We start from the raw sequence: 57,671 nt of genomic DNA on the forward strand, positions 1-57,671 counted from the left end.
TGGTCCGATACCTTTTCTCCGGGGTTCACAAACCGGTTAGTAACTTCACCGTCCGACAACGCCTTAATACTGTAATTTTTTAATGTCGCTGCGTTTTGTACCGTGGCCACAACCTGCCCCGCTTTGACCTTATCGCCAATTCGCACCGCCACACTTTGCACGACGCCCGGATAGACCGCACTGAGCCTGCTTTGCTGCTCAGGGATCACCGATACCACACCAAACAAATGCGCTTGAGTGCGAATACGACCTGAAGTCACAGGCTCGCTGATTAAACCGGACTCTTTTGCCACATCCGCTTCAAGTTCAGTACGTCCCTCGTAGGACTCAAAGTGCCAGGTATGATTTTGGCCTTTGGCACTGAATGCCACTTCCACTTCAAATGAATGCGGCTCTGCGACAGGCTCCTGACTGACCAACATCTCACCACGTGGGCGCAAAGTCAGCACATCCCGACGACCTCCCAAACGCTCCAGGGTCAGTCCGGCCTGATAAGTCTCGGGAGCCAGAGGCTCTCCATTATCAGATGCAAATAAACGAAACTCTGGTTTGCCACCGTTTTCACTGAGGACCACTTCCAGTGTCAGCGAGCCTTTTTCCAGTAAATGCCCGCCATTGGGACCTTTTTTCTCTTCGGTTTGCGCGTGTTCGTCAGCATGATCATGCTCTTCGCTGGCTTGTAACGGGCCACAAAACCCGGTGAATGCCGTCAATAGTAAAGCCGTTGATATAAAACGGATGTAATGGTTCATTCTTGTTATTCCTTCATGCGGGATGGTAATGCAGCAGGTCCGTTGACCACTAAAGGCATTCCCACCAGACGTTCGAGTTCGACTAACTGACGGTGAAACTGGGCCTGAGCGTCAATTATGTTGCGTTTGGCATTGAGCAAATCTTCATGGGCAGAGAGCAAATCCGTCATATCAAATATGCCGGTCTCATACCCTTTGAGTGTGCTTTGCACGACCGACTCCGCCGCCGGAAGAATGGCCTGTTGCTGATCATGAATTTGCTCTGAAAGCAGGGTTAATTGCTGATATAACCGGCCCGTTGAGAGCTGCAATTGCTGACGACTTAGCTTTAACTGATGCGCCGATCGCTCTGAAGTCACCCTCGCGGCCTCAATCTCACCGGCATTGGGGTTTGAAAGTGCCAAAGGCATGCTGACACTGAGCACAAACGCATTCTCATTCAGTTGCTCGTTACGGCGCACCCCAGCCCCGACAGTAAGGTCGGTTTGGCCATTGGCGATCGCCAGATTTTGCAGCGTGCCCGCCAAACGCTCCTGTGTCAGATAGAACCCAAGTTGCGGTGAGCTATCAAGTGCTGCCAACATCTCATTGAGGGATGGCAGCATCGGCAACACTGCCAACTGCCCCTGCACCGTATCGAAATCCGGTTCATTGGACCAATTGGCGGCTAACTGGCGTACTGCAACCTGCAGTTCGGCTTTGATCGCTTTTAAATCCATCTGGCTTTTGAGCACCCGACTTTTCAGCCGCAATACATCAGCGTCAGTGACCAGTCCTGCCCGTGACCGCTCTGTAGCAACCTGCAGTGCGTTTTGTTCCATCACCAGGCGTTCAGCGGTCCAGCTGCGCACCGTCTGCAATTCCAACACATCCAGATAGTCGGTCATGGTTTTGGCCAGAACATCCACCCGGTCGAGTTCGTATTGCGCCTGTGTCAGTGCTTTACCCAGACTTGCGCTCTCCAAACGGCGCTGACGCTTGTCGCCAAGTTCAATAAGCTGACTCAATGTCAGCGTGAGCTCTGCGCTTTTAACACCACTGAGGCTGCCATTTCCAAGGACGTTCTCCACAGAAACACCAAGCTCAGGGTTTGGTTTAAGACCAGCTTGTAGGGTTTTAGCTTCATCAATCCGAAGCTGATAAGGATAAAGTTGCAGCTGTGGACTGCTCGTTAAAGTTCTTTCTAACGCTGTAGTGATCGCAAGCTCTTGCGCCGTCACCGAAAAAGATGCGACACACAGGGGACGTCTCAGAAAACGGAAAATAAAGCACGTTAAGCCCATTGCAGACGCTAGATATTGACGAGTACGTCGGGTTTTCTCTTGTTTGAGTTGCCTCTTGTGGTAAGATAGTAATCAATTACTATCTTACAAGGAGTGCTCGTGGACACCCATCCAAAGCATCTGCCGGCCGATGAACGTCGTGCCGTAACTGTCGAGTCCGTCGTGGCGCTGGACGACACGTTGCTGCAATATCTGTCACCGCTGGGGTGGGAGCATATCAACCTGACCGGCGATTACCTATGGCGCAGCAGTGCCAAGGTCGGTGCGGGGAAGTTCAGGCCATTGCGACCGCTGCCACCGGCTTAGCGTGCTTTATTTTCCGTTTTCTGAGACGACCCCTCAAAGGAGATACGAGACATGATTGCTGAGCATTTTCCGCACAAAGCCAAAGACATTCCATACGAGTCATTGTTTCAGGCCGCCAACGACATCATGCTGCTGGCCGACGCGAACAACACCATCGTTGAAGCCAACGAATGTGCCGTCAATACCTACGGCTGGCCGCGCCAGGAACTGCTTGGGAGGCCAATCGACAGTCTGCGCTCGCCGCGCGGGCGCTTTGATTTTCCGGTGGACATGGAAAATCTGCGCCTTCGTGGCCAGCAGTTTTTCGAGACCGAGCATCAAACCGCCGACGGCCGCCGCTTTCCCGTCGAAGTCAGCGCATCCCTGATTGACGATACGCGCGGGGGGCTCCTGCTCAAAATTGTGCGCGACATCAGTGAGCGCAAGGCATTTGAGGCGCAAATCCATGAACTGGCCTATTTTGATCCGGTGACCCGGCTTGCCAATCGCCAGCTTTTTGTCGACCGTCTGACGCAGGCGATAGCCTTGTCACGTCGCGACGGCTTGCCGCTGACCTTGTTACTGATCGGCTTTCCAGATTTACGGCGCTATGCCTTTCTTGAGGAAGGGGCAAAAAACCTCTCTAAGGAAGCGGCCAAACGCCTTCTGGATAGCATCCGCGCCGAGGATTCCGTGGGCCGTATCAGCGATGGTGAGTTCGCCCTGCTCCTGCACGCCGACGCTCGTGGTGCTGAACGGGTTGCCACACAGATTCTGGCGCGCTTCGCTGACCCCTTCCCGTTTGGCGACAAGGAAGTGATCGTCGAGTGCGACATCGGCATTGCCTGTTATCCGGACGATGGTCGGAGCTCCGAGGATCTGCTGAGCGCCGCCCTTGTCGCCTTGCTGCCAGCCCTGTCCGAAAAGGGCAGTACCTACAATTTTCACACGCCCTGCCTGGGCCGTTCCGCTCACCGACGCCTTGAAATCGAAACGCATCTGCGGCGCGCCCTGACGCAAGGCGAACTGTTCTTGCACTATCAGCCGCAAATCGACGTCGTTACCGGCCGCATGGTTTCTGTCGAAGCGTTGATGCGCTGGCAACACCCTGTCTGGGGTTGGGTGTCGCCGGCTGAATTCATTCCGGCTGCCGAGGATTGCGGACTGATCGACTCACTGGGGAACTGGGCGCTGGAAACTGCGCTGGGTGACGCTTCCCTATGGCGTGACCAGGGTGTGGATTTGCGGGTGGCAGTCAACCTGTCGGCCATCCAGTTGCGCGACCCCCATCTGCTCGTCCGGATCCGGCGTTGCCTCGACAGACACGGATTGGCGGCCTCGGCATTGGAGATTGAGGTAACCGAAAGCACGGCCATGCGTGATGTTATCGACGCCCTAACTCATCTGCATGATTTCACCGATGCTGGCATTCATCTGGCAATCGATGATTTCGGCACGGGCTATTCATCGCTCGCCAGCCTGAAAAACATTCGTGTCGGGCTACTGAAGCTTGATGCATCTTTTGTCAGCGGCTTGCCGGAAGATGCCGAGAATGCCGCCATTGCCGCGGCCATCATCCGCATGGCCGACGCCCTGGGAGCACGTACCCTGGCTGAAGGCGTCGAGACCCGGGAACAATTCGACTGGCTTCGGGCGCAAGGCTGCCATCTGGCCCAAGGCTGGCTGTTCGCCCGGGCCCTGCCGGCGGTAGAAATCCCGGCACTGTTCCACCGCAACTTTTTAACTTCCCTATAGGTTAGTCACCATGTCATTTCACTCCATCAGTGCCCGTCTGGCTGCTTTTACTGTCTTTGCCGGGTTGTTGCTCGTCACCATTGCAGCCGTTGGTCTGCTGGGCGGAAAAAAGGCTGTCGATGCGCTTAATTCAGTTTATGAGGATCGAACTGTACCGCTGGTTGATCTCTTTCGCCTGGCCGAACTGCGCGCCGCCAACGAGAAGGAAATCCTGCTGATCCTGCAGCGCGACCCCCGTTCCCCCTTGTCCGGCGCGCACGGCCAGCCATTGAGTGAGCATTTCGCCAATTTCGAACGCCGTAGCGCCGAGATCAACGCGCTCTGGAACAAATATATGGCAACCAACCTGAGCGAGGAGGAAAAGCGCCTTGCAACCGATTTCGCCAGCAAGCGCTCGGCGTGGATTGAGCGGGTGCGCCCCCTGTTCGAGCGCACCAAGGCGGAAGATTACGCTCCGGAAGTATCCCGGGCCTTGCTCGCCGCCACACTGGATGAAGGCAAGGCGGTCAGAGAGGCGCTTGATGCCCTGGCGATCTATCAGGCAAAGACCGCGAAAGCCCTTTTCGAGGAAGAGCAACGCGATTTCCGCACCGATCTGATCGTTTTGGCTTTGGTGGGTCTGGGCGGCCTTCTCGGCCTCGGGGTCTACGCCTGGTGGCTGGCGCGCACGATCACCCATCCCATCAACCAAGCGGTGAGCGTGGCTGAGGCGATCGCCAACGGTGAGCTCAACCGTCCGGTTCCCACCGGTGGACGTGATGAAGCCGGGAGCTTGCTGGCTGCATTCGCGCTGATGCAGGACAGTCTGCGCACCATGGTCAGTGCCTCGCAGCGCAGCGCCGACGATCTGGCCTGCGCGGCCATTGAAATGTCTACTGCCGCCCAGGCTTCGGCCGCGGCCACCACCGCACAAAGCGAAGCCGCCTCGGGGATGGCTGCCGCCGTCGAGGAAATGTCGGTTTCCATCGATCAGGTGCGCGATCATGCCCGCGAGGCCCGTCATGTGGCAGCCAGTGCCGGCGAGGCCTCACGCACCGGTGGCGCGGTGGTGCATTCGACCAGCAACGAAATGCGACAGGTGGCAACGGCGGTCAACGACGCGGCGCATTCGATTCGCGAACTGGAAAATTACTCCCGGGAAATTTCGGCCATCGTTGATGTGATCCGTGATGTTGCCGATCAGACCAATCTGTTGGCGCTGAATGCCGCCATCGAGGCGGCTCGGGCTGGTGAGCAGGGACGTGGTTTTGCCGTCGTTGCCGACGAGGTGAGAAAACTCGCCGAACGCACCTCGAAATCGACCCAGTCGATCGCCAGCGTCATCGAAAAGGTGCAGTCCGGTGCCCGCCACGCGGCACAGGAAATGGAAAGTGGCGTCAATCGCGTCGGCACCGGGGTGGATCTCGCGCAACAGGCAGGAGATTCGATCATCGGCATTCAGGACGGTGCAAACCGGGTGGCAACGACCGTCGACGATATTGGCAGTGCCCTCGACGAACAGTCGGTGGCCGCCCAGGAAATTGCCCAGGGCGTTGAACGGATCGCCCACATGGCCGAGGAGAACAGCGTTCGTGCCCGGCAAACCTCAGTCGCTGCCGAGCGACTCAAATCGCTGGCCAGCGATTTGAAGGGTTCCGTCGCCCGTTTTCGTGTCTGAGCCACTGAGACGCCGACAAGGATTATCCAGACGATCGTTCAAGGGAGATTGAAGATGAAAGCCAGCCAATCGATTCTCGTGGCCACCGATTTCTCGGCGCCAGCCACTCTCGCTGTCGAACGTGCTGCCCGGCTGGCGAGGGAATGGCAGTGCCCGCTCAATCTCCTGCATGTCTTCAACCCATTCGCCTGGGAACATGCAGGACATCTGCTGCCGGACCTGCTCATTCGACACAACCCGAAGGTGCGCAGCGAGACGATGCTGAACCGACTTGCCGACGACATGGCCGTCCGCAACGCATTGTCACGAGTCGGCCGCCAGCTGGTGGTCGGGCGTGCCTCTGCCGTCATCGCCGATCACGCCGTCGTTAGTGGCGCCAGTCTGATCGTCATTGGCATTCGTGGCGAGGGCATCGTTCACGAACTGGCCCTGGGCGGCACCGCCGTCAAGGTGTTGCGCCGCAGCCCGTGCCCGGTGCTGGTGGTTCGCCAGAAACCCGTTCCGCCGTACCGGCGGATCGCCATCGCGACGGATTTTTCGGCAACGGCGACGCGGGCGCTGCGTGCCGCCCTGGCGATATTTCCGGAAGCACAACACATCGCGATTCATGCCAGTCGTGCGCCGTACGAGGGGCGGATGCGTCTGGCCGGTGCCTCGCCCGAGGATGTCGAGCGTTACCGCAGCGATGAACTGGCCGCAGCCGGACAGGACATGGACGCCTATCTGGCGGATGCGGACTATGAAGCTGCCGGTGGAATATCCCGCGTCATTGGTCACGGCTACCCGGCGGCTGTGCTGCTCGACGAATTGCGCCGAGCCCCCTGCGATCTGCTGGTGCTCGGCCGGCACGGTCAATCGGTGCTCGATGAGCAACTGCTCGGCAGCATCACCCTGAATCTCCTGCACCACGCGCCGTGCGACGTGCTGCTGGTTCCTTGATATTCGGGAGAGCGGAATGTTTTCCATCTACGGCATGACAGGCCAGGTATTCAGCGGCACGCTGGAGGCGATGAACCGTGTCTATCCGCTGGCGCGAGCCCGCAATACCCGAGGCGTAGCCCAGGAGGGCGATGAAATAGGTGTCGAGAACATGGCGACGCCATTGCAACGGGAGGCCGTCCGTGCCTATCGGAGAATGCTGCCCGACGACCTGGAGCGTGGTCCGCTGATTCATGCGGCCCAGATCATGAGCCATCCGGTCACGGTGCTCAACCAAAAAAACGCGGTTGCCGACGCTTGGCGCGTCTTCCAGCGTTGTGGAATCCACCAGGCACCGGTTCTGGACGACGCGCACCGGCTGATCGGGATGGTCAATGAGCGGGACTTGCTGACCGTCATCGATATCGACGGTGAACATGTTCTCGAAAATCTGCAACGGCGGGTGAGTGATGTCATGACCTCGCCGGTCGTGGCTTCCGTACCCGTGACCGACATTCGACGCATCGCTGCGGCGATGCTCGAAGGTGGCTTGAGTGCCGTTCCCATCGTCAATGAAAGCGAAATCATTGTCGGCATCGTTTCCCGTACCGATGTCTTGCGCGCGGTCATGACCGATCCGCCCCTCAGTCTGTGGCGTTGAAATACACCGGACGATTAGGACCCCCCTCATGGCGCCCCGCATTGTTCGCTATTTGACGAGCTATCGGTAAGTACACTTCGCGTTTATTCAGGATGCTATCGGACTTATCCTTGTCTCGAATGTCAATGAATCGAGAGAGGAATGATCATGATGACCCTGCAAGCCCGTGAATGGACGAAAGGCGCCCATCGGTTGCGTCACTATCCGGCCGACAGTACCCGCGCCAGGGCGCGCCTTGCCGTGTTGGCCATCATCGCCGGCGGCAACACCGACATCCGTACGTTCGACGCCCTGGAGCAACACGGTGAATTCCGCACGCTCGACCTCGAGCGCGAAGATTTCTTGCGCGCCCTGTTTGACCTGTGCTGCGATCTCCTTCGGACATCGGAGGGGAGGAATGGCAGAATATTTCCCGAAACACTTGATGCCCTGATGGATGAAATCCACAGCCAGCATGCGCGGCGCACCTTGTGCTGTCTCATGATCGAAAACATGCGGGCTGATCATGGCAGTGCCTTGGCCGGAAAACTCCGCCTCGGCGATGCCAGCCAGGATTGGCCTGCGCGTTAGGCACAGGGGTTTTACGAGATGTTCATCACACCATCGGAGATTCACCATGAATCCTGAATCCTTGCACGTATTGATTGCCTTCGATGGTTCGCCTTCCTCAATGGCTGCGGCTCGCAGCTGGTCGACATGGAGTTCCGCCCAGATTGCGCTCACAGCAACCTTGCTCACGGTTACTGACGGGGCCATGGAGAAAGAGGGAATTGCTCCTGTCTGTCACCCGCTGGCTGACGCGGTGAGTACCGCTCAGGAATGGTTTGCGCGCAGCGGGGTGAAAATGGAATACGTTGTCGTGGATGGCGGAACCCCGGCGACGAGGATCATCAACGAAGCCCAACATCGTCAGGCCGACCTGATCGCGATGGGAACTCGCGGCCTGTCACCGCTGCGCGGATTGCTGCTCGGGTCCATTGCGGCCGAAGTTGCCAGAGGCAGTCCGATCCCCATCTGGCTGATGGGGCCGCATGCGGCGATACCGGCCACACTCGGCCGGCGTCTCCGGCTACTGATCGCCGTTGATGGGTCGGCACATGCTGCCCATGCGGCAGCCTGGGCGGGGCGCATGGCGGCGCGTCTGGGCGAAGCATCGCTCGAACTGTTCAGCGTGCAGCCTGCCTTCTCTCCTTTCGAGGGCATGCTCGATGCCGCAGCAGGTGATTTTCGTCACTGGGGCCTGGGCGTTGGCGAAGCCGCCATCGCCGCCGCTCGGCATGCCATGGGGGATGTCGGCCATCAGGCGACTGGCGCCGTGGCAACCGGAGACGCGGTTTCCATGATCCTGGCGCAGGCTGAAGAGAGCGGAGCCGATGTCATCGTTGTCGCACCGCAAGGCGTCAACGTGTTACCAACAATGCAAAACTGATCCACTCCAACAATTGAAATCTGATCCACTTGTTTTCACTATGGTGCCTTTTCGGAGGCACTTTGATCACAAAAGAAGAACTCATGAAAATTCAGATTTTGCATCAGCAAGGCCTTTCACAACGTGCTATCGCCAAACAACTGGGCATATCACGTAACACGGTGAAGCGTTATCTTCGCGCCAAAATAGATATCCCAGCCTATTCGACTCGGACAAAAGGCAATTCGCTGCTTAACCCCTATAAGTCCTTTTTACATTCACGTATTGCACAGGCGAAGCCCGTTAATCTGTCTGGTGAAGTACTGTTCCGCGAACTCAAAGAGCTCGGTTATACCGGCAGCTTGTCTTTGTTACGTCAGTACTTGTACCAGTACCGAGGCAAACCTGTGCCAGAGCCTGTCGTTCGGTTTGAAACCGAAGTCGGTAAGCAAATGCAGGTCGATTGGGGACAAATGCAAGGAGGGAAAGAGCCCATTCATGCATTTATCGCGGTGTTAGGATATAGCCGGGCGATGATGGTGGTATTTACCGATAACATGCGTTACGCCACCCTAGAGCAGTGTCATCGCCTGACTTTTGATTACTTCCAGGGCATTCCCCGTGAAGTTTGGTACGACAATATGAAAACCGTCGTCATTGAGCGTGATGCGTATGGTGAAGGTGAGCATAAGCTCCATCAGGCGTTTTACCAGTTTGCCAAAAGCATGGGATTTATCCCAAAACTGTGCCACACCTACCGGCCTCAGACCAAAGGCAAGGTCGAACGGATGGTTCGTTATGTACGGGACAACTTCTTCCGCCCCCTTCAAACCAAACTGATGGCACAGGGTCAGGCGCTGGATATCAACACAGCCAATGAACAGGTCGCCTTATGGCTTGAAACCGTGGCGCATCAACGTATCCATGACACTACCAAATAAAAGCCAGCGCAGCGGCTGGTGGAGGAACGTAAAGCCCTGCAGGCGTTGCCACCCCGATTATTACCCGTGGCTTCTACGTTGCCAGAACACAGTTCGTTGTCGTCGTTAAGTGTGTTAAATCAGCAACCGTTGCATCATGACCTGAGTATCTATGACCAACTGATGGAGGTCATATGAACCTGCAATTATCACGTCTTAGCGAACTTACTTCAGCGTTACAGCTGCCTGGCATTGATGCCAATGCCTGCGATTTAGCTCAGCAAGCAGCAAAAGAAGAATGGGACTATCTGACCTTCCTTGAACAGGTTCTCCAGTGTGAAAAACGCTCTCGCCACCAGCGAAAGCAGCATATATTTACGCGAATGGCAGGCTTCCCAGCACTAAAAACATTGGAGGAATTTGATTATGCCTTCGCCTCTGGGGTACCCAAAAAGCAAGTCACGGAATTAGCCTCGCTGTCATTCATTGAGCGACAAGAAAACGTAGTCATGCTTGGGCCATCGGGAGTAGGCAAAACCCATATTGCAGTAGCACTGGGCTACAAAGCGGTTCAGGCTGGTATCAAAACCCGTTTTATAAGTGCATCTGATTTAATCCTGCAGCTGGCGACAGCACAGCGGCAGGACAACTATAAGCAAGTGATGCAGCGCTCAGTCGTAGCGCCCAGGCTACTTATTATTGATGAAATCGGCTATCTGCCATTTAGCGCACATGAGGCAAAATTATTGTTTGACGTGATTGCCAAACGATATGAAAAAGGCTCAGTGATCCTGACCAGTAACTTGCCATTCGGTCAGTGGGGACAGGTGTTTGCTAACGATACAGCACTTACTTCAGCCATGTTAGATCGGGTATTACATCACTCTCATATCTTACAAATTAAAGGAGAAAGCTATCGGATCAAAGAAAAGAAACAAGCCGGATTAATGGAGAAACCCAAGGAATAGTGGATCACTTTTTAATTGTTGCTGTGGATCACTTTTAGACTGTTGTTGACACAACGCGCTGGAGCAGGCAGCCCTTGGCAGCGTGTCGCAATCACTGTTGCTCTCGGCACGCTGTCCGATACTGCTCGTTCCGCGCCACTTGACTATTGATGACGCGGATTAAGGTCGTAACCGGAATTACGCCTTGGCCAAGATGACAGCGCTTGGCTTTCGCAAAACGAATGTTCAGCTAACCCATTTCTGAACCCACAATGCAAGTTGCGGATTGGGTGGGTTGTTATAGGTCTGATGAATCACTGGGGCCGACAGCCAGCGTTGCAGATCGGTATGGTTATCGAGGAAGGGGTTGTCTGGTTGGGCAACCTGATTCAGCACTACGCCCATCAGGGGCAGTCCGCGCATCTGGATGGCCTCGATGGCCAGCAAGCTCTGATTGACCGCACCCAGACGATCGGCTACTACCAGCAGAACGGGCATGCCCATGCCGGCAGCCAGATCGGCATTCAGTGCGCCGTGGGCGATCGGTGAATAGAAGCCGCCGGCACCTTCAACCAGCAGAAAGTCATCGTCGCCGACCCCATTCAGACAGGCAGCATGCAGATCCCCAATCTCAAGCGGCCGATTGGCCAGCCTGGCCGCCCACTCCGGAGAAACCGGCGGCTCATAGCGATATGGACAGACAGCCTCCAGCGCATCCATGGCGCCAGCTGCCGCGTTTAGCCGAACCGCATCCGAAGGTTGGAGAATGTCGCTTCCAGCCAGCTTCTCGCATCCGGTTTCGACGGGTTTGCGCACGCGCACACGTTGCCCGTTCTCCCGAAGCGCTTTTGCAACCTGGATGCCGATGGTGGTCTTGCCAACTCCGGTGTCCGTTCCGGTGATGAAAATGCCGCGCATTGATGTCTCTTTGCACCTCGGCCGCACCGATGGGGCGACCTGATTGTTGCCTTCAGAATTTGCCGGGCCGCAGCACTTCGACCTCGGAAAGGCACGCCACCATGGCGTAATTCGAGTAGTACCGTTCCTGCAAGTGCGCCAGCAGCGTTTCCGCCTGGGGGCGGGCACAGATGATCTCGATTCGAATGTTCTTTGATTCATCCCAGGTGGCGTCCCGCACCCCGCGGCTTCCTTTGCCGCGCGCGTCGCAGATGGTGTAGCCGCGAATCCCCAGTCGATCAATATCCTTGATCAGGACGTGCTCGAGGGTCGCTTCTGTAAACACGGTGAGCAGCGTGCGTTTTTCGGTCTGTATGGGGATCACGGCGTCGCTCCTGTCAGTTGGGTGGCCATCCAGTGATAAAGCGGGATTCCGGCCAGAATATTGAAGGGGAAAGTCACGCCCAGTGAACCGGCCAGAGACACGGCGGGATTCGCCTCAGGCACGGCGATCCGCATGGCGGCCGGGACGGCGATGTAGGACGCCGAAGCCGCCAGGGTGGCCAGCATCGTCATCCCGCCGACCGAGAACCCGAGCATCATGCCGGTGCCGAGGCCAAGACAAGCCGACAGCAGCGGCATGGCCAAGCCAAAAGCGATCAGGGACAAGGTGGTCAACGTCGGCTTGCGCGACTCGACCTATGTGCTCGATGGCCTGCTGTACCACGAGTCTGACTTGCGTATCGAGGAACACTACACCGACACGGCGGGCTTCACCGATCATGTGTTCGGCCTGATGCACTTTCTGGGATTCCGGTTCGCGCCGCGCATCCGCGACCTGGGCGACACCAAGCTGTTCATTCCCAAGGGCGATACTGCCTACGATGCACTCAAGCCGATGATTAGCAGCGACAGGCTGAACATCAAGGCTATTCGCGCTCATTGGGATGAAATCCTACGGCTGGCCACTTCGATCAAGCAGGGCACGGTGACGGCCTCGCTGATGCTGCGCAAGCTCGGCAGCTATCCGCGCCAAAACGGCTTGGCCGTCGCCCTGCGCGAGCTGGGGCGCATCGAGCGCACGCTGTTCATTCTGGATTGGCTGCAAAGCGTGGAGCTGCGCCGCCGCGTCCATGCGGGGCTGAATAAGGGCGAGGCGCGCAACGCGCTGGCCAGGGCGGTCTTCTTCTACCGATTGGGTGAAATCCGCGACCGCAGTTTTGAGCAGCAGCGCTACCGGGCCAGCGGCCTCAATCTGGTGACGGCGGCCATCGTGTTGTGGAACACGGTCTATCTGGAGCGTGCCACCAGTGCTTTGCGTGCCCACGGCAAGGCGCTGGACGACACGTTGCTGCAATATCTGTCACCGCTGGGGTGGGAGCATATCAACCTGACCGGCGATTACCTATGGCGCAGCAGTGCCAAGGTCGGTGCGGGGAAGTTCAGGCCATTGCGACCGCTGCCACCGGCTTAGCGTGCTTTATTTTCCGTTTTCTGAGACGACCCCACACAGCAATGCCAAGGCAACAGCGCCTTTGCAATAAGGGCGGGACATAGAAATTCTCCGTCAAATGTAAAATCACGTTGTTAACTAAAAACAATGATCTCAGGCATTTGGCGGGGGCACAGCAGGGGCATACGTCATGCTGAAGGCTTCAGCACGGGAAAACGGAACTATGGTCTGAACAACGGACTCTGCCGCTGCGCTTGTCATATAAGCGACAAAACACATCACATGCACATGGGGCTCATGTGGGTCGTCAACATCATTGACTGCCTCATTGGCGTGAGATGTTTGATGTTCATTGTGTTGGTGCGCAGCATTATCCCCGAAAGAAATCAGATTATGATGTTCTGTCGGTAAATGTACGACAATGCTGTCACAGGCTACAAAAGCATGATTAAGCATAATCGTAAACATAAACCACAATATCCATCGGGAATATTTAGACACAACAATCCTTTATGTTAAGTGCGTAGCGCTAATATACGTCTTGCACCATCAAGGACAATTATCCCAATGATACCGCCAATCACTAAATCCGGATAGCCCGATCCCGTCCAGGCGACTAGGCCACCGGCAACAATCACCCCGAGGTTCGCCAGAACATCATTGGTCGAGAATATTTTGGTCGCTTTCATATGCGCACCGTCACTGCGTGACTGTGAGATGAGATAAAGACATAAAGTGTTCGCTATAAGTGCCACACTCGCCATTACAATCATCAGCGTCGACATGGGTTCAGTGCCAGCCCAAAACCGTCGTGCTACTTCGAACAACACACCGGCTGCAAGCAACGCCTGCAACCAACCTGAAAGATGAGCAGCCCTGACTTTTTTGGTGGCGCTAAGGCCAACAGCCAGCAAGGCAACACTGTAGACAGCGGCATCGGCCAGCATATCTAACGAGTCGGCAATAAGGCCGGTGGATTGTGCCCAGACTCCGACAATAAGTTCTGTGACGAACATCACGGCATTAATCGTCAACAATTGCAGTAATAGTTTACGCTCGTCAGCATCGGCTTTGCTGTTTTCAGCTGACGCTGTTGGGGCGGCCTGAAACGGCGCTGAGCTCTGTAATGCAGCACCTAAATTTAATGCTTCCAGACGTTGGGTGATGGCGTCCGTACCGCCTTGATGCACCACATCAAGCTGCCGGTCTTGCAGGAAAAATTGCAACTGTAGCACCTGTGGCAATGCGCCAAGCGCCATCCGGATAAGATTTTCTTCTGAGGGGCAGTCCATCTTGCGAATGTGATAGCGGGTTTTGTGGTGCAAATCTGATGCAAAACACTCAGGCAACGGAGCATTTTCAGAGGCTTGCACCTGGGCTTTACATTGGCAATCTGACATAGCGGCCTCACGTTGAACAAGATACCGCCATTAAAAACTATAAAGCCACTTTAAGGTCAACAGTTTTTTCACCGATGTTGTACACAATCACTGGCACATGGATGCACCAGATTTTTCAGGATCTCACAGTCCTTGACCTGATGGTCATTCTGGCAAAGCGCCCGTAACGCCTGTAAATCCACTTTTAATTGATGAAGTTGGGTTAATTGCGTGTCTAAATTTCCCAATTGCTCATCGATCAGCGTATTGACCTGCCCGCAGGGTTGGCTGGGATCTTCACGAAACTTCAGGAGTTGCCGTACCAACGACAGACTCATATTAAAGGCCCGGCAATGCCGGATAAATTGTAAATCTTCGAGATGGCGCTGCTGATAGGTTCGATATCCGGAGGCGGTTCTTGCCGGAGCGGCTAACAATCCCTGTTTTTCATAAAATCGGATGGTTTCCGTTTCACATCCGGCCAGCGCCGCCAGTTCACCAATTTTCATTGCCTTTCACCAACTCTAAAGTTACTTTAAGCATTAAATGTATCATAATGCAGCCAGCTGAAACTGCATTTTAATTGATCAGGGATAGTGATGGAACCAAAGGTCTTGCTTGCCTATGAGAGACGTTTTGCATATATGGAGTTTGCCCATATTCTCGGTCAGCTGTCATGTGGAGTTACTTGAAGATGCTCTGGTAGGCCCTTCGCACGGCAGACTGGCGCGAAATGGCCGGGCAAAACTATCGGTTGTTGTAAACACCTTTTGGACATATCTTTGAGCGCCTGCCATCTGGCAATACGGGGCGGTCGAACGTCAGTGCCTTTAAGCCGATGTCCATTCCGGAAGAACTCAGAGAAATTTTAACGCCTGTAGGTAAAAAGTAGGGCTCGTAGTCCTCACCCTGCGCGCGTAAATGCACTTGAGCTATTCCTGATTCACTTGCCACGACGACCCAAAAGTCAAAGCTCGTTTTTTCGCTTGCAAGCATGTTAAGCCGATCAGGATAAATCAAGCTCAATTTCGTAAGAATAGATCGTGCTAGCAATTAGCGTTAGTCGAGAAACTGAATCTGATCCAGTCAGTTGGCACTGGTTTGTGAACTACAACACCTGCTCAACGTTGACTTCAATTGGGGGCGGTGGCCAACTGAATTTAGCCAACTAATTTGGAAGAGAATCTCAGAGCTCACGAAAAAACGAATGTCCACAAATAAGGCAAAGCAGCGATCCTTGTTGTCCTAAATTATTTTTGAAACGGCAAAATGATTCAATTTTGCCGCGTTAATTTCCCGACAATTTACCTAATTGCTGAAACCAAACTCACTAAGCACTTGCCTGCAAGATTGAAGCGCCAAACGCTCGTGACGTATCTTTCTCAATTCTTCACGAATATAGCTTTCCCTCTGAGGCGATAACTCCAATAAAATTTGGAGGCCGTTTTCTCTACCTGCCAGCATGGCCTCTTGGTCAATGAACTGCTCTAACTTCTGAGTAATGATGCCATTCCGTTCAGGCGCTAATGGTGGGGTTTCCGGAGCAGATTGCTGAAGGTCTTCCTTCAGGCAATTTTCAGTAGGTATTGAAAATAGCAACGGAGCTGTGCCAAGTTGCCTAGTGACAACTATCTTTCGCTCATCCGCAAGACTCAAACTAACTCTGTGAAAAACCTGCTTTAGATTTTTACGATTGTACTCCTGCAATCCAGCATGCTTCGCAAACAACTCCATTAATTGAGTCCCGGTCTTGGCGTGGCCATCTGCAAGTGTCGCTAGGATAAAATTTACAACTTCCTTTTTTTCGTTTTGTTTCATTACTATCACCCCTCAGATATCTAAGTTTTCTGATGCCTCAAGAGCATCCTGAACGTCAATTCCCAAGTACCGGACCGTACTTTCAATTTTCTTGTGGCCAAGCAACAGCTGAATAGCCCGGATATTTTTATCGCGCTTGTAGAGGATGGATACTTTGGTTCTGCGCATGGAGTGCGTGCCATAGAGACTTGAATCTAGTCCGATCGACTCGACCCACTTATGGACAATTCGATCATAAGCACGAGTCGTCATGTGAGGAATACTGTGTTTTCGCGATGGAAATAGAAAATCATCGAATTTTAACGTCTTCGATTCGACCCAGGCTTTGACGGTTTTACGTGTCTGAGGTGTGAGCTCGAATTGGACCGGTGTACCTGTCTTATGTTGCATGATAATGGTTCTGGACAAGACCTCACCTGATCTCATTACATCAGACACCTTGAGCGATACCAAATCGCAGCCGCGTAACTTGGAATCTATCGCTAAATTCAGCAACGCCAATTCACGAGTGTTCTTTGCAATTTCGAGCCTGGTTCGCATAGCCCAGATCTCTTGCTGCTTCAATGGAGCCTTCTGACCGATGATCCGGCCCTTATTCCATGCAACACGTTTGTCCATGATGACCTCCCGATTTTTTGAGAAACCATAGGGTGAAGTCACTTGGTATATATGCAAAGCTCTCGAAAATAAAGCTCAAAAACACACAAAATTAGGAAGGCTTTTTCAGTGAATTCCGCTCTGCATCCGAAAGCGGACGTTCGTTGTGAAAAACAGCAATGTCAGCTTTTGGCACTAAGCGGTTATCCGATTTACTTATACTCAAACAACTGAAGCTATTCGAACTGAATCGACCGAAGATTGGTATTGCGGTCTAAAGAGGACTTATTCGCCAAAGCGAGGAAAGTCATAGTGCTTAGCAGACCCTGTCCAGCAAGGATGCTGGACAGGAGCCTATAGGGACATATTTACGGCGAGTCTGCGTGCACTATGGCTTTTCCGCCGCCACCTTCGCCAACCAATGAATTGCTATCCCATTTGGCAGTTCTGATGGACATAGTGCATCGTAACTCAGCGCCATTAAGGCGCCGTAATCACCTTATTCGCCAGTACTCTGGCTTTGCCTAAAAAGCCAGACCAGCGGATGTTAAAGCGGATTAAGCCCCAGTAGGTTAAAGGCACCAGCAATAAACTGGTTAAGGTTGAAAACACCAAACCACCAATGATAGCGATTGCCATAGGCGCATAACTTGGGCCATCACCACCTATGCTGGCATCACCAAAGGCCAGTGGTAACAAACCTAATACAGTAGTCGAGACTGTCATCAGAATAGGTCTTAACCGTGCTTCACAGGCTTCAATAATCAAAGGCACCAACTCTGCATCTGGGCTTTCGTGGCGTAATTGATTAATACGATCCACCAATACAATACCGTTATTCACCACTATCCCCATCAACACCAGCATACCTATCATGCCCATAATGCCCATAGAGGTGCCTGTGAATAAAAAGGCCCAGAACACACCAACAAAAGAGAACAGCAAAGAGCCTATAACTGCTGTTGGCATAATCAGGGACTCAAACAAAGCTGCCATCACCAGATAAATCATCGCCACCGCCAGCAACATATTAATTTGCATAATGCCCTGAGCTTCATCCTGATACTGGAAGCTGCCTTCAAAAGACCAGGCATAACCTGCAGGTAATTGCAGCTGATTTAAACGGGTTTTCAGCTCTTCTTTGGCTTTATCCATAGTCAAGTCCTTGCCCATATTCATACCTATGGCAAGGGTGGTCTGACGGTTAAAGCGGCGTATTTCCGAAAGCAGTGGCGCGACTTTCAATTCAGCCACCTGAGCTAAAGTAATCACCACATTGTCTTTCACCAGAACAGGAATAGCGGCCAGCTCTGCAGGAGAATGACTGACTTTCTCGTCATACAAGACCCGAAGCTGTACCTCGCCCTGATCTTCTGAACGGAAGGTGCGTAAGTTGGTACCACGCAGAGCCAAACTCACAGCCTGAGCTACTGAGCTCGCATCTAAACCCTGACGTTGTAACTCTTCGTTGTTCAGCAGAATTTGCATTTCAAACTGACCATCTGATATCTCAGAGCGCACATCTTCCAGGCCTTTGATTTGTGAAATAACAGGTACTACATCTGCGGCTAATTTGGTCAGCATCTCAGTGGATGGGCCGGATAAATGCACCTGCATGCCACCACCACTGTCGCTCCAGCCAAAGGTAGGCTGAGAGCGCACCAGTTGCGGCCAGTTTTTACGAATAGTTTCTTTAATTTCAGCTACAGGTTTGATCAGCGGATCGTTAAACATAATGATAGAGATCGCATGATTGGCAGTGTAATAACTGTACACAGACTCAATTTCATACTCTTCTTTGTGCTGATACAAATAGGCTTCCATCCGGTCGACTTCCTGCTCTACCTCGGCAAGGCTGTAATTGCCCTGCACGTTGTAATTCAGAAAAGCCCTGCCGCTATCACCACCATCTTCATCACCACCAGAAACAGCGCCTATCGGAATAGCGATACTGAACAATAATAAAAATGCGATGCCAGTGGCCGCTTTAGGGGAGCGCATCACCCAACGTAAACAGCGGCCATAAAACAGCTCCAGTTTGCCGGGCGCAGCATTATCACTGCTGTGAATTTGCTTAATTTTGGTGGTCAGGTAAGGAATTAAGGTTAACGCCATCAATAAAGACACACCAAGCGCTATGGTAATGGCTATGGCAACGTGTTCTAAAAACACAGTCACATCCACTTTCTGACCAATGATATTGGGCAAAAATACAATAGCTGTAGTGGCTGTACCCGCAAGAACGGCCAGACTGACCCTATGCACACCCAGTTCTGTAGCCCTTTTAGTATCAGGATCGGCAGCGCGTTCACGAAAGATACTTTCGGTGACTACCACTGAGTTATCCACCAGCATACCTACGGCCAGCATCAGCCCCATCATACTCAGTATATTTAAGCTATAACCGAGAAAATACATAGCCCCCAGTGTAATAACCAAAGAGACAGGCACGGATAACACCACCACTAAAGTGGTTGGGATATGACGTAAAAACAAATACAACACACCAAAAGATAACAAGGCACCAATAGCACCTGAACTTAACAGGTTAGATAGAGAGTCCGTCACCCCTTTGGCCGTATCATCCATCAGAAATAAATTAATGCCATTAAAGGCAGGATCTTTACCCGCAGCATCGACCACAGCAATAGCGGCGCGGGACACATCCACCAGATTAGCGTTGGATTCTTTAAAGACGTTCATACCTACAGCATAAGTTTGATGCAAATGCCTGCCTTCAGTACGTTTTGGCAATTCCAGTACCACATCGGCCACAGCGCCTAAGGTTAAACCTGCGCGTATAGGTAAAGCCCGAATTTCATCCAGATTGGTAAATTCACCCACAGGTTTTACCAGAATGCTTTCATTGGAATTGCGCAGCTCCCCTGCTGTCATTGCAAAGTTACTTTCCTGTAGCAACTGCACCAGTTGCACCGGGTCTACCTGCAAATTACGCATACGTTGTGGGTCGAGACGAATAGTCACCTGACGCTTATCAACGCCATAGAGCTCCACTTTAGACACCCCAGGCACCCGCTCTAACGGGCGTTTGATCACACGTTCAATCAAGTCATAAGCCATAGCCAGGTCACGATCACTGGAAATACGCAGCTGGAAAATGGGCATATCGGCGGTATTAAATTGATACACCATGACCCGCTCTACGTCTCGTGGTAACAAATGGCGCATATTGTCTAAACGTTCGCGCACTTCAATACTTTTGGTATTGATGTCTTCTTCCCAGTTAAATTCCAGCGAAACACCTGCGCTGTTTTCTCTGGAAAAACTGCGCATCTTTTTAATACCAGTCACAGTGGCCAGTGCTTCTTCCACCGGTCTGGTGATTAAACGCTCTATTTCACTGGGAGTCGCGTTTGGATATGGCACATCCACATAAATTTCAGGGATGTCGATGCCAGGAAATTTTTCCAGTGGCAGCATGCGGCTGGCGATTAAACCAAATACCAGCAAAGACAAAAACAACATACATAAAGTAACAGGCCGGGTTAAGGCAAAACGGGTGATGGCTAAAGGTTTATGATCCATGGCGCTACTCCTTAGCCGCTTGTACATCACGGGCTGTCAGACGATACAGCACAGGAATAAACACCAGTGTCAGTAAGGTCGACAAACTTAAACCCCAAATCACAGTAATAGCCATGGGAGAACGTATTTCCGCGCCATCACTGCTGCCAAGCACCATAGGCAACAAACCCAGCACTGTGGTTAAAGTCGTCATCAATACAGGGCGTAAACGGGTAGCACCGGCTTCAACTATGGCATCAGACACAGCCATTCCCTCATCACGCAACTGGTTGATGCGGTCAATCAGTACTATGGCGTTATTTACCACTATACCGGCCAGCATAATCAGACCAATAAAGACGATGACAGAAACCCGGGTACCGGTTAACCACAAACCAAGCACAGCACCAGCACCAGCCAAAGGCACAGTAAATAAAATCAGCAAAGGTTGCAGCAGGTTTTCAAACTGCGACGCCATCACCAGATACACCAGAAACACCGCCAGCAGTAACGCCATCATCAGGGAGTTAAAAGAACGTTCCATTTCTTCACTTTGCCCGACAATAGTAGCGCCTACGCCATAAGGCAGAGTTAACTGTGCCAATACGTCTTTAGCTGCGATTGTGCCTTGCTCCAAGTCACCGTAAGCCAGATTCGCACTCACCAAAGCCACACGCTGCTGGCCAATACGGGTAATTTCGCTTGGGCCAATTTCACGTTTAATATCAGCCACAGCAGATAAAGGCAGTGGTCTTTCGCTGTTTGGATTAATGATAATTTGCGACAGCTGCTGCTCTGAATTACGGAAGTTTTCCGCCAGGCGCACCCGGATATCCACTTTACGGTCGTTAATCGAATACTGGCCTGCCACTTCACCCCCAATATAATTGGCCACACGTTTGGACACATCGGCCGCAGTTAAACCCAGCTGAGATAATCTATCGTGGTGAAAATGTAGGGTAAGTTCCGGCTGGCCTGAACGTAACGAGCTTTTGATATCAGTAAATCTGTTGTTGGCAGCTAACAGTTTTGCCAGTTGGTCGGAAGTGGCTTTTAAGCTGTTTAAATCATGGCCTGACAGTTCAATTTCCATTGGAGTGCTGAAACTGAACAGCTCTGGTCTGTCAATTTTTGCAGTCAGAGCCGGCATGGTGCTGACTGTATCGCGGAACAACTGAATAAGGCGCTCTTCATCGGTCTTAGTGGCGCTGTCTTTTAAGATAATATTTAAACGACCCCAATGACTGCCACCCACATTTGGATCCACAGTCATCTGCTGCCCAGTACCGGCCTGAGCATAACTGCGATCAATTTCAGGTTGCAGTGAAGCCACAGCAGCCAACTGCTTCAGTACTTTGTCAGTACGCTCAATGGCACTGCCAACAGGCAACTGCACTTCAACATAAAACTCGCCCTGACTCATGCTTGGGATCACATCAAAACCTAAACCCGGGATCAGCGAATAAATCAGCGCTGTGATGCCTATAGTAGCGGCCACCACCAAAGCTTTTACTTTGAGGGCTGCAGTTAATATGGCGCGGTAGCCCGACTCCAACGCTGCTAAAAAAGCCTGCACCAGATTAAGCAAAGGGTTAAAGATAAAGCTTAATGCTTTAGCCACAACACGGAACAAAATGGTCAACAAGGTAAACAAACCTAAAAACAAAAAGCGAACGCCCAGATACAGCAGATGGAATGGTAACAGTGGCCATAAATACCAACGAGAGGGTTTAATAGTTAGTTTGCTTGTTTCACCTGTAGAAGCAGCAGCTGAAGCTGAGCCAGTACGTTCACGGGCTGCCATAGCCGGAATAAGTGTTAATGCCACCAATAACGACGCCAGCAAAGCATAAGTAACAGTTAAGGCCTGATCTTTAAACAGTTGTCCTGCCACACCTTCAACAAACACCAGCGGAAAAAATACCGCCACTGTAGTTAAGGTGGAGGCTGTTATCGCCATGGAGACTTCACTGGCACCTTTTTTTGCCGCCTCCATAGGAGCCATGCCTTGCTCTTTGTAGCGGGCAATGTTTTCTAACACTACGATAGCGTTATCCACCAGCATACCTATAGCCAGGGCAATACCACCTAAACTCATAATATTTAAGCTGATATCCTGCGCATACATCAGATTGAAGGTGGCAATCACCGACAACGGAATAGACACGGAGATCACTAACGTGGTCCAGACATTACGCAGGAACAAATACAACACCAGCATGGCCAGAATACCACCGGCAAAAGCGGCAGATTTCACTTCATCTATGGCTTGTTTAATAAAGGTAGACTGGTCATACACTAAGGTAAGCTGATAACCGGCTGGCAGATTCTTTTGCAGATCCGCCAGCTTGGTAGTGACTGTTTTTGCCACTTGAACTGTATTGGCGTCACCTTCTTTATAAATAGAAATTTCAATGGCTTCTTTGCCATGCACATAAGTAATGCTTTGACGATCAACAAAGGCGTCCCGCACTTCGGCAATATCTGACAAGCGAATTTGGCTTTCACCTACTTTGGAGATATATAAGTTACGGATTTCGTCCAGGGAAGCAAACTGGTTAATGCTACGAACTAAATAGTCATTGCTACCGGTTTCTAAACGGCCACCAGCCTGGTTAATATTTTGCTCTTTTAAACGCTGATTGATAGTGCTGATATCCAGTTTTAACTGGCTAAGTTTTTCATTATCAATGAGGATTTGAATTTCCTGCGTTAAACCACCATCAGGTCGCACCGCAGCCACGCCGGGCAAAGATTCTAAGCGGCGGCGTAAATCTTCTTCAGCAAAAGTACGTAAGCTCACCAGTTGAGCTGGAGTTAAATCATTTTTTTCATCCCGGCTTAAAGCCAGACGAACCACAGGATCTAAATTCGGATTAAACCGCAGCAGTAAAGGCTTTTTCACGTCTAAAGGTAGATACAGCACATCGATTTTCTCGCGTACTTCAAGGCCTGCCAGATCCATATCTGAGCCCCATTCAAATTCCATAATCACATCTGAGCGACCAGCACGCGACACTGAATGTACTTTACGAATGCCTTTAACAATACCCACGGCTTCTTCAATAGGCTTACTGACCAGTTGCTCGACTTCGGCAGGAGCTGCACCCTGGTATTCAGTACGGATAGTTAAGGTTGGGTAAGACAAATCAGGAAGTAAATTGACGGCCAGTCGCCCCATAGCAACCAGACCAAATAACATAATGCCTAAAGTGAACATCCACATGGTGACCGGACGTGCAACGGCTGTATCCACTAGTTTCATAGAAGATCCCTAAATTTTTTTTGTAGTTAGTAATGGCAGGACTTTCGTCCTGCCATTAAGGGAGATTAGTTAGCTTTTCGCAATGACCTGAACAGGGCTTTGCTCTTTTAAACTGGCTTGACCTGCAGTAACCACCTGGTCACCTTCAGTTAAACCTTCAACCACTTCAAACATGCTGTCGGATTCATAACCTGTGGTGATAGCTTTGCGTTCTACTTTGCCGTCTTTATTCACGACAAAGACTGAACTGCTGTTGTCCATCGCCATCACTGCACGTTTTGGCACTAATAACGCAGCATCTTTTGCATCATATTGCACTTCAACCTGAGCAAACATACCGGCTTTTAAGGTCAGATCGCTGTTATCCACAGCCACTGTGACACGGGCTGTGCCTGTAGCTGCATCTACCACCGGAGAGATACGAATAATTTTGGCTTGTTTGACTGGCATAGCGGCAAAGTGCAAGTGAGCAACCTGGCCCACTTTAGCGCGAGGCAACTGATGCTCAGGTAAGTTAATCACCGCTTCTAAGCGCTCTTGTGACACAATTTCAAACAAAGCTTTGGATGAATACTCAGTGATCAGCTGGCCTACTTTGACATGACGACGAGCCACTACACCACTGATAGGCGCGATGATCTGAGTTTCTTTTAACGCCAACTCTGACAAAGCCACAGAAGCAGATAAAGATTCAACCTGCCATTTTAACTTGTCGTACAAGTCAAAACTGACCAGTTTTTTCTGATACATCGTCTCTAAACGCGCTAGTTCGCTTTTTAACTGACCTAATTCAGCTTTGCCTTTGGCTAAGTTTAACTGCTGACGTTCAGTATCTAAAATAGCCAGCACTTGTCCTGCTTTGACCACATCACCTTCTTCAACAAACAGCTGCTGTACTATGCCAGTAGACTTGCTGTTCACTTCAGCGTCCTCTTTGGCTTCCAGCGTGCTAGTGGTGCGGTACAAACTACTGATCTCACCGCGACTGACTACAGCAGCCTCAACAGGAATGCTGATCACAGTGTCTACTTTCGCAGTATCAGCACTGCCTTCAGCGCTGCCGCATCCGGTTAATACTAAAGAACTGGCCAATAAGGCAGTGGTTACAGCAGTCGCAAGCAATGAGCGGGTTTTCATAATTAATCCTTGAATAAACAAAATCGAATCAGTTGCAGAGGGATTGCATCCCTTATGCCATCTCGAAAAATATAAATAAATCCGTTTAAAAACAACTAGATAAAATAATAAAACATAAAATCAGCCTGAGTTCATTTTTAGCCTTTGGTAAATTTCACTACTTTTTAGTCAACCAAAGATCCGACCAGTAGCAGAATTTGCCAGACTTAGAGCATGTACTCTAAGTCCCTCCCCCTCTATAATGCCGCGAAATTCAATACAGGGTACAAAAACAATGTTACGAAAAGCTTCATTACCATTAGCAATCAGCCTTGCTTTGGTCAGTCAGTCTGCTTTTGCCGAAGGCTATAAACTATTTGAACAGTCAGTCAGTGCCGCCGGCAATGCTTATGCAGGCCGTGGCGCTCAGATCACAGACGCTTCTTTGGTCTATTCTAACCCTGCTGCATTAACCGAATTAGAAGGCGCGCAATTTTCTGGTGGTGTAAACCTGATTTATGCAACAACCCGTTACAATGACGCCTCGGCCCAAAGCGCCAATGGTATGGCTGTGACTGGCCGTGACTCAGGTAAGCTGACCTTGTCTGAGTTAGTACCTTTTGCTTTTTACAGCGACCATATCAGCGATAACTTAAGCTGGGGTATTGGTGTCTATGCACCTTTTGGTTTGTCATCCGATTACAATGATGATTGGGTAGGCCGTTATTTTGCTGATGAAACCGCCATCAAAGTGGTGGCCATGCAGCCGACTCTGGCCTATAAACTGAACCAAGCCTGGTCTGTTGGTTTGGGTATCAATATTAATTACGCCGAAGGCACTTTATCCAAATACAAAGACCACTCAGGTTTATGTGAACTGGGCACCAACATTAATGGATTATATGGCGCTGATGTTTACAACGCCGCCTACTGTGACAGTCACTACGAAGTAAATGGGGATGATGTAGCAGCAGGTTATAACTTCGGTATTCATGGTGATTTAGGTTCAACCAAACTGGCGTTGGTGTATCACTCAGAAGTGAAATACAACTTAAAAGGTGACTCAGAAATCACCAACACGCCTATTACTGGCGCAAATGTGGCTGGAAATCCAAACTTTGTTGTAGTGGCTCCAAACCTGCCAGCAGTCAGCTTAGCTACAGGTAAACTGGCTGCTAATAGCTATCTGTCAGAGCAAAGTAAACTGGATTTAACCACTCCGGCCAACCTGGCTTTTAGTCTGGATCAAAAAATCACTGATGTGTTATCTGTACAAGGCAGTGTGACCTGGACAGGCTGGAGCAGCTTTGAGTCTATTGATATTGTCAGCGATGACAGCACTCCAAGTATTTCTTTAAGCACTCAGATGCCACAAAACCTGAATAAAGCAGGTTACATTGGCTATATCCCTGAGCATTGGCATGATACCTGGTCCTTCTCTTTAGGTACCACAGTGCACTACAACGACGAACTGACGTTAAGAACTGGCCTGGCTTACGATGAAAACCCAATCACGACCAGCCATAAAACAGCACGGGTGCCAACAGCGGATCGGATTTGGTGGACCTGGGGTGCAACCTGGGCTCTGAGCGCAGCCCAAAGTGTCGACTTTGCTTATGGCTATATGTGGATGAACAAAGTCAGTATCGATGAACACGAATACAACGCCAATGGCGACCGTATTTATAACTCTGGTGTGCAAGCGAATTACCGCAACAATGCGCAAGTTCTGGCCGTGCAGTGGAACCACAAGTTCTAAGCCTACTCAAAAAGCCTTGAACACCTGTGTCAAAACCACCGTTTTTACGGTGGTTTTTTGTCTCTGGCAAAAGCCACCAAAGTTGTGAGATTATTTTTCGCTATAAAAAATGGCCACATCCTGTGGCCATTTTTGCTTTACAACCTATCACCTACCAGTGAATTATTTAACCAGCGTTATTTTGTATCCACTTGGAGCTGTAGCAGATGGTTCTGCTGCCAGGATATAGTTTTTACCCGCTTCCAATTGCTGTGTATCTGTTTTATCTAACAAACTGATGGTGCCGTTGTCTGCCACGTGGACCAGAGAAATAGAATAGAAATCTTTTGGCAAGACTAAACTGGCGTACTTTTTAAATTCCAGTGCTTTGACATGAAACTTGGCGCTTTCAATAGTTTCGTTTTGACGAACAAAATAGAAATGCAGATTTTTGAAATCAGGCACCAGGTTGGCCACGTTGATTTCATGTTCATGAATTTGCGGCAGATTTTTTTCAGTAAAATTCACTAAACCTACTTTTTGCTCAGCATCACGGAACAACAACACCGACTTGCTCTGGCCTGCGTTAATAGTCAGCAACACATTGTTTAATAACAACTGGTTGTTTTCGTTTAACACAGCGATGCTGTAATCGTTTTTGTCTAACTGGATGTAATCTGTCAGCGTGTCCTGCACTAAGTCTGCAACAGGTAAATTGTTGATGGCGATCTGACCTTGTTGGTTGTCCAGGCTGTTGTAAATACGCACTTGTCCTTTCGCCAGACGATGTTCAAGGGCATCCACTGTGCTTGAGTTGCCAACAATGTCTAAAGACACTTGTTGCTGCATAGGGCCTAACTTGTCACGCACCACCATCACATAGCTGGCGGTATATTGGAAGTTATAAGCTGCGGCTTCAAAAAATGGGGTCTTGCTGCCTGCTGCGGTAATATACAGCTTGTACTTACCACGTTTGAGCATTTTACCTGTGGTGGTAATGGTTTTAGTGGCGACAGACTCTAACAAAATTGCTTTGCTGAAATCGTCAGCTTCTGCTGCGGTGTAAATATCTACCTTGTCGTAGTTAGACGATAAATTAGCAACAAAAACCCGGAACTGGTCGTCAAATTTTTCCTCACGTGCGTGAGTTAACGACAAAATGCTTGGGTTCGCTGCATCACCAGCCATCAGCAACAGAGTTTTGTCTCCTTTATTCAGCGTGATGTCTGCTTCTTTGATTAAAGCACTGCTGGTTGCGTTTTTCAGCTGATATTTGTAACTGCCAGGCTCAATAGCAAACATATTAGAAGCATCACCAAAAACAGCAGAGCCTGCAGCCTTATTGTCGACGGTGAACGTACTGTTCGCACTATTGGCAGCACCATTGTAAAACTGCACATAACCCTGGGTAAAACCTTCTTCCGCTTTATCATCTGAGCCGCCACCGCAGGCGGCCAAAGCGATCAGCGAAAACAAAGGCAAAGCCAGACGACTGGCGCGCTGTATCATGTTCATAAAGCTATCCTGTAACTTGGTTGTTAGTTCGCCAAGAGATTATGTATAGCCTTATGAAAAACCTAGCGTTTTTACCAACACCAACAGTTAATAACAGCCTTTAACAAATAAAATAAAACTGACTACTATTGAGCTATTGCAAAGTTATATAAAGAGAGTGATCTAAACTTAAACTAAGGCGGCAGGCTCATGGCCTGCCATCTTTGATTTAGTGTGTTTCAAGTTTCAATGAACCGCTGACAGTGCTCATTTCTACACTACCTTCGCCTTTGCCTGTGCTGAATTCGAGGCTACGACGTGGACCATACTTTGCTTTGTTCGCTGTATGGCTGGTGAGCTCATTTTTAATAGAGCCTCCGGCATTGGCAACCAGATTAAATTTAGCGCTGATGCCTTTCTCCAGTTTCAGCTTGGCATCACCACTGACAGTGCTGACTTCTATGCGTGGCATCAAACTACCTTTGAGTTCAGCATCTAATGAACCGTTGACCGAACTCATGTTCAGTTGCTGCACCTTTGTCAGCTCCAGATCGGCTTCGCCGTTGACCACTGACACAGAAACTTCAGACGCTGAAGATTTGGTATCAATGCTGCCATTGACTGCATCAATACTCAGCCTGCCTTCTGAACCACTGTCTTCAATTTCACCGTTGACTGTGCTCAACCTAATACGGCCATTATTATTCACACTGGTAATTTCGCCGTTCACGGTTTCCAACTGAATAAACTTTTGCAGTTTTTCAGCATACACAGAACCATTGACCGTACTGATTTTGGTGCTGCCCTGAACCCCTGACACCCGAACGCTTGAGTTTACGCCCTGAAACTCCAGTTCTGCCCCCAGCGGTACTTCAATTTTTAAACGTGAGCCCTGGTTATCTTTATCGTCCCAGTCCCAGCCACTTTGATTGCGCATATTGGGCATTTTTACTTTAAAACTGGTAAAGCCATTTTTCGATTCAATGTCATAGCCTTCGGCTTTTTCATCCAGAGTCCCTGAGACTTTAAAACGTCCTTCGGATGTTGCTGTTATTTGCACATCACCGCGCATATTTTCAATAAAAATCTTTTCATTGTTAGCCACTTGCAGATTCTCATTGACAGACTCTGCCGCCCATAAAAACTGGCTGAATACAGACAAAGCGAGGCCTAAAATCAGTTGTTGTTTCATCATGTTACTCCAGATTAAACCAGGCCCGACTGGACCACTTTTTGTAAATAATTCTGCTGTTGGCTATACAATTGTTTTAATTGTTTTAATAACAGCGCTTCATTCGGATTGTATTTCAATGCCATTTGCACCTGAGCTATCGCCTGTTGCCACTGTGCCAGCTGTTGCTGCCAGTCGGCATATACAGGGTCAACCGTTTTCATGCTGGCCAGCTGCTCTGCTTTGGCTTGCTCGAAGCTGTACACTATAGCGGTTTCAGCATCCAGCATTTGAGGGTTAAATACCAAAGGTTGCACAGGTGTCGCTGGCTGCCAAAATAAAGTCACAGCGAATAACACCGAAGCCGCGCTGGCAACATAAGCGCTGGCAAAAGGTACAGATAACCACTTATTTGGTTTTAACTGCACCACTTTTTCCGTCATTGCTTCAGGGTCAGTTAAACGCTGTTCCAGCTCTGGCCATAAATCGCGGGATGGTTTCAGCTCAGCAGATAACCCGGCGATCAAAGCATCCAATTCATGTTCAGTTTTCATCTAACCACTCCCTTAATAACTGCCGTGCTCTGTGGTATTGCGATTTTGAACTGCCTTCGGCTATGCCCAACAACTCTGCAATTTCCTGATGCTGATAGCCTTCTAAGGCAAACAGCACAAACACAGCTCTTGCCTGATGGGGCAAGCGTAAAATTAATTGCTCTAACTCACGACTCTGGCCTAATTCAGCCCCAGCCACTTCAGGTAGTTCTTCCGTAGCCAGTCGCAGCAGCTTGTCCTGACGCCATGCATCGATCGCGGTGCGGCTTGCAATGCTATGCAGCCAGGTGCTGAAACTGCTGTCACCACGAAACAATGTCAGTTGCTGCCAGACCTTTACAAATACTTCCTGACAGGCATCTTCTGCTTTACTGCGATCCGCCAGCAGCCGCAGACAAACCGCATAAACCCGGCCACAATGCTGCTGATAAAGCTGCCTGAACGCCACACGGTCGCCTTGTTGTGATAAGCGCACCAGATCATCCATGGCTAACACTTTCTGTTCCGGACATTCAGACCTTAACATCCCGTTCCTGTTGTTTTATTGCTGTTGTTATCTGTTTAGTCGCACGCACAGTGGCAAAAGGTTTAAATGCAAAAATAAAAAACTTCTAAACAGGTAGAGTTTTCAGCCCATACTATAGCTGAGTGACTGATTTTTAATATGAATTTTGTTTGGTATTAGACAGGATAATCTGACAGACTAAAGCTATATCCACTGATAAACAGGAGCAGAAGGTGCAGAAAAAGCTTCAAAAATGCAGCTTGTTGTTTCTTTGCCTGTTTCTGTTTACGGGCTGCACCAGCCCGCACTTTTTAAAACTGTTACCCTCCACCCAAAAAGCGCTGGAAGCGAATCAACTCTTTAGTTATCAGTATGCCCGTATGCAGCAGATGGGCGCGAAGGAGCTGGCTTTGTATTGCCCGGATCTACTCAGCTTGCCGGATGAAACCGCCAATTAAAGTCTGCTGCAACTCAGTTGTGCCCAGTTTTGGCTGTCATCGTCTCACTTAACCAACACAGAACTGCAGCAAGCCACCACTTTATACAATCAAAGTCTGACTCATTTTTTGCAGTTGATGCTACCCAAACAAAAATACCGTCATCCTGCGCTGCGTATTGTATTGGAGCCTCCTGTGGATGAAACCGGTTTACCATTTGAAGACTTTGTTCTGGCCAGTGATTTTCAGGCCATTAAAAGTCATCACCAAAAAATAAAAGGAACAGGTTTAGGCGTCAGTCTGGTGGGCGCACGGGAAAACACCGGCACAGGCTGGGATAAAAATTATCCGCCAGAGGGCATTTTCCGCTCTGTGACTGTGACCCTAAAAGAGCTGAGATTTACCAAAGAGATGCAAATTCAGCTGACACTGCAGGGACATCTGATGCAAAGTGCGGCGCAGCTTCAGCTGACATCAGCGTCTTATCCACTGTTGTACGACGCTGCCAGTAGCTATTTATGGCTGATGCAGCAGGCCAAGCTGGTCGATTTGGAACTGCCGGGCTTATTTAATGCCGAATTAGCTGACAATAAACTGGGGATTTACAGCGTCACGCCACTGCAGAACGACAAACAACCCTTGCTGATGATCCATGGCTTAAATTCCAGCCCACTCATTTGGTACGAATTAACCATGGCGGTATTGCTGGATGAAGAATTAAAACAACGCTATCAGGTGTGGCATGCTTATTACCCTTCCGGGCCTCCGCCTTTTTACAATTCGATGCGTATACGCAAAAAGCTAGATGAATTGCATGCAGTGCTCAAAGCCAATGGCGGCACAACAGAGTTGGATCAATTGCTGGTGGTTGGTCATAGCATGGGCGGTATTATCAGTAAAACCCTGATCCAAAACACCGGCTATATGCTGTGGGATTTAAGTTTTACAGAGCGGCCGGAGCAACTGGGTTATGCACAGCAGGAACTGGATAAAGTGCAGGATATTTTTATTTTTAACGCCAGACCCTATATCGACAAAGTGGTGTTTTTAGACACTCCGCATGGCGGTTCTGAATCCTCTGAATCTATACTGGCCAAAATGGCTGGTTGGTTCATTAACTTACCGAAAAACTTTACTGCATTGATGAGCAACTTTATCCAAAAACTAGGCCCGGATAAGGTAACTTTACCTATGCGTGAATACCTGAGTGGTGGCGGTAGCCCCCATTCAGTGCAAGTACTGTCGCCTCGTCATCCTTTATTGCAGGGTTTAAATAAACTGGATTATCAGCGACCTGTGTATTCTATTGTCGGCAGCGATGGTGCCTTATCCTGCAAAGACGAAAAAAGCTGCAGTCAAATCACTGATGGCGTAGTGCCATTTTTTAGCGCGCATCAGGCCAAAGCTGTACAGGAAATTATAGTGCCATCGCGCCATAACTCTTACCAGTCCCCTCAAGCCCTAGAGTTTTTACTGCAAGTGCTCAGGCAACCTGCCGGAGAGGCCAAAATCGTGGGCAAAACAATCGAATAAGGCTATACTCGCCGCCCTTTTTTCTGACAGGTGATCTTATGTCTGCTCCTTATCTTGCTGTTGATTTTGGTACATCCAACTGTGCCGCTGGTTTTATGCTGGAGCAACAGCCGCATTTATTAGCTTTGGAGCAGGATGGCAGCCGGTATTTAAGCTCGGCTTTGTATATTGAACGCCAGCGTGATCCGGACGATGAAGATGCCTACCTGTCCGCCAGCCTGACCCGTTTATTAGCGCAAAACAGCACAGTGCTGGTCGGCAAAGCTGCGCACGAACGTTACAGCATGGATCCCTTAGGTGGTGTATTTATCCGCTCACCGAAGTCGATGCTAGGCAGCCGTTTAACGCCAGCTCAAACTGAAATTTATACTCAGGTAGCCACTTTATTGTTAGGCCGGATTAAACAAGGTGCCGAGCAAAAATTAGGTCATCAGGTAGAGCGTGTACTGATTGGCCGCCCTATCCATTTTCAGGGCATAGATTTAGCGCTGGGCGATGAACGGGCTTTGGCGATTTTAAATCAGGCCGCAAGCCGGGTTGGATTTAAAGAAGTAGATTTCGCTTATGAGCCGGTCGCAGCAGCTATTGAGTACGAGCGGCATTTAACCCAGGAGCAACTGGTGTTGGTGGTGGATATTGGCGGTGGTACCAGCGATATCAGCCTGATCCGTTTGGGGCCAGAGCATAGCCAGAAGTTTGATCGCAGCGGCGATTTACTGGGCCACAGCGGTAAACGTATAGGTGGTGTGGATATGGATATCAAACTGACCATTTACGGCTTAATGAAACTCTTTGGCCGGCAGAGTCTGGCGCTGGATGGCAAACCTCTGCCTGGCGCGCTGTTTAGCGATGCTGTGAATATTATCGATATTCATGCGCAGGAGCGGTTTTACGCTGAAAAAACCTATGATGAACTGCTGGATTTAAAAGATTTGGCGGCTGAACCACAACTGTTAAACCGCTTTGTGCAGGTGTATCAGCAGCATTTAAGTTATTACCTGAATCAAAAAGCTGAGCAAGCCAAAATCGGCCTGACCGAACATGCCGCAGTGGATGTGTTGCTGGATCGTATTGATCAGGGCCTTTTGCAAAACCTGTCGCAACAACAACTGATGGATGCTTTGTATCAGGAGTTATCTGGCATCAGTAAGCTAATTCAACAGTGTTTACAAAGTGCTGGCGTAAAACCAGACAGTATTTTTGTCACAGGTGGCGCGTCTGCAGTGCCAGGCGTACAACAAATGCTGCAGCAGTTATTACCTGATGTGCCGGTTATACGCGGTGATCAGTTTGGCTCTGTGGCTATGGGCTTAAGTAAACTGGCTTCGCTGCGTTTTGGTTAGGGGCGTTTTAGCGACTAATGCAGCTTTAATTCCACTCAATTCACTAAACTGCACAAAAAACCAACAATAGCGCTGGTCGCACCGGCGCTTTCCCGTTACAATGCGCGGCTTTTTGCGTGGGCCAATTGGGGTTCGCGCTTTTATTTGAGAAATTTAATGTCATTTTCTGCTTTGGGTTTAAGCCCAGCTTTGGTTGAGGCCGTACATCAGGCCGGTTATACCCAACCTACCCCTATTCAACAACAGGCCATTCCTGCTGTGTTACAGCGTCGTGATCTGTTGGCTGCCGCTCAAACCGGCACAGGCAAAACTGCCAGCTTTGTATTACCTATACTGCAAATTTTATCAGCACAGCCCATCCAGAAACCTCGTCCGGTCAAAGCGCTGATTTTAACGCCGACCCGTGAACTGGCGGCGCAGATTGAAGAACAAATTCAAAAATACGGTAAAGAGTTAAGCCCAAAATTAAAACACCATGTGGTGTTTGGTGGCGTTAGCATTAACCCACAAATGATGGCGTTACGTGGTGGCGTGGATATTTTAACTGCCACTCCCGGCCGTTTATTGGATTTATTAAGCCAAAACGCCTTAAAGCTGGATCAGGTGCAAATGCTGGTTCTGGACGAAGCCGACCGTATGCTGGATATGGGCTTTATCCGCGATTTGAAAAAGATTCTGGCGTTACTGCCAAAAGTTCGTCAAAACCTGCTGTTTTCAGCCACCTTCAGCAATGAAATTAAAGGCTTAACTCAGGGTTTACTGCAAAACCCGCTGATGATCCAGGTCACACCGGAAAATACTACTGTTGAAAAAATTGAACAGCAGGTGTACTTGCTGGGTAAAGGTCAGAAAACTGCTGCTTTATGTCAGTTAATCACTGAAAACAAATGGCAACAGGTGCTGGTATTTATGCCAACCAAACACGAAGCCAACCGTTTAAGCGAACAGCTGACCTTTGCTGGTATTCCATCTGCAGCTTTGCATGGTAATAAAAGCCAGAATGCCCGCACTAAAGCTTTGGCTGACTTTAAAGCCAACGAGCTACAAGTGTTAGTGGCGACTGACGTTGCTGCCCGTGGTATCGATATTTCCCAGCTGCCTTATGTAGTGAACTTTGCATTACCACGTTCACCTGCCGATTACGTGCACCGTATAGGTCGTACTGGTCGTGCCGGTAAATCGGGTTTAGCCGTCTCTTTTGTTGCACCTGATGAAGTTCCACAATTAAGACAGGTCGAGCGTTTAATTGGTATGAAATTGCCAAGCCAAAGCATGAATCCGGATCCATTACCAGATGCAGTGACGGCTATTGCGAAAGCACCTCGCCCACCTCGTCCTGTGCGTAAACCACAAGGTGAGAGCGCGAACAGCAATAAACCACGAGCCAATGGCGGACAAAAACCAGCCTCAGGTCAAAAACCTGGTCAAGGCCAAAACCAAGGTCAGGGTCAAGGCCAAAAAACAGCTCAAGCGCCAAAGCCTCCACGCCGCTTTGAAGCACCAAAAACACCTGGTATTCAGACTCAGGCAGCCGGTCATATGGCCACACCTGCGGCTGAACACAACAACGGCAACGGTCAACGTCGTCGTTTTAAACCTAAGCCTAAAGCCACCACAGCGGCTTAAGTGACTTAGGTATATCAGGTAAAAGGCGGATGAAAATTCGTTTAGCCAAATACCTGGCCGACCATGGCCTCTGTTCAAGACGAGCCGCATCAAGGCTGATTGACGAAGGCCGGGTTTTGGTGAATCACCGCCCCGCCAATCATATTGACCATGTCAATTCTGACGACCTTATTCTGGTCGATCAGCAACCTTTTGCTGCTATCGCTGAAAAACACTATCTGTTGTACCACAAGCCTGTGGGCATAGACTGTAACCTCAATCCTGAAAAGGCTGACAGCCTGTACCATCTGCTGCAACAATTCCCTATGCGGCTATTTCCGGTTGGACGGCTGGATAAAGACTCTTGTGGTTTAGTGCTGCTAACCAATGATGGTGAACTGGCACACCATTTGTTGCATCCTGATTTTTACCATGAAAAAACCTATCAGGTGACGGTAGATAAAGCTCTGACAACCCAGGCTTTAGAGCAATTGGCGTCCGGCGTCAGCTGGACTGTTGGCCCTCATAGCTATCAATCCCGTCCTTGTCAGGTGACTCAATTGAGCTCCGATCGTTTTGAAATTGTGCTGACCCAGGGCTTAAACCGGCAAATTCGCTATATGTGTCGTACTCAAGGCTTTAAGGTGCTGCAGCTCAAACGTATTCAGCTTGCTGCATTTAACCTCGCTGATTTGGCTGAAGGTTGTTTTCAAACCATCAGCCTGAATGCTGATTAAAGCAGGTTATCAAACTCCATTTTGTGCTGTAGAGTGATCCTTCATAAAACTACTGAAAAGGACACAAAATGAAGCACTTAGCATCCTGCATCTTTACTGTTTTCTGCTGCGTTGCTTTACCCTCAATAGCCTCGGAGCCTGCAACACTGCAAGGCAGCTGGACACTCAAATCTGCGGTTTACACCAAGGCCGATGGCACTGTGATCACCCTGTCAGACGAGGATTTGAAATCGGTGAAAGTCTTGTCCAAAAGCTATTTCAGTTTTGTCACAGTGAATAAAGACGGCAGTTTCAGCAGCGCTTTAACAGGCACTTACCAGTTGAAAGGCAGTGACTATCACGAAACTCCACAAACAGGTTCTGTCGCCAGCATGCTGAATAAAACCTATGAATTTAAAGCCAAAGTCGAAGGCGATCTCTGGCATCACAGTGGTATGGAAGATGGAATGAAAATTGAAGAGGTCTGGGTAAGATTGGATTAGCTTGGCAAAGACTGGATTAATCCAGTCTTACCACAGCAGAGAAATCAAGCTGCTGCCACTGTGCATTTTGATGAGTCACCAACATAAAACCTGCCGGATAACTCTGTAAAAAGTGTTGAAGCATAGCCAACGCCTGAAAATCCAGATGATTATCCGGCTCATCCAGAAGCAAAAAAGGCGCATATGGCTGCAACGCCAAAATCAATAACAACAACTTCATCCGCTCTCCGCCGCTGAGCTGCTGCGTTGGTAGCGTCAGGCGCTGTGCACCAAGTCCTATACCAGACAAAGAGGTTCGGATCTGCGACTCCTGCTGCGACATAGTAAGAGCTCTGATGGCTTCTACAGCGCCTGGGAAATTATCCAGTAAAGATAAATGCTGATCCAAATACCAAAGCTGTTGTTTTACCTGCACCAACCCCTGTATTGGCTGAATAAAACCTGCTAAGACCTTAAGTAAAGTCGACTTGCCACTGCCATTACTTCCAGTGACAACACAGCGCTGCTGCACATTAAGCTGAAAAGATAGAGGTGCTTTTGAGCCATAAGGTAAAACCAGTCCGTCACAATAAAGCAAAGGACCGCTGCACGCTTTTGCAGCGGCGGCAGACGGTAGTTTTGGCACATCACGGTAATCTAGCTGTAGCTGCAGCTGTTGACGCTTGGCACTTAACTCCTGCTGCTGAGCCTGCACCTGAAGCTGCAAACGACCATGGCTTTGTTCAGCCTGCTGAGCTTTTCTGCCCAGTAAAATAGGTGCCTGATTGGCATGGGTTTTATTCTTTTTGGCCTGATGATGTTTTTGCTGTTGCTGCTCAAGCAAACGCTGTTGTTGCTGTTGCTGGCTTTTTTGTTGTTGTTTTAACTTGTCATTTTGCTGCTGCAACTGCTGCTGTTGCCGCTGGCTCTGCTGCAAAAAGTCCTGGTAGTTGCCCTGATATTTTTCCAGCCCTAAAGGCGATAACTGGTAAATACAATCTACAGTCGACAATAGCTCCACATCATGGCTCACCAGCAAATATCCTGCCTGATACTGCTTTAATTGCTGCTGAAGCCATAAACGAGCTGGTTGATCCAGATGATTTGATACTTCATCGAGCAATAAAAAATGCTTCGTTGCAAAAGCCTTTGCCAGCCGCAGTTTCATCAACTGGCCCCCGCTTAAAGCACAAAGTGGCAAAGCGGGATCTATGGGCAGATTTAACTCGAGCAACCACTGCCTAAGCTCTGCTTTAGCTAACCAGCGATCGCCAATGCGATCAAAATCAGTTTGGTCCAAACCGCCAGCCTCTACTCGCTCTAAAGCGTCAAACACAGCATCTAACCCCAAATAACAGCAGATGCTTTGGTTAAGATCCGGCTCCAGCTGTGACAGGTAATAAAATGGCTGCTGCCAAAGCAGTTCACCGCTGTAACTCAGTTGAGTTTCCAGACCGGCTAAACAGCGTAAAAATAAGGATTTACCACAGCCATTTAACCCAACCAAAGCCTGGGCTTTGCGCTGAAGTTGCAGATCGATAGCTGGGTGTAAAAATTCCAGGCCCGGATGGGTCCATTGAAATTGGCGACATAATAAAACGGCAGATGATTCAGACATACAGACTCCTGAAATACAGGACGACTGTGTTCACAGACAAAAAGAAAAAACGATAAATACCTGTTAAACAACAGCATTCCTGATGATTTGTAAAATAACGACTACAAATTTTCGGGAATTTAGTTGTTCATTTCAGCAGTACTCGAAGTGGAAGTGACATTATGCTAACAAGCAAAACAAAGTGGACGCAAGTTATTTCAGGGCGCTTTTGATGCACTGTGCTTTAGCCAAAGACTTAAAACTAAGGTCAGCATAAACATCAGTAAGGAACCTGACACTATCCCATTCCAGCCCCACTGCTGCCAGAATGGCGATAAATACAAACCACCAGAACTAGCACCCAGATAATAAAACACCAGATACAAAGCGCTGGCACTGGCTTTGGCTTTGACCGCCTGCTGATTGACCCAACTGCTGGCCAGCGAATGACAGAGAAAAAAGCCAAAGGCACTGATAAAAAAACCAAACACAATCAAAGGCAAGGCATTAAAAACTGTCAAGGCTGTGCCCAGCATCATAATGGCAATACCCAGCGCCATGCCCAAAGCAGGATGAATTCGCTGCCCTACTTTGCCAGATAAAGCAGAACCTACAGTGCCGGTTAAGTAGGTAATAAATAACAAACCTATCCAGCCGCTCGATAATACATAGGGTGTATCAGACAAACGGAAAGCGACAAAAGTATACTGATTTAAAAAGATAAAAAAGTTAAGGCCGCCAATCAGATAGGTCAGCAACAAAGTTTTCTGGCGCAAATGAAACCAGTTATCGGCCATAGCTTGTTTGAGCTGAAAGGGCTGCTTTTGAAAATAACTGGATTTAGGTAAATAACGCCAGACCAGATAAGTACAAAGCACACTACCCAGCCCCATAGGCCAGAATACCCATTGCCAGTGATTCATTTCAGCAAACCAGCCTGACAATAAGCGCCCGCTGATCCCTCCCAACGAATTAGCGCTGATGTAATAGCCAACAGCCACCACCATAGCCGTTTTACTGAACTCTTCGCCCATATAAGCGATGGCAATAGCGGGCAGGCCACCTAAACAAAAGCCCTGCAAAGCACGTAGCACCAAAAGTGACTGATAAGACTCCACTTGAGTCAGCGCCAGCGTGCTCAGCGCCATACCGCCCAGACTCCAGAGCAATAAAGTACGGCGACCGTAGGCGTCCGACAAAGCCCCATACACCAATAAAGACAAGCCAAGTGCCAGTGTGCCAATGGCGTAGCTCCAGCTGGTTTGTAGTGGTGTCAGTTGAAATTCGCGGCTAAGCAGCGGCAACAAAGGCTGCAGCATATGCAGGTTGGCAAACACAAATACAGCAGCCAGACAAAGCGCAAAACTGGCGGCATAAAAAGCAGGTGTGTTTTTTTCAATCATAGAGGGAATCATCAACACAACTGAGCCAAAAATTCAGGCTCACAAAAGATGGCTAAGTATACCGCGCTTCCGGTTACTTTTACTTTGTTTTAATTCAAGAAAGACGGCTTAAAGCTGTTCTGATCGCAGGGCTGTACATCAAGGTCAGAGCTTAAGCTCTGACCCATCTTCTGCAACTTTGACCTTAGTCACCAGCAACTGGTCAATTTTGTAGCTGTCGATATCGACCACTTCAAACTTGTAGCCCTGAAAGATCACAAAGTCGGTGCGTTTCGGAATCTTACGCAGCATATACATCATAAAACCGGCAATGGTTTCGTAGTTTTCATCATCCGGGAAGCTATCGATATTAAAGACCCGCATCACATCATCCAGTGGAGTTAAACCTTCCACCAGCCAGGATGCTTCGTCACGTTGCACTATTTGCTCTTCGTCAGAATTCACCAGTTCGCCCATCACTATGCTCATTACGTCTTTCAGTGTCACCATACCCACTGTTAAGGCGTATTCGTTCAGCACTACGGCAAAGTCGATACCGCTGGATTTAAAATGCGCCAGCACTTCGTATAACGACAACGAATCCGGCACTATTAAAGGCGTGTGGATCATGCCTTCCTTGAGTAAGTTAATAGGCTGCTGATGCAACACCTGCATCAGAATATCGCGGCTGTCGACATAACCCACTACTTTATCCAGGCTGTCATCACAGACAATAAATTTGGCATGGGGATGTTCGGCAATTTTGTTTTTAATACTGTCTGCTGTTTCTTTTAAATTGAAGTAAATTAAGCTTTCGCGTGCTGTCATAGCTGAGGTGACAGTGCGGGAGTCCATATCAAACACATTTTCCAGCAAGGTACGTTCCTGCTGCTGCAATACGCCCGCCTGAGCGCCTTCATCCATCATGGCCACTATATCTTCTGGTGTAATTTGATCGATACGCTGCATAGGTACGTTAAAGAGTTTGAATACCAGGTTCGCCAGACTATTAAAAAACCACACCAAAGGTTTAAAGATCACCAGCATCAGTAATACAAGATTCACCACTGAAATGGCTACTTTTTCTGGCGATAACATTGCCAGCCGCTTTGGCATTAAATCGGCAAATAAAATAAACAGCGACGTGACAAAAAACACCGACAAACCAAAAGCTATACCTTCGTTGGCGGGGCTTTCAAAAAATAAATTTAGGAAACTTAGGATATAAGGGGTAAACGCAGCCTCACCCAAAATACCACCTAATATAGCCACCGCATTTAAGCCAATCTGGGCTATGGTGAAAAAGCTACCGGGGTTGGATTGCAACTGCAACACCAAAGCAGCGCGGGGTTCACCGTCCGACGCCAGCTGTTTTAAGCGAATTTTGCGTGAAGCAGCTAAGGCTATTTCAGACATGGAAAAGAAGGCACTGGCACTGATCAGCAGCAACATAATCAGTAAATTTTCTAGCAGGGACATAAAATCACTCTTTGTTTCAACAGGCTTTGCATAAGTGAAAAGCCATCAGGTTTTAATGAAAATCACTATACCGCTTGTCAGTATACGACTTAAACTGTGTTTTCCCAGCATAAGCCTTTAAAAAATGTTTAAATTTGAACCAGTTACCCTATGGCAGATTTAGTACCACGCATCCAGCAAGCTTATTTTCGTAACGGCCCGGAGCATAGATCCGGCGCCGACGTCAGCTTTTTGGATATAGTAAAAATTTTTGGTTTCCAAAGTATTAAAATCGGCCGCTGGGTCACTGCAGCAGAGCAACAACTAGCGGCTAACCTGTTTTTTGATGCGTTATCCGACCTGATGCTGCTGTTGCAGGTGCCGGAACAAGTGATTTCACTAAATCAAAGCCTGAGCCTGAATTTTGGCATTGGCGGTCAGCAAGGCAGCTGCGCATTTTATCAGCCGCAAGGCCGTTTACTGGCTTTGGCTAAAAACGCCGGTGGTGGCAGTTTGGCGCATGAGTGGTTCCATGCATTTGACCATTATATTTGCAGCAAATTATTCAGCGACGAGCTTCCTGCTGGCGCTTTTGCCAGTTCAAGCTGGCTAACTAATGCTACTGTCGCCCCTCACCCACTGAATCGGTATCTGGATCACAGTTTTGCCACGCTGTTTTTATCCACCGACTGCGCTGAATCAAACAGCTATGTCAAAACCTCCGCCGCTTTTGATCAAAGCCATGGCATTTATTACTACGCCAAGCCGGAGGAACTGGCAGCTCGGGCTTTTGAGCATATGCTGCAACAACAAAAACTTAAAAACAGCTTTTTAGTCAGCGGCACCTTAAAAAGCAAAGCAGCTAAAGCAGGCTTATACCCGGATTCTGCGTTGTCTTCCTTGTTGGCTCAGCACTGGCTTGGCTATTTTTCTTTGCTCGGCCGCGCACTGCGTTAAGTTCTGTTGTCCGTAAAAGCCATGGCACAAAAATTGAAGAGCATCCTGTACTCAGCAAATACTGACAGTATTTTGACCAAAGGAGCGTAACGATGAGCACAACATGGCGTACAGAGCAACTACGTCGTTTGAATCAGACAATGAAAGCCATAGAAATATTGGCTGAACATCCTGATTTAACGGTGATTTATCAAGGCAAAGCTTGGGGCTATCGTGATTTACTTGAGCTCTCTGTCAGAATATTCAGGCTGGCCAGACAAGAAGGTTTTGATGTACAGGCTTTTGAATTGTGGTTTGCTAAAGATGCTGAACTATTTGCACATTATGGCCTGGAATGGCGGGTGGGTTGAAGCTGTGCTGCGGCAAAGATCAGCAAGCCAATGAGTGGCCTGCTGATCGTCATTACACAAACAGCCAGACAGAATCCTTATTGATCATTCTTCTCTGCAATTTTCTGCAGGTTGGCATTGATCTTAAATAAAACAATCAGCAGCTCACACCAAATACGGGCACCCACAGCGCCACCAATCAAAATACCTAATCCTACCAGAAAGCCACCACCATAATCGGAGAACATTGCGCCTAAACCACTGAATACGGCAACAGCCAATAAAATCCAATACACCACAGTAATGATTTTTGGCGTTAACATGGCATCAAAGAAGAATATGTTTTTCATTACGAAGTCCTTTTATTTATATGTTATCCCAGAATTCCAGCGACCTTTGCTAAAGCAACATTGGGATCAGTGTCAGTTCCGAATGAACTAACTTGTTTTAAAGTAATAAAAAAGCTGATTTATTTCAATGGCGTTGTTGGGCAGATGTTTTGATAAGGGCTCAGCACAAACCAGATGCCCTACGGCGATGTTAAGTGCATAAACACGACTCAAAATATTGTATTATCGCTCCTTTAAAGCATATTTAACTCTACAAGTGAACCATCTCAATGTGGCTGAATGAACAGCAAATAACCAGTACTGCGATCCGAGCTTATCGAAAGACTTTATTGCACTCCAGTCCCAATCATATCGTGATTGATCATTTATTTGATCACAACAAACTCGCTGAAGTAAGTCATGTTTTACAGCAAGAACAACATTGGAAAACACAAAAACATAGCTACTCAGCTTTATATGTGAATGACACTAAATGGCAAAAAACTCCCGCCCCCCAACGTTTCGTGCAGCGGGACATTTGGGACCGCTCCGCGCCAGGTGCGGACAAAAGTCCTTCAGCTGTAGCTTATGAGTTTTTGTCATATTTACGTGGCGATGAATTTATGTCTTTGTTATCACGCATCTTTCGTGTGCAGATAACAGATATAAACGTGGCGAAACCAGAGGTTAACACCAATTATTTTCGCTTAAGTGCCAGCGATTTTGTCAATCAACACGCGGATGACTCACCAGGCAGAGAAATTTGTATGCTGCTTTATTTAAATAAAGACTGGCAGCACGATAACGGCGGCGAACTGGTCTTTATGGGGAAGGATGATAAAGCCGTGACTATCGCGCCTTTATACAACCGCTGCGTATTGTTTGATCCGTCATCAGAGGGCTCTGAGCACTGGGTAGAGGCTGTGAATGGGGAAACTGCAGGCAGCTATCGATATAACCTGACTAGTTGGTATTGGTCGGAGTGATGGGTTATTTGACTGAGGGAGTTTAATAACGGACCTGGTAGCCCAAAATCAAATCGAAAGAATGGTCGCAATCAATACTTTTACATTAGCCAAACAATCCGCACTGACTTGATCTACCTTTTTAAGCCTTCGGGCTTGTGCATCTAAGGACTTTAACTGATCGGTCAGAATAACGCCCTGCGTTTTTTCTGAGCCAGTAACAGCCACTTCAAAAGGATAACCTTTCACTTGACTGGTGATTGGACACAACCAGACAAAACCAGTGATCTTATTAAACTGTTTTGGACTTAATACTAGTGCAGGCCTTTTACCTGCCTGTTCGTGGCCTGCCTGAGGATCAAAATCAATAATGACAATATCACCTGCATCAGGAATTGGGCTCATAGTAGCTCCCTGCCCTCGACATCATTCACAAGTGATTGATGTTTGTTTTGGGCTGTAACCCTGGACAGCAATTCTTCCAGTGAAGGTTTACTGGGTGTAATCACGATCTGGTTACCTTGCTGCTGTATTTCGACCTTGTCGCCAACCTGCAAAGACAACCTGTCCAGCAAGTCTTTTGGTAAACGAAGGGCTGCACTGTTACCCCATTTAGCTATGGCTATAGACATAAATACCTTTTTCAATGGATATACATTGTAGATACTTTGGAGTATAGATGAGGGGTTAGGATGGGGCAAGGGGAAGGTATAAGCTTTTGGCGACAGCAGCGCCGCGGGATTATTCCGGGCATCCTGCCCTCTGTTGGCAATGCTATTTCCAGGGCCGCCCTAAAGCGCGTGCCGGTTTGCTTCCGGCAAAGGGGGCGAACCAAACTGACTCCGAGAGAGGGATTGCCAGCACCATCCATGGTGCTGGCCCTGCGGGCCGCGCTAAAGCGCGTCCAAATTCGCTCCCGGCGAATTTGTCGAACATAGGGTTCGAACCAAATCCTCGCTCTCCGGTTTAAATGAAAAAGGCCCACGCTTTTGGCTTGGGCCTTTTTCATTTAATCTGGCGGAGAGAGAGGGACTCTCCACCACTTTGAATTTGCTACGTAACCCTTTGATTTATAACAAGCACGATAACACATCAATTGGTTATATTATAGGTGTGGCAAAGTCTTGTGGCAAAGTTTTTCGCTGTTTTTCGTTACAACATAACCAAGCGAACACCAAAACAGATCGGCAACTGAAGGATGTGGTTAGGTAAACTTCGGCCAAGCTGATGTATTATTTCTTAGTATTAAACGCGGATATTTAGATGATCGTATTGAGTGAAAAATTGCGGCTCTGTGTATGCCAATGAAAGTGTTCTGTCTAATCCAGCGCTGTAGGAGGGACTCTATTTTTAAGAGCACGACGATATATTGACTTTTATTTTCACCGCCCATCAAAAGTCCCGCGTCCTAGGACACAGGACACAGGACACAGGACACAGGACACAGGACACAGGACACAGGACACAGGACACAGGACACAGGAAAATTCGTCGCACGCATCAGTTAAACAGTCAAGGGTAGAGATTACTCTATTGAGTTAACAGCCCATCAAGCCGCCTTATTCTGTGAATAACCACTTATAAGCAACTGAAGAGCTTCAGGGCTACAGTAGATCCATTCTCTGTACGTCTGTTTGTCGCGTTTAAGAAAGTATTTATTTAAGGCAGCACTTAACGAAAATGGGTGCGTAATAAATCTGTTTTTTGTAAAAAAATGCAGTTTCGCTGAATTATCAGCACTCATCAGATAGCATAAGATTCGATTATCGTCGCTCTCTTCTGACAATATTTCGCGAGATATATAACAGCCTACTCGATCAACAACACACTGCGCAAGAAATGGAATCACGTGACAATAGACAGCGTAAGTTTTAACGTTTATCTCTTCAAACTCAGTAAAGTCTGAACTTTTTAGGAGTAATGCCTCTTTACTCACAATACACCTGAGCGACGATTTGGAGCATTCGTACAAGTTACCATATCCCATGATTATCAAATCTCTGTTTTTGTCATCGAGATCAGGATTCTTATTTCCGGGTTGTAGTAACGATAATACATGTTTACGATCAATCTGCAGAGACTCAGTTTCCTTTTCGTCTAGATTAATCAGATCAAAAAGGGATGTGTCGGTGTCAACATTGATCACACTTTTTGAAACTTGCTGAGAAGTGTTCAACAAAGCCATAAGTTAGCTCTCCTTGTCTTAATACTGACAAGCGATTATAGCACAAAAAACACAACTCAAACCTTTGATTTAAATTGTGTTTTACTTGATTTTATTGTGATGAAAAAAAATATTAAATATCAAAAATCACGCCAAAAAACGGTTGTTTTTTAAATAGCGACGACAACCGTTGAGAAACTGAGAAAAGTGATGAAACTACTAAATACCTACGAAGACCGCGAAGAAGCAGAAGCTGCGGCTCTAAAAATCACTGGTGAAAAACGACTAGCTAGTGAACGTGATAGTACAGTCGTTATTTACAACCTATTTGGTCAGCCAACCTGGGGCAATTTTTATGCGCTGGGAATGTTTAACTTACAAGAATTAAAACTCATTCTTGAACAAAGAAAAGCTCAACAAAATTTCAGTCAGCAACAGCATATTGAAATAATTGGCATGCTCCGGCATGTTTCGTCCATGTTCGAACTTGCAATACCGGAGCATTGGCTTTAAAAATGTATCTGAGGCTTTTAACCCTTCATACTTTGATTAACGAAACGGATGAATACTGAATTCTTCATTTAGTGTCCATCGAGCACCATCACTCCCAACCTGGGTTACAACCCCATGTTTCTCTAGCTCTTTGAGTTCACTGTAAACATCATCATAGTCAAGTGTTGAAGCCTTACATCTGTTACAAACAGCTGAAATCTCATTAAGGAGCTCAGCCGCAGTTCTCTCAGTCTTTTCGGGGAAACACAGCAGAACTAGTGCAGCATTGCGACTGAGATTAACCTTTTTCTTGAAAAAGTACTCGATAAGCTTCACTAATGCGCCAAGAAAAGGAATGAACGAAAACAAATTGATCGAATAATCTCCGTCCACCGTCACTAAGTCTTTAATAAACTTTATTAATGTTGGAAGTTTTTCTACTAAAACGCCGCCTTTACCATCACTACCCTTTACGGTAACTAAGCTCAGCCTTGCATAATTAGTCTGGTAATCATAGTGGTGAGAGGCAGTTCTTACCTTTAAACGCAGCCCGTGTAGAAGACGCTGCGCAATTTCATCGTTCTCTAACTGATCCCTACTAAATGCAGGTTCCCCAACAATTTTAGCGAACATTTTTTGGAGATAATCTTTATCCTCCATAAACAGCACATGACGCTCTTCCAATGCCTCTTTGGGATCAGAGACGTTCAGCAAGTCAGCATAATGGGTCTCAGATACGATAAACGCATTTAAGGTCAAATCTTCATCAGCAAGTTTTGGCTCTAATGTTTTTATTTCTCTGTATAAACCAAACTTTGCATCATCAAGGTTCAGGTTTCGAATGCCCTTGGGGTCAATTAAACTTAACCATTGCTTACCGGTAGCATCATCCACCAGCCACAATAAAAAGTCGGGATAGAAATTACCTGCGGTGGCAAACCCTAAGCCTTTAGATTTTGTGTCGGCATTGCGTAACAGATACAGGCTCTTGTCACCGATGATCTCTTGTCCTCGACGTGATTCCACAAAAGCCTGAATGTCTTGGACAAAAGTAATCTCACTGGGCGCATCAAAAGCGGTTGGTCGCATCTTTAACGGTAAATCTGCATTTTTCTCAACAGACAACAGAGGATAATACAAGTGCCTATCGAAGGTCACTGCAATCATCCCCGGTGCGTTCCAGTCTTTTGCTTTACCGATATCACCCTTGGTGACAATAGCTTGCAACTGCTCTAAGCGTTCAACGTAAACATTACCATCATCCGTATCCTCGATTTCGAAGTGATACATCTTGATCATGCCTGGATCGTCTTCCTGTACTTGCATTACTTGATAAAACTGTCCTTCATAAGCATTTTTCAAGGTGTGATAAAAGCGCTCGGTATAATCTAGCAGCATACGAAGCATGATATCTTCCTGCTTTCTCACATCGGAAAACTGCTTAATTTCCAGTTCAGATTTTGGAATGAGTAAGGTGTACCAACCGTTAGATACGCTGGTTTCGCCCATGCAAAAGTGTTGTAAACGTTGCTTATCAAGGCGCAGGTTAGACCAACCACGCTGCAATTTAAAATCCTGCACCGCAAGATATAAACGGTCAAAGTCAAAGGCTGCAATAACCTTATAATCTAGCTTACCTTCATAACGGACGTTAACTGGTGTGGTATCGCCTTTACGCGTCGTATCTATTGCTTCAAGCTTTGGATAAAGATCTAGTTTAATGTGTGGCAACTTGACCTTACCCGCGAATTCAGCTGGCACCTGATACAACTCAGGAAAATGCACACGCTTAAAACCGTGCCTCTGGTTATCTTTAAAACCATCCTTCAGCTTTAGCGTTTTAAGCTTGGTTGCTGGCAAATTTGCTCGTGTTTCGAAATTGAGCTCTAATATCTCATCGCTTGGTGTAACACCCTCATCCTCAAGGTATTGCTTAAACGTCGCCATGTAATCTGCACGCACACCAAATATATTCAGTGTTTCAAGCTTGTCTAAATGGATCCCTTTTGGCCGTTGCCCCGGTGTACTTCGCTTTAATGAGTAGTCTCGCCCTTTTAACCGCACCCCACGGCCAAATAGTTGAATAATCTGGGAGCCTTCACCACGCCCCATATTTAACAAGCCCATGGTAGAAACCCGCCAACTGCTCCAACCTTCGGTGAATTTACGCGAGCCGATCAAAATATGCAGTTTAGAATCTTTAGCGTTAAGGGTGTGGAACAGCGATTTAGCAAAATCATCGCGTTGGTAATCAAAGGCCGTGTCTTCCTCACAGAGCTTATATAGCGATGGAGAATCGCCGATATTAACCAAGCCAAAAGGCTCTGAACTACCAACCTGCAGAGCCAACTCGCCTTTACTGCCAATCAGGTTTAATACCCTAAGCCGTTGGCCGGAATGCGATGTATTAAATAGTTTCGCCAGAATATCCGCATAGATATCCTGAGATCCATTGATTAACGCCGTAAAACGCTTCTCAAAGATGTTTCGATCTTTGGTATCCAAAAGCCGGGCTTTATTGTCAACCAGGTCTTTAATCCAACTCTTTGCCTGGCTTTCATGGTTTAAAAACCAAGCCAGAAAACGCAATACTGCATGAATATCTGAATCTTCACCGCTTACCGTATTCCCCACAAAGACCCAAAGCGGTTTCTCAATATTAAACTCGCTTAGCTGTTCTTTATGCTTATTGAACAGATATTGCTGCTGATAAAAGCTTAGCAAACAGGCTGTGAAATATTCGTACCTGCGATCGTCGTGCTTATCCTGCTCCGGATTTAAGTTGAGGATAAGTGACTCTTTGCCGTAACCATCCTCATAAAAAAACTTATAGGAGTAATCGAACAGAATAGATTTGCCATAAACCTCACGCGTTGCCTGAATACGCGCATCACGCTGCTCTTCAGTATCCAAGGCTATTAGCGCTAATTGTTCATCAGTCAGCTTAGCTAATGCTGTGGTTTCGAACAGCAGTTTGGCTTTTTTCTTTCTTATCTCGTCTTCAACTGCATCGACCGTTTTACCATCTGAAACGGCCTGGCCAAATGTCGCTGAATATTCAAATGCGAAGCCATCACGGGTTAATTTATCGCGACGGCGCATCCAGGCTCCAGCTGCAGTACCAGTACCTTTGTGGCCTTCATCAATTAGAACCAGGTTTTTACCCTCAAAAGCTTCTACAGCAACGGTTTTATCACCCATTTCGTCGGCAAGCTTATTGATATCTATAACTTCAATGGTTCCTTTAAACGGGGTTCTTTTGCTTTTGTCGAACAGCTGAATTTGCGAGAAGCCAGAGTCGTACAACTCTGTCATATGCTGTTGCGACAATCGCTCGTCCGGCGTTAATAAAACAATCTTGTCAGGGTAAGCATGTGGGTTACCGTTCTGGAAATAATGCAAATACTGCAAAATATTCACATGTAATAATAAGGTCTTGCCTGAACCCGTAGCATTCCAATACGCCAGCTTGTTGAGATCTTCAAGAATGTAGCTTCTAAACTGATTCGCCCTATCTTTAGACGTCAGGTTATTTTCTGCGTTATAGGCAGCCAATTCTTTATTCAGGCCATCCAACAGTTCTTGCTTGCGGTTAAAATGCCAATCAAGGTAAATCTCTGTAAAAAGCAAAGACAGATACTGAAAATATTTCATATTCAGTATCGTATCTTCCTTTTTATTCCGATGCTCAGTGATCGTTTGCCAATGTTTCACAATGTTTAAATCGTAACGGCGCAAATCGGCTAAATCGATGCGTTCAACTTCAAATAAGTAGTTGCTTAGCTCATGAAAAAACAGGCTTTGCCCATCCTCATGAATACCTTCAAAACGATCTTCACCAAGACGCATTTTTAAACCTTGCAAGGTTCCGTCTTTGAAAAAATGGAACATAAAGCGGTTTAACACCAGCTGTTTGTGAAAGCTAAGCTTACTATTGCTTTGCTTTTTAACCGCTTTACCGGCAGTCTGAGTCCTTGCCATTATTAAGCCTCCTCTGCAAACATCAGGCTTAAAAACTCAGGCTCAATCTGGCGTAGTTTCAAACTGCGAGTTACTTCACCCTGCTCAGTATCCACGGTAAAGGCTGTCGGCAAATTATGGTCGCCATTAATGTAGATAACGTCGAATGTCTGTTCTTTAGCATACAGATCCAAACGGTTAGCGTATTTTAAAAGCTCTTCATAACCTATCTTGTTACAATCACGCCATAAGACCAGTGTGCGCTCACCCGTTGGTAATGTACCCTCAATACGAACATAACCGCGTTCGATATTTGATTCCATAGATTTCACGTGTAAGCCAATCAGATAGTTGAAGGTATCTACCAAATCAATATTCTTTTGGGTAGTTGCACCTGCTGAGTCAGCAGAAATATCCATTTTATAATCAAAAGGTTTACGGAAGTGCTCAACATTAATCAATGAGCCTCTACTTTCCGTCTCGAGCATATATTTGATCTGGTATTCATTATCAATACCCGTTCTCGACTCAGAGAAAAGATCAGCCATCGCTTGCGAGTTTTTTAATTCTATATTTCCCAAAGTATCTTCGTAACTTTCAATTTTAATGACCTTAAATATGCTTTTAAGACCTTTATCGCGTGAAAGTGGCTTACCTGCTCTCCAATCTGGTGAATAATTCACCTTTTGGACTCTAGCTTTAAGTACACTTTCAAAATATTCTCCTTGCTCTACGATAACAAATTTCAGACTTTCGTTAACGCTTCGACGTAAATTTAATGACGCATGCGCAGTTGTTCCTGAGCCAGCAAAAAAATCTAAAACAGTTTTCTCACCCTTAGATTTACCAATACACGCTAAAATAGAATTTTCAACCAACCCTATAGCCTTCGGGAAATCAAAAGGTTTGTCATTAAAAAGTTCTTTCAATTCTGCTGCGCCATAGTTAGCAGAGGCATATTCTTTCTTATCCCACCATGTAGTCGGCAGAGCATCTGCATCCATTCTTGTTTTGAAATCTATGCAAATATTGCCGTCTCGAACTCGCCTAACTCTGTATTCAGAATACTCTTGAGCAACTCTGACATGGCCTCTTTGCCAGTTTTTTTCTATCTTGCGTCCGTCTTCAAACTTGTCTGGGTAAAGAAGTAATTCATCATGTTGAATCTCTTCCAAAACTAAATATTCTTGATTAGCGTCGTCCCATTCTAATTTTGGAATGCGTATCTCATCTTTAGCTGTAACAACAATAGGATAGTAAAGTTTTGGTCTGTCTTGACGCTTGTCATTACTTCCTGCACGAATAAAATTCATCCAAGAGTAATGGCCCAAGTCATCTTCAAGCGGATATCGTCCAAGCTTAGCCTCATCATATCCAATAGATGCGGGTATTGAATCCTCAGAATTTCCATAGAAAATGGCATATTCATGAACTGGTGAGAATTTCCCTTTAGTTTTTCGACTTTGAGGATTAACCTTTACTACTCCTACACCAGCTTCTTTAGGAAATATTTCTCCCATTAACACACGTAATGGTGAAACCTCTTGATCATCAATGGCTACAGTAAGAAGAGTGTTTTCCTTCATAAGTGACTTAGCCAGCTCCAAACGGTTAAACATGAGAGTCAACCAGCTAGAATCTTTAAAACCATTTTTATATAAAATTGCTGAGGCATCCGTGTTATAAGGGGGATCTATATAAATGCCATCTATATTTTTGTAATATTTAGATTGCAAAAGATTAAGCGCTTGGTAATTATCACCGTGAATCAAAATCCCATTAACTTTGTTATCTAGCTCGTCGATTCCGCTAAGCACATCCGCTTTAAAGGATTTATCAAACAGTTCTGTATCAATTGTAAGACCTCTAAAACCTTTAAGAAGCGCAGTATCGTCATAGGGCTTGTCAACCAAACCTAGATTTACCCACTGTTGCCATTGAGATTTATTTTTTGACACGACCTCCAATTGATCTTCGCTCAGATAGTCAATGCTAATTAAGAATTCAGCATCAACTACAAATTTTCTTTTGTTCCATAATTTCTTTTGAAAGTTTTCTAACTGTGATAAAAACGAGATAATTTCTCCAGAACACATACGCAAACACTGGATCATTCTTAGCTGCTTTTCAATATTCGCAAACACTTCAGAATTTTGTAAATTATCAAGATTCATCACTTCATTTTTGATGTAAAAATCTAGCTCATTCGTTAAAAATCCAGCCAAATCTTTATGAATAAAATAATCTGCAGTATTCCTTTGAGCGTAGGTGGTAAGATGCTTTTCCAAATTAGTGCGATTAGGATTGCTTTCTGTTGGCGCTCGGTTTGCTAAATCTGCCCAATGCTGCTGAACCTTTGCATCAGCTAATATCTTAGAGATTGCTTCTTGCACCAATACATCTTGCTTGGTACCTTTCTTAACCGCTTTATATTCAAAATGAATGACAAGCTCTTCAAGTTCAAATGCTTGGCCTTCTTGAATAACGCTTGTTCTAACAACCTCAACAGGGTTATAGGGCTGCTCGTACTCTTCACCCTCTTCATCGAGTTTGGAGCGCACATGAGGCTCTATAAGCACAAAGCGTCTGTCTGCATCGTTGTCTTTACGGTTATCTTTTGCTGTATCTGCGGTTAGCAGTTTAAAACTAACCTTGCGTCCATCGGAGAGCTTGAAAGAGTAATTGGCAAAATTTTCACCACTTTTAATGTAGTACTGGTCTTTATTGGCCCAGTGCAGCATCACTTCTTCACCGGCATAAGGAATAGCGTAAGTATCGCCTTTATAACGACGCTGGCTGATAAAATCGCCGTTATCGTAATAGCGGGAGAAAAAGGTTAGTAAATGGGAGTACACGGCATTTTCATGCTCACTGGCACCCGATACCGTTGCGGCAAGTTGCTTTTTAAACTCCTGCACTTTAGGGCTTTGCTCGGGTTCGAAACCAGCATCAGTTGCTGCTTTTATTGCGGCCTGTAATTGTTGTTCTAAATTGGTTTTATTGGCATTCCCGGCATCAGCAAGCGCTGCCTGAATTTTTGCTTTTAGCTTGTTATCGAGATAATCGTTAATCTCCTTTGCCCGCATATTCAGAATGCGATAAATGCCAAAATCCAGCTCGGGCTTATCAATTTGGAAAATCTCTTTTAGCTTTTTAACCAGCTCGTTGTACTTACTCATAGTCTTCTCTTAATTTGGTTGTCACTGACAGCTGTCTGGGCATAGCTGTTGTACTGTGATATTTAATTGGTTCATTAATTCTTGTTGTTCTGCCCAGTCGCTGTCTGTCGCATTAACAACTTGTGCTCTAGCGGCAACCGCAGTAGCTAAAAATTTTCTATCTGATGGATCAAAGTTATTTACTGGGAGCTCTGCAAAACCAAGATTCTCGTCATCAATCGGAGTAATTGTGACTAACTCGATATTCTTTTGGGCATATTGATTGTCATGGAGGTACTTGAAAAACATATCGCCAACACCTGGATTACCAGCATAACTAAGGTGTTTGGCATATTCATCCATTATCAAACTTGTTTGATCGAGGCAAATTGATAGCTGATCGCAACATGCTAATAGCTTAATACAAGCCAACTCACAATCTATTGAAGCTTGTGGTGAATGACCATTTGCCACAATTGCAACATTGCTATCAATTACTTTTTTGGCAAGATTACTCAACACTTTGCCCCGAATTTTGCTTGGCTTTTCGTTTTAACAAAGCTGCCCTACGAGTGGCGGCAATTTCAGCCATTTCGTCACCAAAAAAGTTTTCTGGCCAATTATGAATTGAACCAAATTCATCTAATTGCAGTGTTTCATAAATTGCACAGCCTTGTTTTGTAGAGAAGAAGTAAAGCGCAATGTCGTTTTGCTCAGCACTGTTATCAGCAACTCTGCGCTGTAAACGCCGGATGAAGTGTTCACTATGACTTTCGACAATTACTTGAACATTGCGTGTTTTAGATACAGTTAGAATTAAATCAGCAAGCTCACTTTGCACTGATGGATGCAAGTGAATTTCGGGCTGCTCTAATAAAACAGTACTACCTTCGGGAACGTAATAGAGTAACACCAATACTGGTAATATTTGTGATACACCAAAGCCAACATCTGTTAAGCCGACCTCACAGCTGCCTACTTCTTTTTTTACCAAGGTTCTAAAAATATTCGAATTCGGTGCAACTTCTTCCACTCGGAAAGAATGAATTAAACCTAATGCCTTCAGCCAGTGGGCTATCATTTCTTCGAAAGATTTACTGCGTTTTTTATAGCCTAGACTTCTTTTTTCATTGCGAGTTGAGGCAGCCAATATAGCATTAATCGTGAGTTCACCTCTAATTCCAACATCTGTCGGACTAGTACCAGACCACTGATAAGTTCGTTTCGGGTAGTCTCGAAGCGGCCCTAAGTAGAAAATTTTATCCATTGCAGCTTCAAAAGAAGCTTCAAACTGGCTGAGAAAATCCGCATTCTGATAGTAAGTTTTAGCTTGATCAGGAAAAAGATAATTTTTGGTTGGCTTTGGTAATTTCCACATACGACCTTGAGTACGTGTAAAACGAAACTTTGAACTCCCCTTTGCTACAAGATCAAAATCTTTAGAATCAGGTTTTCTTTGTATAGAAAATTGATGGTCCGCAAACTCATAACCTAAAGCTTTTACCCCTAAAAGCTTTTCTTCTAGGCCAATAGAAGAGGAGACTTCTATGCTAGAGGCTTTAAACAAAACACTAGTTGAGCTTTTTTCAACATCTTGTATTCTTAACTCTTTTGGTAGGCCCCAGGATAGAGCCCAGGAGATATCTTTCGTCGTATCGTGTTTGAATACCACATCATGATATGTTCCCAATTCTACAAGCTTATCATGGCCACCAAAGTCCGCAGCAATTGCCCTGTCACTATTGTCTTTACTTTGTTTAAGCATGAGTAAAAAGTGAATTAAGCTGCTTTTTCCTGAACTATTTGTACCAAAAAGTCCGGTAACCATACCAAATTTTATCGCCAGCTTTTCCCAAGCTTTAAAATTTTTGAGCTCTAGCTTCTCTAACATATATGGCTCCTAAATCACGACCCATGGCACAGTAAATAATTCTTTAATTTCGGTTTTTTGCTTCATGCGTGCTTCTAAAGCAGCAATAAGCTCGTCTCGTTTTTCCGCAATACTGTCTTCAACGTCCCAGATGTTCTGCCGCAACTTGCGCTGTTTTAGCTCAAGATCTTTAAGTTGCTGTTGGAACTGTTGTTGGTCATCGACAGAAAGAGCATGGCGGCTTTCGCGTTTTAGTGACTTAATCTGATTTTTTGTATCCGTAAGCTCTTGCTCTGCTGCAAGCATTTTATCATCGGCCCATTTATCTAACTTATCCCGCTCATCCTGAAAATACCTATTATTGGTATCCATCGCTATGGCTAATTGAGCGTCTATATTGCGTGTTTGCGCATCACGTAATTTATCAGGTATGACAAGTAATTCTGTTGACTCACTCACTTCGGCACCAACGTTAAACAGTTTTTTGCATGCCTCAGAATCAATGAGTTGTCCTGCATCGGTAATACCTGTGAATACCAAGTGCTGCTCAATATTAAAGGCTTCAATACTCAGCAGATGGAGCGAAATCCAACCTGTTTGCCCTTGCAGCTTTCCGGCGACCGACACTTTACCATCATGTTGTTGATAGTTGAACGTTAAGGTGCGTCTTGGTGTTAAAGCGTCTTTTGCGCTATCGATAACATATTCGCCTAACGGATGGCTGATTCGATATAGTCGCGAGTGTGTATCCGTGGTCTTTAGTTGCTCATCGCCCCGCCGGATAAACTGATATTGACCTGGCGACTGCTCTGCAACGTGAGATGTAAGTGTGAAACTGTAGTCTGCTTCACTAAATACCGCGTGTTGTTGTAACTGATGTGTAGTTACAGCCCAAAACCAGCGCCCGACTTTGTCTAAACGCTCTTTGGCTTGGTCGAGTTTAATTTTTAATAAATCATGAATATCTTCATCAAAATGCTCAAGCAAGACCTGCTGTGTTTGCTGCATTTTCTGGTTAATGTCGGCTTCAAGCTCTTTTTGCAGTGCAGCAAAAGCTGTTTCTATCTGTTCTGGTGAGCGGCATTCTTGGTAGATTTGCTGAATACGCTTTTCAAAATCGACACCACTTTCTAATGAGCCAAGTACCGTGTCTGACGCACCGAACACGCCATCGAATAAGTTAAACTTCTCACTGAGTAATTCTAAAACCCGCTGATCAGCATAATTGCGCTGATTGACAAAATTTATCACGACGACATCAAACTTCTGACCATAGCGGTGGCAACGGCCAATGCGTTGTTCTACTCGCTGCGGGTTCCAGGGTAAGTCGTAGTTAATCAACAGCGAGCAGAACTGTAAGTTAACCCCTTCAGCTGCAGCCTCAGTTGCGATCATGATCTCGGCGCTATCCCTAAAATAGTCTATCAGCGCTGTTCGTCTATCGACCTGAGGCGAACCAGTAATGCGATCTGAACCGGCATAAGTTTGCTGCCATTGCTGGTATATCTGTGTTGCTTCGGGATGGTTGTTCGAGCCACTAAAAGTGACCAGTTTATTTTTAAATCCTTGAGCTGATAAAAAAGCAGCCAGATAAACTTGTGTGCGTTTTGACTCGGTAAATATTATCGCCTTTTGCTCAGCACCCATTGAACTCATTTGCTCAAAACCAAGTGATAGGGCTTTTAGTAGAGCATTGGCTTTTTCGTCGTTGCTAATATCCTGCGCTTGTTTAATGTAAGTGCCGAGCTCCTTGATCTCGAGCGTCAGCTTTTGATGGTCGATAGCTTCTTCAACATGCTCCTCAGGAACAAGAGCCTGTAAATCGTCTTCATCGAGATAATCCGTTTCGATATCATCATCCTCGATGATCTCAAGTAAGACATCGTCAGTGAGTTTCTTTTTGTTGTTCTTTAAGTCAATAAGACGGCGCTGCATCACCTCAAGGGTGTTTAGCACGGCAAAAGAGCTTGATGCTAAAAGCTTACGTAAAATTAAGCCTGTCAAATGCCGTTGTCGCTTTGGAAGCGCGTAGCTATCCTCCTTATCTAAAATGGAGGATACCGCATCATAAAGTGCGAGTTCTTTTTCTGAAGGCGTAAAGGGAATAGTGATGGCTTTGCGCTGCGTATACTTAACGTACTCCAGCACTTGTTTGCGCAATGTGCGCTTAACAAAGTGAGATAAACGTTTTTTCAGTTCCAGCTGGTCACTGTCGCCTTGCATAAACTGTTTACGAAAGGCTTTATCATCACCAAAGAGATGCTCGTCTATCAGAGTAGACATGCCATACAGCTCCATAAGGGAGTTCTGCAATGGCGTTGCGGTTAGCAATAATTTCTTTCTACCGAATAACGCACGCTTTAAGGCCTGGCCAATTTTGTTGCTGTCGCGATGGGCGTTTCGCAGCTTATGTGCCTCGTCAATTACCACGAGATCCCAAACCTGACTGACTAGCTGCTCTTCAAGCTTTGCTGCATAGTTGTATGACATGATTACAACTTGCTTGTTGTTTAAGGGATTATAGATGCCCTCTTTCTGCAACTGATTGAAGGTTCTGGCATCCAGGATTTGTGAAGGTAGGTTGAACTTATCCATTAACTCCTGTGCCCACTGGCGGCGCAGTGATGCAGGGCAAATGATTAATAACTTACGTTTCCGTTCAGCCCAATACTGACATAGCACTAAACCAGCTTCGATGGTTTTACCAAGACCAACCTCATCGGCTAACACCACACCTTTGTTCAATGGGTTATCAAGTGCAAAAAGTGCAGCGTCTATCTGATGTGGATTCAGATC

General features: G+C 47.3%; 47 protein-coding genes and 4 pseudogenes (1 of these 51 running past the window's edge). 22 read left to right on the forward strand and 29 right to left on the reverse strand.

Annotation, left to right across the window (positions count from 1 at the left end; translation table 11 throughout):
• Both LSG37_RS15665 and LSG37_RS15670 read right to left on the reverse strand, forming a co-directional pair.
• Positions 1-752: acetyl-CoA carboxylase biotin carboxylase subunit family protein (locus LSG37_RS15665; RefSeq protein WP_436286424.1), on the reverse strand; the 752-nt coding region annotated here is incomplete at its 3' end.
• Between the two features lie 5 nt (positions 753-757).
• Complete coding sequence (locus tag LSG37_RS15670; protein ID WP_233080753.1) at positions 758-1,972, reverse strand: TolC family protein; 1,215 nt, start codon at positions 1,970-1,972, stop codon at positions 758-760.
• A 228-nt stretch (positions 1,973-2,200) separates the two neighbouring features.
• On the opposite strand from LSG37_RS15670, the pseudogene LSG37_RS15675 reads away from it, so the two are divergent.
• The 9 genes and pseudogenes from LSG37_RS15675 to istB form a co-directional block, all read left to right on the forward strand.
• Positions 2,201-2,341, forward strand: a pseudogene (locus LSG37_RS15675) (Tn3 family transposase); the annotation flags it as partial.
• A gap of 51 nt (positions 2,342-2,392) precedes the next feature.
• Entirely contained in the window at positions 2,393-4,075 is a 1,683-nt protein-coding gene (locus LSG37_RS15680; RefSeq protein ID WP_233080755.1) for a putative bifunctional diguanylate cyclase/phosphodiesterase, read from the forward strand.
• Positions 4,076-4,085: 10 nt separating this feature from the next.
• Positions 4,086-5,732 (forward strand): methyl-accepting chemotaxis protein, encoded by a 1,647-nt coding sequence (locus LSG37_RS15685; protein ID WP_233080756.1) that lies wholly within the window; start codon positions 4,086-4,088, stop codon positions 5,730-5,732.
• Between the two features lie 54 nt (positions 5,733-5,786).
• Positions 5,787-6,671 (forward strand): universal stress protein, encoded by an 885-nt coding sequence (locus LSG37_RS15690; protein WP_076097507.1) that lies wholly within the window; start codon positions 5,787-5,789, stop codon positions 6,669-6,671.
• A gap of 16 nt (positions 6,672-6,687) precedes the next feature.
• Positions 6,688-7,311 carry a CBS domain-containing protein gene (locus tag LSG37_RS15695; RefSeq protein WP_076097505.1) on the forward strand — a complete coding sequence of 208 codons (624 nt, stop codon included), beginning with the start codon at positions 6,688-6,690 and terminating at the stop codon, positions 7,309-7,311.
• Positions 7,312-7,458: 147 nt separating this feature from the next.
• Positions 7,459-7,881: a hypothetical protein gene (locus LSG37_RS15700; RefSeq protein ID WP_139326378.1), complete on the forward strand. Its 423-nt coding sequence runs from the start codon at positions 7,459-7,461 to the stop codon at positions 7,879-7,881.
• Positions 7,882-7,927: 46 nt separating this feature from the next.
• Positions 7,928-8,740, forward strand: coding sequence for a universal stress protein (locus LSG37_RS15705; RefSeq protein WP_233080757.1), 813 nt, complete (start codon positions 7,928-7,930; stop codon positions 8,738-8,740).
• 62 nt (positions 8,741-8,802) lie between these two features.
• Positions 8,803-9,837, forward strand: a pseudogene (gene istA, locus LSG37_RS15710) (IS21 family transposase).
• On the forward strand, positions 9,834-10,607 hold the full coding sequence (istB, locus tag LSG37_RS15720) for an IS21-like element helper ATPase IstB (protein ID WP_233080760.1): 774 nt from the start codon (positions 9,834-9,836) through the stop codon (positions 10,605-10,607). The pseudogene istA and the gene istB overlap by 4 nt, the downstream one beginning before the upstream one ends.
• Before the next feature lie 225 nt (positions 10,608-10,832).
• Here the strand turns inward: istB and bioD are convergent, their stop codons facing one another.
• The 3 genes and pseudogenes from bioD to LSG37_RS15735 all read right to left on the reverse strand — a co-directional run.
• Positions 10,833-11,504 (reverse strand): dethiobiotin synthase, encoded by a 672-nt coding sequence (gene bioD, locus LSG37_RS15725; RefSeq protein WP_076097499.1) that lies wholly within the window; start codon positions 11,502-11,504, stop codon positions 10,833-10,835.
• Between the two features lie 52 nt (positions 11,505-11,556).
• A complete protein-coding gene (locus tag LSG37_RS15730) occupies positions 11,557-11,868 on the reverse strand; it encodes a P-II family nitrogen regulator (RefSeq protein WP_233080761.1) in 312 nt (103 codons plus the stop codon).
• Positions 11,865-12,146, reverse strand: a pseudogene (locus tag LSG37_RS15735) (sodium-dependent bicarbonate transport family permease); the annotation flags it as partial. The pseudogene LSG37_RS15735 and the gene LSG37_RS15730, both read right to left, overlap by 4 nt.
• 4 nt (positions 12,147-12,150) lie before the next feature.
• Here LSG37_RS15735 and LSG37_RS15740 point away from each other — a divergent pair.
• Positions 12,151-12,957 (forward strand): annotated as a pseudogene (locus LSG37_RS15740) (Tn3 family transposase); the annotation flags it as partial.
• Positions 12,958-13,089: 132 nt separating this feature from the next.
• Here the strand turns inward: LSG37_RS15740 and LSG37_RS15745 are convergent.
• From LSG37_RS15745 to LSG37_RS15755, 3 genes are all read right to left on the reverse strand, one after another.
• Positions 13,090-13,404 carry a hypothetical protein gene (locus LSG37_RS15745; RefSeq protein WP_233080762.1) on the reverse strand — a complete coding sequence of 105 codons (315 nt, stop codon included), beginning with the start codon at positions 13,402-13,404 and terminating at the stop codon, positions 13,090-13,092.
• A 47-nt stretch (positions 13,405-13,451) separates the two neighbouring features.
• Positions 13,452-14,336, reverse strand: a complete 885-nt coding sequence (locus LSG37_RS15750) for a cation efflux transmembrane domain-containing protein (protein WP_233080763.1) — start codon at positions 14,334-14,336, stop codon at positions 13,452-13,454.
• Positions 14,337-14,404: 68 nt separating this feature from the next.
• Positions 14,405-14,824: a Cd(II)/Pb(II)-responsive transcriptional regulator gene (locus LSG37_RS15755; protein WP_233080764.1), complete on the reverse strand. Its 420-nt coding sequence runs from the start codon at positions 14,822-14,824 to the stop codon at positions 14,405-14,407.
• A 269-nt stretch (positions 14,825-15,093) separates the two neighbouring features.
• Between LSG37_RS15755 and LSG37_RS21435 the strand changes: the two genes are divergently transcribed.
• Positions 15,094-15,207, forward strand: a complete 114-nt coding sequence (locus tag LSG37_RS21435) for a DUF3703 domain-containing protein (protein ID WP_147904863.1) — start codon at positions 15,094-15,096, stop codon at positions 15,205-15,207.
• Between the two features lie 416 nt (positions 15,208-15,623).
• On the opposite strand, the gene LSG37_RS15760 is transcribed toward LSG37_RS21435, so the two are convergent.
• The 5 genes from LSG37_RS15760 to LSG37_RS15780 form a co-directional block, all read right to left on the reverse strand.
• Positions 15,624-16,133, reverse strand: a complete 510-nt coding sequence (locus LSG37_RS15760) for a hypothetical protein (protein ID WP_233080765.1) — start codon at positions 16,131-16,133, stop codon at positions 15,624-15,626.
• A 12-nt stretch (positions 16,134-16,145) separates the two neighbouring features.
• Positions 16,146-16,751 (reverse strand): tyrosine-type recombinase/integrase, encoded by a 606-nt coding sequence (locus tag LSG37_RS15765; protein ID WP_233080766.1) that lies wholly within the window; start codon positions 16,749-16,751, stop codon positions 16,146-16,148.
• 459 nt (positions 16,752-17,210) lie between these two features.
• Positions 17,211-20,276: an efflux RND transporter permease subunit gene (locus tag LSG37_RS15770; RefSeq protein WP_233080767.1), complete on the reverse strand. Its 3,066-nt coding sequence runs from the start codon at positions 20,274-20,276 to the stop codon at positions 17,211-17,213.
• 4 nt (positions 20,277-20,280) lie between these two features.
• The gene (locus LSG37_RS15775) at positions 20,281-23,520 is read right to left on the reverse strand and encodes an efflux RND transporter permease subunit (RefSeq protein WP_233080768.1); all 3,240 of its coding nucleotides are present in this window, start codon (positions 23,518-23,520) and stop codon (positions 20,281-20,283) included.
• 69 nt (positions 23,521-23,589) lie between these two features.
• Entirely contained in the window at positions 23,590-24,657 is a 1,068-nt protein-coding gene (locus LSG37_RS15780; protein ID WP_233080769.1) for an efflux RND transporter periplasmic adaptor subunit, read from the reverse strand.
• A gap of 274 nt (positions 24,658-24,931) precedes the next feature.
• Between LSG37_RS15780 and LSG37_RS15785 the strand changes: the two genes are divergently transcribed.
• Positions 24,932-26,395, forward strand: a complete 1,464-nt coding sequence (locus LSG37_RS15785; RefSeq protein WP_233080770.1) for an OmpP1/FadL family transporter — start codon at positions 24,932-24,934, stop codon at positions 26,393-26,395.
• 162 nt (positions 26,396-26,557) lie between these two features.
• Here LSG37_RS15785 and LSG37_RS15790 read toward each other — a convergent pair whose 3' ends face one another.
• From LSG37_RS15790 to LSG37_RS15805, 4 genes are all read right to left on the reverse strand, one after another.
• The gene (locus LSG37_RS15790) at positions 26,558-27,889 is read right to left on the reverse strand and encodes a DUF4397 domain-containing protein (RefSeq protein ID WP_233080771.1); all 1,332 of its coding nucleotides are present in this window, start codon (positions 27,887-27,889) and stop codon (positions 26,558-26,560) included.
• Positions 27,890-28,097: 208 nt separating this feature from the next.
• On the reverse strand, positions 28,098-29,063 hold the full coding sequence (locus LSG37_RS15795; RefSeq protein ID WP_233080772.1) for a DUF4097 family beta strand repeat-containing protein: 966 nt from the start codon (positions 29,061-29,063) through the stop codon (positions 28,098-28,100).
• Between the two features lie 11 nt (positions 29,064-29,074).
• Entirely contained in the window at positions 29,075-29,593 is a 519-nt protein-coding gene (locus tag LSG37_RS15800; RefSeq protein ID WP_233080773.1) for a hypothetical protein, read from the reverse strand.
• Positions 29,583-30,119, reverse strand: coding sequence for an RNA polymerase sigma factor (locus tag LSG37_RS15805; protein WP_233080774.1), 537 nt, complete (start codon positions 30,117-30,119; stop codon positions 29,583-29,585). The genes LSG37_RS15800 and LSG37_RS15805 overlap by 11 nt, the downstream gene beginning before the upstream one ends.
• Before the next feature lie 212 nt (positions 30,120-30,331).
• Between LSG37_RS15805 and LSG37_RS15810 the strand changes: the two genes are divergently transcribed.
• From LSG37_RS15810 to LSG37_RS15835, 6 genes are all read left to right on the forward strand, one after another.
• Positions 30,332-30,556, forward strand: coding sequence for a hypothetical protein (locus LSG37_RS15810; RefSeq protein WP_233080775.1), 225 nt, complete (start codon positions 30,332-30,334; stop codon positions 30,554-30,556).
• 108 nt (positions 30,557-30,664) lie between these two features.
• The gene (locus tag LSG37_RS15815) at positions 30,665-32,068 is read left to right on the forward strand and encodes an esterase/lipase family protein (RefSeq protein ID WP_233080776.1); all 1,404 of its coding nucleotides are present in this window, start codon (positions 30,665-30,667) and stop codon (positions 32,066-32,068) included.
• A gap of 38 nt (positions 32,069-32,106) precedes the next feature.
• Positions 32,107-33,411: a molecular chaperone gene (gene yegD, locus LSG37_RS15820; protein WP_233080777.1), complete on the forward strand. Its 1,305-nt coding sequence runs from the start codon at positions 32,107-32,109 to the stop codon at positions 33,409-33,411.
• A gap of 156 nt (positions 33,412-33,567) precedes the next feature.
• Entirely contained in the window at positions 33,568-35,037 is a 1,470-nt protein-coding gene (locus LSG37_RS15825) for a DEAD/DEAH box helicase (RefSeq protein ID WP_233080778.1), read from the forward strand.
• 29 nt (positions 35,038-35,066) lie between these two features.
• Complete coding sequence (locus LSG37_RS15830) at positions 35,067-35,753, forward strand: pseudouridine synthase (RefSeq protein ID WP_233080779.1); 687 nt, start codon at positions 35,067-35,069, stop codon at positions 35,751-35,753.
• Positions 35,754-35,821: 68 nt separating this feature from the next.
• Complete coding sequence (locus LSG37_RS15835; RefSeq protein ID WP_233080780.1) at positions 35,822-36,235, forward strand: hypothetical protein; 414 nt, start codon at positions 35,822-35,824, stop codon at positions 36,233-36,235.
• 16 nt (positions 36,236-36,251) lie between these two features.
• On the opposite strand, the gene LSG37_RS15840 is transcribed toward LSG37_RS15835, so the two are convergent.
• From LSG37_RS15840 to paeA, 3 genes are all read right to left on the reverse strand, one after another.
• Positions 36,252-37,832 (reverse strand): ATP-binding cassette domain-containing protein, encoded by a 1,581-nt coding sequence (locus LSG37_RS15840; protein ID WP_233080781.1) that lies wholly within the window; start codon positions 37,830-37,832, stop codon positions 36,252-36,254.
• A gap of 197 nt (positions 37,833-38,029) precedes the next feature.
• Positions 38,030-39,214 (reverse strand): MFS transporter, encoded by a 1,185-nt coding sequence (locus tag LSG37_RS15845; protein WP_233080782.1) that lies wholly within the window; start codon positions 39,212-39,214, stop codon positions 38,030-38,032.
• Positions 39,215-39,358: 144 nt separating this feature from the next.
• Positions 39,359-40,672 carry a polyamine export protein PaeA gene (gene paeA, locus LSG37_RS15850; protein ID WP_233080783.1) on the reverse strand — a complete coding sequence of 438 codons (1,314 nt, stop codon included), beginning with the start codon at positions 40,670-40,672 and terminating at the stop codon, positions 39,359-39,361.
• A gap of 150 nt (positions 40,673-40,822) precedes the next feature.
• Between paeA and LSG37_RS15855 the strand changes: the two genes are divergently transcribed.
• Both LSG37_RS15855 and LSG37_RS15860 read left to right on the forward strand, forming a co-directional pair.
• Positions 40,823-41,608 (forward strand): CLCA_X family protein, encoded by a 786-nt coding sequence (locus tag LSG37_RS15855; protein ID WP_233080784.1) that lies wholly within the window; start codon positions 40,823-40,825, stop codon positions 41,606-41,608.
• Positions 41,609-41,700: 92 nt separating this feature from the next.
• Positions 41,701-41,958, forward strand: a complete 258-nt coding sequence (locus tag LSG37_RS15860) for a hypothetical protein (protein WP_233080785.1) — start codon at positions 41,701-41,703, stop codon at positions 41,956-41,958.
• Positions 41,959-42,035: 77 nt separating this feature from the next.
• On the opposite strand, the gene LSG37_RS15865 is transcribed toward LSG37_RS15860, so the two are convergent.
• Positions 42,036-42,287, reverse strand: coding sequence for a DUF4282 domain-containing protein (locus LSG37_RS15865; protein WP_233080786.1), 252 nt, complete (start codon positions 42,285-42,287; stop codon positions 42,036-42,038).
• Positions 42,288-42,556: 269 nt separating this feature from the next.
• Here LSG37_RS15865 and LSG37_RS15870 point away from each other — a divergent pair, with 269 nt between their 5' ends.
• Positions 42,557-43,252: a 2OG-Fe(II) oxygenase gene (locus LSG37_RS15870; RefSeq protein ID WP_233080787.1), complete on the forward strand. Its 696-nt coding sequence runs from the start codon at positions 42,557-42,559 to the stop codon at positions 43,250-43,252.
• Positions 43,253-43,300: 48 nt separating this feature from the next.
• Here the strand turns inward: LSG37_RS15870 and mazF are convergent, their stop codons facing one another.
• The 3 genes from mazF to LSG37_RS15885 all read right to left on the reverse strand — a co-directional run bounded on the left by mazF (position 43,301) and on the right by LSG37_RS15885 (position 45,416).
• Positions 43,301-43,636 carry an endoribonuclease MazF gene (gene mazF / locus LSG37_RS15875; protein WP_233080788.1) on the reverse strand — a complete coding sequence of 112 codons (336 nt, stop codon included), beginning with the start codon at positions 43,634-43,636 and terminating at the stop codon, positions 43,301-43,303.
• Positions 43,633-43,863, reverse strand: a complete 231-nt coding sequence (locus LSG37_RS15880) for an AbrB/MazE/SpoVT family DNA-binding domain-containing protein (protein ID WP_233080789.1) — start codon at positions 43,861-43,863, stop codon at positions 43,633-43,635. The genes mazF and LSG37_RS15880 overlap by 4 nt, the downstream gene beginning before the upstream one ends.
• Positions 43,864-44,780: 917 nt before the next feature.
• On the reverse strand, positions 44,781-45,416 hold the full coding sequence (locus LSG37_RS15885; protein WP_233080790.1) for a hypothetical protein: 636 nt from the start codon (positions 45,414-45,416) through the stop codon (positions 44,781-44,783).
• A 189-nt stretch (positions 45,417-45,605) separates the two neighbouring features.
• Between LSG37_RS15885 and LSG37_RS15890 the strand changes: the two genes are divergently transcribed.
• Positions 45,606-45,908 (forward strand): hypothetical protein, encoded by a 303-nt coding sequence (locus LSG37_RS15890; RefSeq protein ID WP_233080791.1) that lies wholly within the window; start codon positions 45,606-45,608, stop codon positions 45,906-45,908.
• A gap of 36 nt (positions 45,909-45,944) precedes the next feature.
• On the opposite strand, the gene LSG37_RS15895 is transcribed toward LSG37_RS15890, so the two are convergent.
• The 5 genes in view from LSG37_RS15895 to LSG37_RS15915 are tightly spaced (at most 21 nt apart) and all read right to left on the reverse strand, a layout consistent with a single transcriptional unit that may run on beyond the window.
• On the reverse strand, positions 45,945-49,868 hold the full coding sequence (locus LSG37_RS15895) for a DEAD/DEAH box helicase family protein (RefSeq protein ID WP_233080792.1): 3,924 nt from the start codon (positions 49,866-49,868) through the stop codon (positions 45,945-45,947).
• Positions 49,869-49,870: 2 nt separating this feature from the next.
• Complete coding sequence (locus tag LSG37_RS15900) at positions 49,871-53,026, reverse strand: site-specific DNA-methyltransferase (RefSeq protein ID WP_233080793.1); 3,156 nt, start codon at positions 53,024-53,026, stop codon at positions 49,871-49,873.
• A 21-nt stretch (positions 53,027-53,047) separates the two neighbouring features.
• Positions 53,048-53,524: a hypothetical protein gene (locus LSG37_RS15905; protein ID WP_233080794.1), complete on the reverse strand. Its 477-nt coding sequence runs from the start codon at positions 53,522-53,524 to the stop codon at positions 53,048-53,050.
• The gene (locus tag LSG37_RS15910; protein WP_233080795.1) at positions 53,517-54,896 is read right to left on the reverse strand and encodes a DUF3696 domain-containing protein; all 1,380 of its coding nucleotides are present in this window, start codon (positions 54,894-54,896) and stop codon (positions 53,517-53,519) included. The genes LSG37_RS15905 and LSG37_RS15910 overlap by 8 nt, the downstream gene beginning before the upstream one ends.
• Before the next feature lie 9 nt (positions 54,897-54,905).
• Positions 54,906-57,671 carry the 3' portion of an SNF2-related protein gene (locus LSG37_RS15915; RefSeq protein WP_233080796.1) on the reverse strand. Its footprint extends 108 nt past the window's final position, so 2,766 of the gene's 2,874 nt are visible here — the last part of the coding sequence; its start codon lies beyond the right edge, outside the window; its stop codon occupies positions 54,906-54,908.

Source organism: Rheinheimera soli (assembly GCF_021290985.1).
In the GTDB taxonomy this organism is placed as follows: Bacteria; Pseudomonadota; Gammaproteobacteria; order Enterobacterales; family Alteromonadaceae; genus Pararheinheimera; species Pararheinheimera soli.

What these genes read in the sequence shown, in the direction of transcription:
- LSG37_RS15855 (WP_233080784.1), top strand. Translation starts at nt 40,823, where the DNA reads ATGGCAGATTTAGTACCACGCATCCAGCAAGCTTATTTTCGTAACGGC.
- LSG37_RS15760 (WP_233080765.1), bottom strand. Translation starts at nt 16,133, where the DNA reads ATGAAACAAAACGAAAAAAAGGAAGTTGTAAATTTTATCCTAGCGACA.
- LSG37_RS15825 (WP_233080778.1), top strand. Translation starts at nt 33,568, where the DNA reads ATGTCATTTTCTGCTTTGGGTTTAAGCCCAGCTTTGGTTGAGGCCGTA.
- LSG37_RS15845 (WP_233080782.1), bottom strand. Translation starts at nt 39,214, where the DNA reads ATGATTGAAAAAAACACACCTGCTTTTTATGCCGCCAGTTTTGCGCTT.
- LSG37_RS15685 (WP_233080756.1), top strand. Translation starts at nt 4,086, where the DNA reads ATGTCATTTCACTCCATCAGTGCCCGTCTGGCTGCTTTTACTGTCTTT.
- LSG37_RS15775 (WP_233080768.1), bottom strand. Translation starts at nt 23,520, where the DNA reads ATGAAACTAGTGGATACAGCCGTTGCACGTCCGGTCACCATGTGGATG.
- mazF (WP_233080788.1), bottom strand. Translation starts at nt 43,636, where the DNA reads ATGAGCCCAATTCCTGATGCAGGTGATATTGTCATTATTGATTTTGAT.
- LSG37_RS15695 (WP_076097505.1), top strand. Translation starts at nt 6,688, where the DNA reads ATGTTTTCCATCTACGGCATGACAGGCCAGGTATTCAGCGGCACGCTG.
- yegD (WP_233080777.1), top strand. Translation starts at nt 32,107, where the DNA reads ATGTCTGCTCCTTATCTTGCTGTTGATTTTGGTACATCCAACTGTGCC.
- LSG37_RS15690 (WP_076097507.1), top strand. Translation starts at nt 5,787, where the DNA reads ATGAAAGCCAGCCAATCGATTCTCGTGGCCACCGATTTCTCGGCGCCA.
- LSG37_RS15765 (WP_233080766.1), bottom strand. Translation starts at nt 16,751, where the DNA reads ATGGACAAACGTGTTGCATGGAATAAGGGCCGGATCATCGGTCAGAAG.
- LSG37_RS15680 (WP_233080755.1), top strand. Translation starts at nt 2,393, where the DNA reads ATGATTGCTGAGCATTTTCCGCACAAAGCCAAAGACATTCCATACGAG.
- LSG37_RS15890 (WP_233080791.1), top strand. Translation starts at nt 45,606, where the DNA reads ATGAAACTACTAAATACCTACGAAGACCGCGAAGAAGCAGAAGCTGCG.
- LSG37_RS15910 (WP_233080795.1), bottom strand. Translation starts at nt 54,896, where the DNA reads ATGTTAGAGAAGCTAGAGCTCAAAAATTTTAAAGCTTGGGAAAAGCTG.
- LSG37_RS15750 (WP_233080763.1), bottom strand. Translation starts at nt 14,336, where the DNA reads ATGTCAGATTGCCAATGTAAAGCCCAGGTGCAAGCCTCTGAAAATGCT.
- LSG37_RS15805 (WP_233080774.1), bottom strand. Translation starts at nt 30,119, where the DNA reads ATGTTAAGGTCTGAATGTCCGGAACAGAAAGTGTTAGCCATGGATGAT.
- LSG37_RS15885 (WP_233080790.1), bottom strand. Translation starts at nt 45,416, where the DNA reads ATGGCTTTGTTGAACACTTCTCAGCAAGTTTCAAAAAGTGTGATCAAT.
- LSG37_RS15865 (WP_233080786.1), bottom strand. Translation starts at nt 42,287, where the DNA reads ATGAAAAACATATTCTTCTTTGATGCCATGTTAACGCCAAAAATCATT.
- bioD (WP_076097499.1), bottom strand. Translation starts at nt 11,504, where the DNA reads ATGCGCGGCATTTTCATCACCGGAACGGACACCGGAGTTGGCAAGACC.
- LSG37_RS15840 (WP_233080781.1), bottom strand. Translation starts at nt 37,832, where the DNA reads ATGTCTGAATCATCTGCCGTTTTATTATGTCGCCAATTTCAATGGACC.
- LSG37_RS15770 (WP_233080767.1), bottom strand. Translation starts at nt 20,276, where the DNA reads ATGGATCATAAACCTTTAGCCATCACCCGTTTTGCCTTAACCCGGCCT.
- LSG37_RS15900 (WP_233080793.1), bottom strand. Translation starts at nt 53,026, where the DNA reads ATGAGTAAGTACAACGAGCTGGTTAAAAAGCTAAAAGAGATTTTCCAA.
- LSG37_RS15895 (WP_233080792.1), bottom strand. Translation starts at nt 49,868, where the DNA reads ATGGCAAGGACTCAGACTGCCGGTAAAGCGGTTAAAAAGCAAAGCAAT.
- LSG37_RS15755 (WP_233080764.1), bottom strand. Translation starts at nt 14,824, where the DNA reads ATGAAAATTGGTGAACTGGCGGCGCTGGCCGGATGTGAAACGGAAACC.
- LSG37_RS15745 (WP_233080762.1), bottom strand. Translation starts at nt 13,404, where the DNA reads ATGTTTACGATTATGCTTAATCATGCTTTTGTAGCCTGTGACAGCATT.
- LSG37_RS15700 (WP_139326378.1), top strand. Translation starts at nt 7,459, where the DNA reads ATGATGACCCTGCAAGCCCGTGAATGGACGAAAGGCGCCCATCGGTTG.
- LSG37_RS15780 (WP_233080769.1), bottom strand. Translation starts at nt 24,657, where the DNA reads ATGAAAACCCGCTCATTGCTTGCGACTGCTGTAACCACTGCCTTATTG.
- LSG37_RS15785 (WP_233080770.1), top strand. Translation starts at nt 24,932, where the DNA reads ATGTTACGAAAAGCTTCATTACCATTAGCAATCAGCCTTGCTTTGGTC.
- LSG37_RS15705 (WP_233080757.1), top strand. Translation starts at nt 7,928, where the DNA reads ATGAATCCTGAATCCTTGCACGTATTGATTGCCTTCGATGGTTCGCCT.
- LSG37_RS15870 (WP_233080787.1), top strand. Translation starts at nt 42,557, where the DNA reads ATGTGGCTGAATGAACAGCAAATAACCAGTACTGCGATCCGAGCTTAT.
- LSG37_RS15790 (WP_233080771.1), bottom strand. Translation starts at nt 27,889, where the DNA reads ATGAACATGATACAGCGCGCCAGTCGTCTGGCTTTGCCTTTGTTTTCG.
- LSG37_RS15835 (WP_233080780.1), top strand. Translation starts at nt 35,822, where the DNA reads ATGAAGCACTTAGCATCCTGCATCTTTACTGTTTTCTGCTGCGTTGCT.
- LSG37_RS15880 (WP_233080789.1), bottom strand. Translation starts at nt 43,863, where the DNA reads ATGTCTATAGCCATAGCTAAATGGGGTAACAGTGCAGCCCTTCGTTTA.
- LSG37_RS15830 (WP_233080779.1), top strand. Translation starts at nt 35,067, where the DNA reads ATGAAAATTCGTTTAGCCAAATACCTGGCCGACCATGGCCTCTGTTCA.
- LSG37_RS15860 (WP_233080785.1), top strand. Translation starts at nt 41,701, where the DNA reads ATGAGCACAACATGGCGTACAGAGCAACTACGTCGTTTGAATCAGACA.
- LSG37_RS15795 (WP_233080772.1), bottom strand. Translation starts at nt 29,063, where the DNA reads ATGATGAAACAACAACTGATTTTAGGCCTCGCTTTGTCTGTATTCAGC.
- istB (WP_233080760.1), top strand. Translation starts at nt 9,834, where the DNA reads ATGAACCTGCAATTATCACGTCTTAGCGAACTTACTTCAGCGTTACAG.
- paeA (WP_233080783.1), bottom strand. Translation starts at nt 40,672, where the DNA reads ATGTCCCTGCTAGAAAATTTACTGATTATGTTGCTGCTGATCAGTGCC.
- LSG37_RS15800 (WP_233080773.1), bottom strand. Translation starts at nt 29,593, where the DNA reads ATGAAAACTGAACATGAATTGGATGCTTTGATCGCCGGGTTATCTGCT.